Here is a 57,671-nt window from a genome sequence, read left to right as displayed (position 1 = left end):
CTAGCAGCACGAACCGTAGCGGAACGAATAGCCCAAGAACTCGGCCAACGTGTAGGCGAAACCGTGGGTTATGCCATCCGCTACGACGATTCGGTTGGGCCAGCGACCGCTGTCAAACTGATGACGGACGGTATCTTGCTGGCCGAAATGCAACGAGACCGCTATCTCAACAACTACGACACCATCATTATCGACGAGGCACACGAGCGGAGTCTCAATATTGACTTCCTGCTCGGCTATCTCAAACAGCTTTTGCCTAAGCGCCCAGACCTTAAGGTGATTATCACCTCCGCAACCATTGATCCCGAACGCTTCGCGCGTCATTTTGGACCCTCGCCTGATAAGCCCGCACCCATTATTGAGGTATCGGGGCGAATCTACCCCGTGGACATTCTCTACCGCCCCTTGGAATTGGTCGAAGCAGATCGAACGGTAGAAGTGGATCCTCTCGATGGGCTTCTTCTCGCTATCGAGGAACTTATGGGCTACGGTGAGGGCGATATCCTATGTTTCTTCGCCGGCGAGGCCGATATCCGAGAAGCACTCGAGGCAATTGAGGGCCGAGGGTGGCCACGTGTAGAGGTCGTTCCGCTCTTCGGACGCCTATCTAATAATGAGCAACACAAGGTCTTTAGCCCACATTCCATCAGGCGCATAGTCTTAGCAACCAATATCGCCGAAACATCCCTCACAGTTCCAGGGATTCACTACGTGATTGACACTGGCACAGCACGAATCTCGCGATATTCGGTTCGCACCAAAGTCCAGCGGCTGCCTATAGAACCGATATCCCAGGCTTCCGCTAACCAACGATCCGGCCGATGTGGACGTGTAGCCGACGGTGTAGCTATACGGCTGTACTCGGAGCAAGATTTCCAATCTCGCCCCGAATTTACCGATCCTGAAATTCTGAGAACGAATCTAGCCAGCGTTATTCTCCAAATGTCAGCTCTCAACCTTGGCGATATCGAGGACTTCCCTTTTATCGAAGCCCCCGATACCAAGGCCATCCGGGACGGAGTATTGCTGCTGCATGAACTCAACGCCCTCGAACAGACGGAAACAGCAAATGGGAGCTATAAACTTACCCCAATTGGTCGAGACGTGGCTCGCATCCCGCTCGACCCACGTATGGCCCGTATGCTCGTTGAAGCGTATAAACTGGGGTGCCTGAAAGAGGCCCTGATCGTCGTAGCCGCCATGAGTATCCAAGAAATTCGCGAGCGTCCCTTCGACAGCCAAGCTCAGGCGGATCAACTCCATGCCCGATTTAAAGATAAGAAATCCGACTTCTCGACCTATCTCAATCTGTGGGAATATCTGGCAACGATTCGCCAAGAATTATCTGGCAACCAATTCCGCAAGCGTGTATCCCGAGAATATCTCAACTATATGCGCATTAGAGAATGGTTTGACTTAGTTCACCAGCTGATAAATATCTGCTCCCAATTAGGGTGGAACCTTTCTACTGTGCAGGAGCTCAGTGATTTTGTTCGGGGAAAAAAGCAGGGACTTTCTCAGTCACACGACTTGCTCATAGACCAAAATCAGACTGATGCCTTGCACCAATCTCTATTATCGGGTCTTCTCTCCCATATCGGTATACGAGAGCTGGACAGCAAAGAATACCGAGGCTCCCGCAATACTCGGTTCATGATTTTCCCCGGATCCGCGCTCAGTTCTTCGAAGGCGCCGTGCGTGATGGCTGGCGAACTCGTAGAAACGTCGCGTCTCTGGGCCCGCGATGTTGCGGAAATAGATCCACGGTGGGTGGAAAAATTAGGTGGCCCGCTTCTCAAGCATCAGTATTCGGAGCCGCACTGGTCGGCAAAAAAGACGGCAGCGATGGCGTACCAAAAGTCCACTCTCTACGGAGTTCCTGTTGTCATCGACCGGCTTGTCCCCTATCACCGAGTTGATCTGCGAGCTGCCCGGGATATCTTCATTCGCCACGCTCTGGTACAGGGCGAATGGACCACTCACCATTCTTTCTTCCACGAGAATAGGGAAAAACTTGACCGCGCACAGGACATCGAAAGCCGCGCTCGCCGACGCGATATCGTCGTGGACGAAGACACGCTCTTCGATTTCTACGAGCAACGAATCCCTGAACATATTGCTTCGGGGCGCTCTTTTGATAATTGGTGGAAGCGGAATCGGGCGAAAAATCCGCATCTTTTAGACTTCAATCCCGAGAATTTGGTCAACGAACAAGCCCGCGATATCACCGAGGACCTTTACCCAAGCTTCTGGCACCTTAAAGATATGAAGCTGGAACTCAGTTACGAGTTCGATCCCGGCAGCCATAATGATGGCCTCACGGTTTATGTCCCGGTGCCGCTGCTGGCTGGACTCGACCCAGATCCATTTCAGTGGCTTGTTCCTGGTCTACGCGAAGAGCTCATCACTGAATTAATCAGATCGCTACCCAAACCTCTGCGGCGACAAATCGTTCCAGCTCCAGAGTTTGCGAAAAAAGTTCTCCCCCTCCTCGATGCCAGACTTTCTACTCCGTTAACCGCACAGTTATCAGAGCAACTAGGAAAGTTAGGTGCCCAAGGTTTAAGCCCTAGCGCATTTGATTGGGAAAAAGTTCCTGATCACCTCAAAGTGAATTACGCCGCGATCGATCGTCGCGGGAAGGTCATTGATCACGACCGCAATCTCACTCGTCTAAAAAAGCGGCGTTCGGATCAAATCAAGTCCTCCGTGGCAAATATTTCCCAAAACGTCAATACCCGCATTTCACAGACGTGGGCTGCCGACACTTTAGGAACTATCGCCGAGGAAGCGGCTGCCACGGTCGACGGACTGCCCGTGACCACCTATCCCGCATTAGTAGTTACTGAAAAGGGCGTAGCTATTCAGGCGATGGGCACCCGGGCCGAAGCTGAGCAGGCGATGATGACCAGTACGATGACCCTGTTGATGCGGGCCATTAACGTCAACGATCAAAGGATGCTTAATGGACTTAGTCTCAAGCAACGGGTAGCGGTGGAGAATTATCCCCATGGAGGTTCGCACGGACTCGTCAACGATGCTCGTATCGCAGCAATTCGAGATGCACTTATCGATCACGGTGGCCCGGTGCGAGACCCAGAGAGATACCAGCAATTAGAGGCTCTCATCAGAAATGATGCTCCGTCTAGGGTGCGCAGGATGATTGTAGATATTGCACCAGGACTGGTCGAATACTTGGCTGTTTCTGCAGAGCTACACAACTGGACCGGCGAGGCCATCGAGGATATGAGGAAGCAATTAGCGTTCTTGCTACCAGCACAAGCGCTAACGATTTATGGGATAAGACGTCTGCGACACCTTCCCCGGTATCTCAAAGCCATGCAATATCGGCTCGATGATATGGCGGCCAACCCCGATCGAGATGCAGAGTATCAGCATCGAATTGAAAAGCTTGAAGATCAGTTATCACTTCGCATCGAGAACCTCCCCCCAGCGCGGCGACGGTCACGTGAGGTCAAAGATATTCAGTGGCTCATCCAGGAGTTACGCGTCAGTTTCTTTGCTCAGCGATTAGGCACAGCGGAAAAGGTCTCAGAAGCAAAAATTAGTAAAGCTATCACTCGCCTGACATAAATTTAAAAGGGATGGGGGCATACTCCCTCCATCCCTTGGATCTTTTTAGTTGTTTTCAGCCTCGCGCTCGCGGCGATGCATCAGGCGAATCTCAGCCTCAAAGTCGGCAGCTGATTCGAACGATTTATAAACCGAAGCAAATCGAAGATAGGCCACCTCATCGAGTTCTCGCAGTGGATCGAGAATAGCCAAACCAATATCATTGGCGTGAATCTGCGAGGAACCGTGCGACCGGACAGTGGCCTCCACTTGCTGCGCAAGAAGCTTCAAAGCATCATCGCCCACATCGCGCCCCTGGCATGCTCTTCGAACTCCAACAATCACCTTTTCCCTACTAAAGGGTTCAGTGAGGCCGTTCCGCTTCATCACGAGTAGTTGAGCTTTTTCTACCGTGGTAAAGCGCCCGCCACACGACATGCACTCGCGCCGGCGTCGAATCGCCGCACCAGATTCGGCGACCCGAGAGTCGATCACTTTTGATTGCTCATATTGACAGAAGGGGCAGTGCATAGTCGTACTCATACCTTTTCGGATAAAAAGCGATATTTACCTACATCATAGACCGCCCCGATTTAACCACCCAGCGGAATCGAGGAATAGGAAGCGACGGCATATGCACTTTCCCCGTCGGGTTGGCTACTAGCCCCCTCGTCGTTAGCGACGAGCAGTCCGAAGAATATGAAAAGACCAAAGATGCCACCCGCAATATAATTTTTCCAAGCGCTATCACCTTCGTCGTGAGAAACTATCTCCGGATAGGTTGTACCGCGCTGCGGCTCATGCTCGAAGGGGTTGGATACGAGCGAATAAGACAACGTGCGTATATAACGAGGTCCGCTACTACTATGCGTGAGCGATCGAATAGCTCCTCCATCCCAAACCTCAGCCGGAGGAACCATAACAGCATCTGCCTTGTTCAATGGTTCTAATATCGTCATGGTGTGGCTCCTTATATCTCGCTAAAATCACCGGGTCTGGACTCATGATCTATTTCTAACAGTTATGTTCGAATTTAACGTCCCCACAGATCCAAAGCGGGGCTCAATACTATCCATTTAGCAACTATGTTCGAATTATGCTCATGTTCGAGAGATATGTCAATATACAAGTGTGAAATCTCATTTTTTTGCTGCTCAGGAACGCCTTGGGTGGGCGAAGATTTTTCGAACACTATCGCGCAAATAGTAAGTGCGTTCTAATAATTCGGAGTTCTTTACATCTAAACTCGCACAATCGAACACGGTGCCCTAAACTAAATAATCGAATACCTTGGCGAGTCAACTCGCGAGGACCAACCCACTCAAGGAAAGCGCATTATGGCCTCCAAGAAGACCTCCGACGCAACCAAAATTTCTGGCACTCTAGCTCGGGAGAAATTATCAAAGCGCCAGGAGACCATCCTCCAAGTCATCAACGACGCTCTGGTTCTGCGCGGCTACCCGCCCAGCATCCGAGAAATTGGGGATGCCACTGGCTTGCAGTCCACTTCCTCTGTTGCCTATCAACTCAGAGAGCTCGAGCGCAAGGGCTATATAAAAAGGGATGCAAATAAGCCGCGTGCTGTTGATATCAAGGTCAACCTCTCTCCACAGCGCACTGCCGCCAAGAAGGATTCTCAACCCATCAGTGTTCAAGACGAGAGTGATCGTGCACATACTTCCTATATACCGCTCGTCGGGGCGATTGCGGCAGGCAACCCGATTCTAGCCGAGGAAAATATCGACACCTACTACCCTGTCCCCAAAGATTTTGTAGGTGATGGCGACCTCTTCATGCTCCAGGTCGTTGGCGAGTCCATGCAAGACGCCGGAATACTGGACGGCGACTATATCATCATCCGATCTCAGCCTGTTGCCAATAACGGCGAGTTTGTGGCGGCTATGATCGATGGGGAAGCTACGGTCAAGGAGTTCAGAAAAGATCGAACCGGCATCTGGCTGCTGCCACACAACCCAGTCTTCGACCCCATCCCCGCAACTCCCGAAACCGAAATCTTGGGAAAGGTCGTCTCGGTATTTCGCACCTTTTAGGAACTACCGCCCGAACCCTGCGGGGGTACAAACATTACCCCCGAAACGGAATTGTCAGTGAAATCACAGGAAACAACATAAACAAAGAACTAGTGTGTTTATCAGTTTTTCCCCAGCTAGATGAGTCAATTTGAGCGGCCTCGTAGAGGTATAGGTGTGGTTTTTAGGTCGTGATCGCACGGCCACTTCTGATTTTCCCCACATAAACATGCAAGAATAAAGGGAGGAATTTTCCAAACAAAAAGAAAACGGGCATTATTTCTCGCAGGCCTATGCCCGTTTCTAGGGCACCCGCCGCACATGCTCGGGGCAATATGAGGAGTGATTGAGACCATGTATTCAGAAGAACGCCGCCGCCAAATTGCTTCTCTTACCGCTGTGGAAGGACGAGTTAACGTCACCGAATTAGCCGCACGCTTTAATGTCACTGCCGAGACAATCAGACGTGATCTTGCGGTTTTAGATCGCGAGGGTGTCGTCCACCGGGTCCACGGAGGCGCGGTGGCGAACCAGACTTTTCAAACCACTGAATATCCCCTCGATACCCGAGCCCGTTCCGCCTCGGGGGCAAAAAATTCCATCGCACAAGCAGCGGTCAGATTCCTTCCGCCTTCACAGGGAGGAATATTCCTTGATGCCGGTACAACAACAGCAGCCCTGGCAGATATCATCGCGCTACAACCCCAAGCCAAGCAATGGGCGATCGTCACTAATTCTTTGTCCATTGCTCTTAATTTGGCCAATTCAGGTCTCGACGAAATCCAGCTACTCGGAGGCAGCGTTCGCTCAATTACCCAGGCAGTTGTCGGTGATACCGCACTAAGAACCCTCGCACTGCTGCGTGCTGAGGTTGCGTTTATAGGGACTAATGCCCTCACGCTTGATCACGGTCTCTCGACAGCGGACGCGCAAGAGGCTGCTATTAAATCCGCCATGATCACCAATGCACGCAAGATCGTCGTCCTGTGCGACTCGACTAAAATGGGTACAGATTATCTCGTGAGCTTTGGTTCGATTGCAGATATCGATGTTATCATCACTGATTCCAATGCCCCCGAATCCTTTGTAAAAGCACTGAAGGAAAACAATATAGAGGTAGTAATCGCAGACTAGGCACAAAAATATCCCGCTAGTCATAGCTACTAGCGGGATTAGTTCTAACCTTCGAGGATGTCACGCACCTTGGCGCGGGCATCCTTAGCACCGTCTGCGTGGAGAGCAGCCTGAGCAGCTCTCTGGCAGGTCTCAAAATCAACGGCTGCTAGCTGTGCACCCACTCCGGCGATAGCTGTCGCAGCGGTTGATAGCGAGTTCACACCTAAACCGGTGAGCACGCATGCAAGCATGGGATCTGCTGCTGCCTCACCGCAAACGCCAACAGCGGTATTCGTCCGCTGGCCTTCCTTGCACGTGAGATCGATCAAACGCAGCACGGCTGGCTGCCATGGATCCGTGAGATAGGCGAGCTGAGGAGACAACCTGTCGGCGGCCATCGTATACTGTGTCAGATCATTGGTGCCAATGGAGACGAAGTCTAGATACTGCATGATTTTATCTGCCATAAGGGCAGCCGCCGGAACCTCAATCATGGCACCTGCGACGAGGCCACGCTCGCGGCACAAATCTGAGAACCACTTGGCCTCTCGAGTTGTGGCTACCATTGGAGCCATTACCCACGTCGGAGCGGACTCGTCACGGCCTAGTTCACGAGCAGCTTGTGCAATAGCGTCGAGCTGACGGGTCATCAGTGATTCATTAGACAAGGCGATGCGCAAACCACGAACGCCCAGAGCTGGGTTAGTCTCGTCAATAAGGGATGCAAAAGCTATAGGCTTATCAGAACCAGCATCCAAGGTGCGTACAACTACTTTGGAGTCCGGGAACTGTTCGAGGACCTTTCGGTAAATGTCGGCTTGCTCATCAACACTTGGTTCTTCGGTGGCATTCAGGAAACACAACTCAGTTCGGAATAGACCGACTCCCTCAGCTTGTGATTCCTCAGCTGCAATGCGAGCGGCTTTACCGTCTTGCACATTGGCCAACAGCTGAACAGCATAGCCGTCCTTGGTTTGTGCCGGACCTCGCCACTTGGAGACCCACTCAGCTAATTCATCCGACTTGCGCTCTGCTGCTTGAGCAGTCTCCGGATGAGGCTCTACCTCGATAGTTCCCAGGTAACCGTCCACCAGTACGTGCGTTCCGGCTTTGATATCGGTGATTTCTGATCCAGCTGCGACAATGCACGGCACGTTGAGCTGGCGTGCAATGATGGCAGTATGAGAGGTAGGACCGCCTAATTCCGTGACTAAACCGACGAAGTATTTAGTATCAAGCGCCGCGGTATCTGCTGGAGAAAGATCATCGGCGAATAGCACCACGCGCTCATCGACATCGGGGAGCCCAGGCTCTGGTTCACCGCGAAGCTCCGCGATTACACGATCGCGAATATCCTTCAGGTCCGTGGTGCGCTCGGCCATAAGACCACCAGCGGCTTCAAACATGGACACAAATTTATCGGTAGCAGCCATCACAGCGTACTCCGCGGTGTGTCCACCCTTGATTCCCTTGGTCACTAGCTTGCGCCAGCCACGGTCGTTTACCATACCTGCGGTAGCCTTCAGTACAGCAGCGGCGTCGCCCACGGCATGCTCCGAGCGCCTGAGTAGGCGTCCGGCCACAATATCGGCAGCTCCAGCGAAGCGCTCTACCTCTGGCGCCCGAAGATCTTCGGCAAGCTGGGGAGACTCTTTGGGCAGCTCGGGGCGGGCGCTGATCCATACAGCCTTCGCGTAGCGGACACCCCCTACCACACCAGTACCTTTATATTTCGTGTTACCAGTCACATCGCTTGTCAATATAATTCATCCTCACTTTTACATAGCTAACAAACCCAGAACACCACAAAAATCCCAAAAAAGCAATACGATTCACACATTCGGGCGTCAAAACTCACCCTCTTTGTTGGGTTTTAATTGACATCTAAAAATAATAAGGCTTACTCTTCAAGGAAGATCCTGTTATCCTCTCAGCAGCGCGTCACTGAGCTGCACCTTAGCTTCGATGGCTGGATATCAACTCCGTATCAACTATGAGATATTTCAGCCATGAGCTAGGTTGCGGGATCCGCAACGGTTCAGGTGCCCCTCATAGCACCACACGGAAAGCGTTTTGTCCTGTTCTTCATACGCGCAACCCGGCTTTGTGCCATGGTGCCTTCGATGAAAGCCAGTAATTTTTGTGATCGTCACCCTCACTACCAACCCGAGCATAGATACAACTTTTCTGCTAAACGACGAGCTGCGTCCAGGTGGAGTGCACCGCATGGAAACGTCACTCAGTTCAGCTGGAGGCAAAGGGATTAACGTATCCCACGCTATCTTCAAGGCCGATCGCCGAACTCTGGCAGTTTTCCCTTGTTCGAAATCTGACCCGCTCCTCCCCCTCATCAGGCAGACCGGGATCCCCTACCGAAACCTCGAAACTTTAGGTTCTACACGAGTTAATACCACGCTTTCTTCCCCGAAGGGCATAACGACAAAGCTGAATGGCCAGGGTGCATCCCTCAATAGGCGAGATCAACTGCGACTGGTAGACCTGCTGCTGAACACCCTTGATCATGCGAGTTGGGTGGTACTGGCCGGATCGCTGCCGCCTGGGACCTCGCCGTCTTTCTATACGGAGCTCATCACCCTTATCAAAGGTGAATTCCCTCATCTCAACATCGCTGTTGATACGTCGGATGCTCCCTTGCAGTCGGTTAGCGACAACCTCCTGATAGCGGCGCCTGACCTTCTCACCCCCAATAGTTTCGAACTCGGCCAGATTATCGGAATACCCGGGGAAATGCTGGAAAAAAAGGCCTTCGACGACAATATCGAACCTATCATCTTGTCTTCACAGAAGATTCTCAAGCGCGGCGTCAAGGAACTATTGATCACTCTCGGAGCAGCAGGAGCAATATTGGCTACAGAAAGCGGCATATTTTTCGCTAAGGCGCCACATATCAATGTGCGCTCGACGGTCGGCGCGGGTGACTGCGCTCTGGCGGGTTATCTCATGGGGCGTACTAGGGGGCTGTCTTACCCCGACTCTCTAGCTTTGGCGACCGCTTATGGCTGCGCCGCCGCTTCTTTGCCAGGGACCGAGATACCAGACCCCGCTGGAGTACATCCGGAGCGCATAAAGATTAGCCAATGGACTTAAAAGACCCACTTAGGTAGCACAAGCGTCGATAATTGCCTAGAATCAAGTTTGACTCTTGAATTGCGACTTCTAACGTCGCAGCTACGTATAGCTCTGAGTTAATACAAGAGAATGAGTTTAATGACCCGGTGGGCACGTTATGCGTCCACTTTTACTGAAAGGATCCATTCCTATGGCTTCTAAGACCGTTGTTGTCGGCTCCGCAGTCGGCCTACATGCCCGCCCTGCTTCCATCATTGCCGAGGCTGCTGGTGAATTTGATGAGGACATCTTCCTAAGCATTGAAGGCGAAGACGATGACGAAACTGACGCTGCGTCCTCGTTGATGATTATGGCCCTCGGCGCAGAGAAGGGTGACAAAGTTACGGTTGTTTCGGAAAACCCTGAAGCCGTAGAGAAAATCGCTGCCTTGATCGAAAAAGATCTCGACGCCTAGGGCATATCGAACAAACGCGGGTCACTATGAGCCCGCGTTTTTTATTTGCGCCTGAGGAATTTCCTCAAGAGCTGCAGTGCAGGCTCCCTATTGAAGAAGTTCCGTTTTACCCCCTCGGTTATTGTATTTTTTGCGACCTTCGGCACCTTTTTCCCTTGACTGACACGAGCCTTTTGCAGCTCACCTTGAAGTTGGGTCGCTTGCGCGCCCAAGGTTTGCAAACCGCCTATGCGTTGCTCGCCCATGAGAGCCCCACCCTGTTCTAGGATTTCTAAGGCTGGTTCAAAAGCTCCGCGGTCTCTTAAACGTTGTGCTTCCTCAAGGCTGGAAAGCTTTGTGTCGAGGCCTTTGATCACCTGAATTTCTGCAGCGCTAACGCCCTGGGCGGTCACCGCGTCTTCGTTTTCGGTGTTAATCAGCAGATAGTAAACAGCGAGCTCAAGATCATCGAGGATTTCGGTGGCTTGAGTGGTTGCCAAATTAGTGGATGTGGAATAGAACTCGTCTGAGAACTCTGCCATCTCTAATTCCAGACGCATCTCCCCAATTAATCCTAAGGCGCGTTGAAGGTCGACGCGGGAGATGATTGCACTGTTTATCATTAGCATCCGCAGGGGGGCATGGAAAATGGGCGGAATGAGATCCATATGACCGCGGAGTAAAGGTTCAATCGCTGCTCCCAGGCGCGCCCCAGCGCGCAGGAATCCCTCGCTCATGAGTTTGTTACTCACGTCGTAGAGAACTTTGATCATAAGTGGCTCGTAGACTTCAGTCTCCTCAATAAGTCCAATGAACTCATCCGTGGCGTCGACTAAAGCATTAGACTCATTGCTGGCCTCGAGCTCAATTTCCGCAGCTTCGCTGATCATCATATGCAGTCTGAGGACCGAAATCTCTATGTGGTTTTCGGCAATCATCTCCTCGTCTTGAGCCTCAAGAAATTCCTCAAGGAAGAGCTGAGTTCTCATTTTGGCGATTGTCGCCACGGAATTGCGGATTGCCAAAGATTGCGCGAATTCTTGCGAAAGTGTGTCCCACAGGGAGATAGCTTCGGAACACAGTAACAGGATCTCCGCTGTTTCCTTGGTGGGTTGTGCCATAAAATCACTGATACTGATTTGGAATGCTGCGAATACGAGATCGAGACTCGTTTCATTTCCAAATTCGGGATATCTCCGGGCAAAAATAGCCAACGCTCGCGCCCGCTCAATAGAGCGCCCCGAGGACAGTTTGAGGGCTCGGAAAAAGTCCACATGGATAAAAAATTGCTCAGGTTCGCCATTCCATTGCTGCTCTAGACCATGAGCGTGTTCGTCGAGGACAGTGCGAATAAGATCCACATCTGCTAGCCGCCACAACATCAATTCCAACTCTACGAGGATCATGCGTAGCTCAAACTGCTCCGTTTGGTGATAATTGTTGTATAGCTCCACGGCGGCATCAAGCAGACTACGCATGAGTGCGATATCCACCGTGACCTCAAATTCCTGCTGTTTGAGGTGTTGGATATGTATAAAGGCCATATTGCGCATCTTCAGTACCTGCAGAGTGGGCTCTGGCACCTCGAATCCGTAGCCACTGTGCTCCCCGAAATATTCGTCATCGCTGAGTGCGATCGTACAAGCGTCAACAACCAGATGCCAGGCCTCCACTGCTTGTTGGCGACGCAGTTGCGCGTCCTTAGATTCTTCCGCGAAAACCTGTTCCTCGTTGGAGGTTTCCAGCGCCCGGGTGGAGTCCTGAGCATCAGCAACCAATTGGTGGATTTTCTCGAGATAGTTTTCGCTCATATCGTATAAGGTAGCAAGATTTTCACTGCGATATTAAAGGAGGCTGCCCAAGGAACGAGATGCACAATATCTGGCACATAAAATATGAGCGCTGGCACCTCTCCCCTCGCCTATTGTCAACAGACTATACAAGGGACGCTCCAGCACACCCTGCCTTAAATATCCCTAACTTCTATAAAGTCCCTAGGGCGCCTATCGGTGCATTCGGCCTTGCTAATCCTGATGATCCACTTAATCCCCTGCCAACTATAACAGCCAGATCTGCCGTGGTAACCAGCAGAAATAGAACATGGAAAAATAGGTGCGACTTATCCTGGGTCACCCCATGCCTAAATATGCGCGACCACTTTCGTAGATAGCCGACAACTAGCCGGCGGAGCACAGCATATACCAACACGATCGCATCGATCCCTCTATCCAAGGCCTATTTTTCAAGAGAAAAGAGAGACAAAACTCCACCTACACATGCGTCGCCCCTAAGGATATCCACCATGATCACGATTGGGTCCAGGATTTATCTCAGGATCGAGGAATAAAATCAGCCGCGACAGCAGGCTCGGGGTATAGGACAGGAAGACCCCAAGGGTAAGCTCAAGGGGTTAGAAGTTGGAAGACTAATATCAAAACACAGCTCAGAACTGTGCGTTCTGGCCTTCGCCCAAGGTAGTATACACCCGTTTCAATAGCGGGTAGATGATAATAATGCCAACAGAACCCCACGCTATGCCTTCTAGTTCTACTCCAAATATCGGAAGGGTGAGATTACCAATGCCTGCGACCAAGGCGATAGCGGCGGCGGTTAGATTAACCGGATTGTTAAAGTTAACATGATTGTCTTGCCAAATTCGCACGCCTAACATGCCGATGAGACCGTAGAGCACCAATGCTGCCCCACCGAGAACACCGACAGGAATCGTGAAGATTAAAGCACCAAATTTTGGAATGAAGGCTAGAATCACGGCAGTAAGTGCCGCAATCCAATACGCAGCTGTTGAATACACCCTGGTAGCAGCCATAACACCAATATTTTCGGCATAAGTAGTAGTACCGGAACCACCGAAGCCGCCAGCTAGGGTGGTACCAATTCCATCAGCAATAAGAGCATCACCCGCAAGGTCGTCGAGGTCGCGTCCAGTCATTTCACTGACTGCTTTAACATGACCGACATTCTCAGCGATGAGGACAATGACCACCGGTAGGGTAATAAGGATTGCGGAAGCGGTAAACTGCGGCGTATGAAATTGTGGCAAACCAACCCATGGTGCCGCAGCTATAGTCTCGCGGGCCCCCTCCGAAAGATTGCCACTTATGGCTGCAAATAACCAGCCGATAATGACACCTAGAAGGATTCCCAACCGCGCGATCATTCCGCGACCAGCAACCGTGCAAAATAAAATTGCAGCCAGGGTGACTGATGCCACCACTGGCTGCTCTTGGAAATTATTGACGGCTGCTGGTGAAAGATTGAGACCTATGAGAGCCACGATCGCTCCCGTGACAGCCGGCGGCATCACCATATCGATGACCCGCTTACCCATCGCCTTAACAATAAAACCCACCGCGATGAGGGCGATACCGGCAGCGAATACGCCACCTAACTGCACTGCGATCCCCTCGGATTGGCTCGCCATGAGGGGCGCGATAAAGCCAAACGACGAGCCTAAATAGGAAGGCAGGCGATTCCTGGTGACCAAAAGGAAGATCATTGTCCCCAAACCTGAGAACAATAAAGTGGTATTAACGGGGAAACCAGTAAGGGTAGGCACCAAGAGCGTAGCGCCAAACATGGCGATCACATGCTGCATACCGATCCCGATGGTGCGACCCCAACTAAGTCGCTCTTCAGGTGCTACAACTGCACCAGGTTGAATTGTCTTGCCGTCTCCGTGGAGGGCCCAGCCCAGGGTAGATTTACTCACAAAGGCTTATTATCCAACGGCATATGACGTTTTGTAAATTTCTCCCCCAACCAGGCTCTAGGCATGACCTTCCGCAGAGGCGATCTGGAACTCCGCCAACTGGTTGGCCATAGACTGAGGTAAGCGAACGTCCATTCTCGTTCCCTCTTCGGTGTGGGATTCCTGCAGCACTGTTCCCAGGTGGTGCAGCTTAGAGACGATATCGCCACGGGTATAGGGGATGAGCAGCTCGGCATGGGCATCGAGGGAGTTGAGGAAAAGCTCAACTCGAGCTTCTAACGCTGGAATACCCTCACCAGTTTTGGCAGAGACGAAGACAACATCGTCGAGCGCATGTCGCAATTCAGCGAGAACCAACGGATCAGCCTGATCAATCTTGTTCACCACGATGATCTCCGGGGGAGCGTCGGCTTTTTGCTCACGCACGATTTCACCGATCACCTCGTTAACAGCAGCGATCTGCTTGAGCGGAAAGGGATCCGAACCGTCGACAACATGGAGGACCAGATCTGCCTCCACAACCTCTTCAAGGGTTGATCGGAAGGCCTCGACCAACTGCGTGGGAAGGTGGCGCACAAAGCCGACCGTGTCGGTGAAGACCACGTGGCGACCATCGCCAAGTTCTGCTTTTCTCGTGGTGGGATCAAGGGTGGCGAAGAGGGCGTTCTCCACCAATACCCCGGCCCCTGTCATGGCATTGATCAACGAGGATTTTCCAGCATTGGTATAGCCCGCGATGGCTATCTGGGGGATCGAGGAATCGCGGCGCTGTGAGCGCTTAACGTCACGGGCGGTCTTCATCCCAGAGATCTCTCGACGTAGCTTCGCCATATCAGAACGAAGTCGGCGGCGATCGGCTTCAATTTTAGTTTCGCCAGGACCACGCAGACCGACACCACCATTGGAGCCTGCACGTCCACCCGCTTGGCGTGATAGTGCCCCACCCCACCCACGAACGCGAGTAATCAGATATTCCATTTGTGCAAGCGAGACCTGTGCTTTTCCTTCTTTACTCTTCGCATGTTGCGCAAAGATATCGAGAATCAGCATGGTGCGGTCGATAACTTTGACATCGAGAGCTTTCTCTAGTGCAATCATCTGGCTGGGACTTAGCTCACCATCGCAGATAACAGTATCTACTCCGGTGTCATTAACGATCTCTTTGAGTTCTTTAACTTTACCGGAGCCGATATAGGTACTGGGGTCGGGACGGTCGCGCTTTTGGTAGAACATATCGGTGATATGCGAGCCTGCAGTCTCTGCGAGAGCTGCCAATTCCTGCATTGTTGCTTCGATCTCGGCGGTAGTGCCCTCGGTCCACACGCCCACGAGGATGACTCGCTCGAGACGGAGCTTCCGATACTCGACGTCATAACCGTCTTCTTGGTCGGTCGCATGGAGTTCGGACTCACCGCCGATTCGCCTTAAGGAACTACGCTGTTCCAAATCGAGTTCACCGACCGTAGGTTGAGCGCTCACTAGGCCGGTGAGGTCGTGGCCGGAAGGCTCGGTGGGTACTGTCTGCTGGTGGTCGCTGAAAGCTTGGGCGAGTAGTGCGTCGTGGTCGATTTCGTTATTTTTCTTATTATTGTTCATCGTTACTACTCATTGTCTCACTTCCTAGGCAGTCTTGGCCAATATTTAACTGGTATTCATAAAATGGTAAAGACCGATCCCACTGGATAGTATGGGTCCTATGAGTCATGATTTGGAAGCCCTAGGCTTGAACTACGAGCACTGGCAAGATGCCGTGGAGGCAGCTATTGCTACTAATAATCTCTCTGTCACAGGCGAGGTTCGCGGCGGACAATTAATCCAATACGCCGACCCCTCTGGGGCTCAGATCAATATCCTAGCTGTGGAACCCTTCGCAACATTCGCGGGGTTTGAAGCCGAGACCACGAATTTTGGGCATATCGCGATGATCAATGATGTGCTCGCACTTGTGGAGGTTGTTGATTGCCACGGCGCTCCGATCACGACCCTGACAGTTAATCTCGCTCAAGGTCCGTTGTTGGTCGATGAGTCACAACAGCGCTGGCAACAAGTGGGTATCACGGCGCTGGTTGACGAGCACACACTCGTCATACACCCAGATGAACAAAGATATCGCGATGCCTCCGGTCGTGAATCGGGGTACATCGAATCTCCAGGAGCCGAAGTAATTAACGCTGGCTCAGCTGCCTCTGCTCCAACAGCCGCTGTTAAATTTAGCGCGCGCGTCTTGCAAGCCGAGTATCGCCGTAACGCCCTCAATGGTCAGCAGTTCATACACTGCACTATCGATGCTTCGATAGCATTGGACCTATGCATGCCATACCAAACAGAGCTGCCTGTGAAGGGCAGCGTCATCACGGGCGAAGCTCTCTTGGTGGGATCTGTAGTCGCTCCTCAGGGCTGTAGTTCGGGGGGTTGCGGCTGCGGCTCCGGTGGTTGCGGCAGCCATTAATAATTAGACGCTAAGAGACGAGATCTTGTAATCTGAAGGCCTTATGAGCGAATTAGAAGCAATCGACGGTGGGAACCCCCAGCCAACGTGGCCGTGGCCCGTGGTGCTGGTGTGCTGTGCACTGTTGATCTTCTTTTTCAAAATCGAGGGAGTCTTACTGTCTGTCTTCATCCTGGCGGGGGTCTTTCTCATTACTAAATTCCAACCAAATTATCAGGAGGGCTCGGCCCTGAAGTCCTCGATCACTCTGTCGAAAGAGGATATTGAGGACGTATTGGCCGAGTACGACAAATTCTTACATGGTATGGAGGCAGACGATCTAGCTGATCGCACAATCATAAGACCAGCCCTAGCTGACTCGGATTGTACGGAGCCCGATATTTCAGAGTTTATCTTCTTGTCTAAGACGTCCAAGCGCTTCGTCTCCCGCCTCGATTCACGTTTGCGCCGCAACCTCTCGGTAACCCAACTAGAAGAACTTCTCAAGATCACCGATGCCCGAGCCCTCGAACTGCAAGAGTCGTGGATACGGGCACGCCGCGCTGCCCAACGGCTCGGCACTGATTACAAATCTTCCTAGCGATCAGTATAGGCTTTAAGATCGATCGTTCCCCGCGCTACGATCTGCGAAGGGCCACTCAAAATTGCCCTGTCTTCGGTAATTTCCACAGTCACCTCGCCGCCGAGAACCCCTACGTGCAGCGTCCCAGTGGTATCCCCCCGATCTGCAAGAGCAGCCACGGCCGCAGCTACGGTTCCCGTTCCACAGGAACGGGTCTCACCTACTCCGCGCTCATATACACGCATATAGATATCTCCACCGGGTTTGAGCGCAATGATCTCCACATTCACACCAGAGGGGAAAAAATCACGATCAAAGACCGGTGGCGCCATCTCCAGAGAATTAAGGTGCTCTGCCGTCATTCCAGGTACCACACAGGCAAGATGGGGGTTACCTGTGCTCACTGCTAATCCAGCAAAGGCTTGTCCCGCTACGGTACACGTGGATAGACCGCGGACCTGAACCGATCCCATATCAACGCTGACCATCGCACGGTGAGGATCGGCGGCTAAAACCCGCACCCGACGCGCCCCTGCGCGTGTTCCTACCGTAAATTCGGTTGTACCCACGAGGCCTTCCACGCTGAGCACGTGGGCGAATACTCGTAGTCCATTCCCGCACATCTCGGCCACTGATCCATCTGCGTTGTAGTAGTCCATAAACCAGTGTGTTGCGTTAATGCCCTCGGCGAGCTCAGAGATATAGCCTCCTTCCTGTAGCGCCCCGGCATGAGCAACGCGCAGCAACCCGTCGGCACCGATACCGGAATGCCGGTTGCAGAGGGCCTGGATGATCTCGGGGGCTAAATCTAAGCTGGCAGCTGGATCGACAACGATTATGAAGTCATTTTCCGTACCATGACCTTTTATAAAAGGTACGAGATGGGCTGAGGTATTCACTGATCGATCCTTTCTCGGTTAAGGGGCACTTATAGTTTCTAGGATATCCATGGTTTGAGATAGGGTATCGCCGCTGGCCTTGATCCACTGCACCCGCGGATCTCTACGGAACCACGATCGCTGGCGGCGGACGTATCGCCGTGTCCCTATCACAGTTTTCTCCCATGCCTCTTCAAGATCCATATTTCCGGTGAGTACCTCCAGCATTTGGGAGTAACCTATGGCGCTGCCCGCAGTCGAATCAGCTCGTAACCCATGGTTGCGGTAGAGATTTTCCACTTCTGCTGCAAAGCCGCGATCGAACATCAGGTGGGTGCGCTGTTCGATTCGTGGGTTCAGCCACTCAGGTGTGGTAGCCAAACCAATAATGGTTGTATTCCAGCGCGGCGCGGCGCTTTTATCTGGCTGCGAGGCTTTATACGGTTGACCAGTTAATTCAATGACTTCAAGGGCGCGAACGGTCCTACGAGGATCTTTATCTTCGATGATTTCTGCAGCGACAGGGTCGAGGTGATGCAGATAGGCGTGGAGTTGGTCAATGCCATCTGTTTCGAGGCGCTGTTCCCAATAGGCTCTTACTCCAGGATCGGTTGGAGGGAATTGCCAGTCGTCGATTAGCGATTGTACGTAAAGCATGGACCCACCAACGAGTAGAGGGGTTTTTCCGCGTCGTTGGATATCTTCTACACAGGCGATAGCTCGCGCTTGATAATTCGCAACCGATGCCCGCTCGGTGACATCGAGGATATCAAGTAGGTGATGCGGTATTCCCTCGCGCTCACCGACGGTGAGTTTGGCGGTCCCTATATCCATGCCCCGGTAGAGTTGCATGGAATCAGTATTGACAATCTCTGCATTAACGTGGTGGGCAAGTGCGATGCTCAGGCTGGACTTCCCAGAGGCTGTAGGCCCGATTATCGCCACTGGATGAGGCAAAGTGGCAGCCATAATATCCCTTCGTGTTGCATACTTGAGGTCCTAGTGTAGAGCAGTATCCACACGGATATTGATATGTGCAACATAGCGCGCTACTCCCAGGCTGGAGTCGACGTGAATGAGTTCAGATTTGAGGAATTCCTGTCGGTAGTTGGCCAGTTCTAACCATAGGTCGGGGTTTTCCACACCGGCCTCGAGAAGAAAATTGTACGAGATCCTTCGAAAATTTCTTCCCTGGAGAAGATCGAGGCACCAGCGATCACTTGCGCTAGATTGCGGTAGCAGACTTAAAGGAGCGCGTTCGGTCATGCCGGCGCTTCCGTCGAGCATGAGGATAATGACCTCCCCATCGCAAAGGGGGCCTATAGACTCACTCGTGTGAGTGATGGAAGCCTCTTCGTATGGAAGTAGGTGTCGAGCGATAATCTCTGGTAGATAGTGGCCTGAACTGACCCGATACGAGGTGGGTGCCCACGCCTGCAAGCTGCCGGTGTGACGAGTAAAGTCACGTCTACACTTGCGGTACACAATGCGAGTTGAGGCGGCCTTCCCTGTCACTAGCTCGGTGAGCTTTGCCCTCGCCCGCTGGTACAGTAAGGCTCCTTGCTCATCACCGCGACCGATCCCGGGGATAATGGCCGGAGAAGGCGGAATGAGAATCAAATCGCTTGCCATAGAGTTTCCTCGAGACTGATCGTTGAAATTTCTCCCACACCATTCTAGCGTGTCTGAGTGGCTAGATTCTCTACCCCCGCTTGGTTAGCTGGGGGATCATCAAGCAATGACATTCATTGGCTGCAGCGGTATGTTTATCACAGGAGCATTTTCATCTCTCCGCTCTGTGAAGTGGGAGATGCTCTCTCTAGTTGTTTCCCGTTGAGGCAGCCGCGTCGCGCGGCACGATCGCATGAAGTAAAGGATGGCACCGACCATGACCAGTATCCCTAAACCCGTACCCCGCCCTGGCACTCTTGCTGGTGCTAAGCCCGCCACGGTGGCACCAATAGTTACCGCTACACCGGTGAGCGATCCAACTCAGTGGGGTCGTGTAGAGGAAGACGGCAGCGCCTATGTCACCACCGCTCACGGGGATCGTCTTATTGGCTCATGGCAGGCTGGTACTCCTGCTGAGGGTCTCGCACATTATGGGGCGCGATACGATGATCTTGCAACTGAGGTCGCATACCTGGAAAACCGCCTCGTCAGTCACCCTAATGAGGCATCGCATATCAAGACTAAGGCTAACGAACTTTTTGCCAGTCTCGCAGATGCTGCAGTTATCGGTGATCTTGCAGCCCTTGAAGATCGTCTGAAATCTACCATTGCAAATGCCGATGAAGTAGGACATAAGGCTAAGGAAGAAAAGGCACGGCGCCGCGAAGAGAATATCAAGCGCAAGGAGGCGCTCGCCCTGGAGGCGGAGGATCTCGCGGAGAAGTCCACCGACTGGAAACAGGCGGGTGACCGGATTCGGGAAATCCTCGATGAGTGGAAGACCATTCGCGGCATCGATAGGAAGACTGATGACGCTTTGTGGAAACGCTATTCCCGGGCCCGAGATTCTTTCAACCGGCGCCGGGGGGCTCACTTTGCCGAACTCGATCGAGGACGCGCTGCAGCTCGTCGTGTCAAAGAAGATCTTGTCGCTCGTGCAGAGGAATTAAAAGACTCGACGGATTGGGGCGAAACCGCCCGAGCTTTCCGCGATTTGATGAAAGAGTGGAAGTCTGCTGGGCGTGCACCTCGTGACGTTGACGATAAATTGTGGGAGGCTTTTAAGAGCGCCCAGGATCACTTTTTCGAGGCACGTAATGCCCAGGCCCATGAGCGTGATGTGGAATTTGAGCACAACGCCCAGGCTAAGCAGGAGCTTCTCGATCAGTATGATGCGCTGATCAACCCCGAGAATGGGCTGGATAAGGCTCGAGCTCACTTGCGAGAATTGCAGGAAAAGTGGGAAGCCATCGGATTTGTTCCTCGCGATAGGGTGCGCGAATTCGAGCAGAAGATCGGCAAGCTGGAAAAGCGCGTGACTCAGGCTGCCGATGAGCAGTGGCGGCGCACCGATCCCGCGGCGCAGGCGCGCGCCGCTCAGTTTAGTGCCAAAGTTACGGAGCTTAATGCTCAGGCTACTGCTGCCGAAGAAAAAGGGCAGGCCAAAAAAGCTCAGTCACTGCGTGAGCAAGCTCAGCAGTGGCAGGAATGGGCAGATGCTGCGTTGAGCGCAGTTGAAAATCGCTAAATAATAAGCGGCCAAGATACCCATCTTGGCCGCTTTTCTAATCGTCTACCGGTCTTATTTTTCGTTTGCGTGATGCTCGCTGTCGTCTGTCATCAATAAGCAGTGGATTCGTCTCTGGATTTACCCTCGCCTGGCGCTGGGCGTATCCCACTTCATCCAGGTTTTCTCGGGCAGCTCGCATCTGGGCGATCTCCTTTTGCCGATCTGTACGCTGCCACACAATCAGGCTCAGCACTACTACCGCAAAGATAACGGATCCGACCTCTAGATAAAATCCGGGACCTATCCCTGGAGCCGCTCCTACTTCTTTATCCTGCAATCGCATCCACAAGGCGAAGACGGAACTAACAAGACCGACTCCGCTCAGCAGCCAGGCCACCCAGCCGAATATGGTGCGAGACGTCGTCAACAGAAGACCTCCCATGACGAGCACACCGAGGGCGGAGACAATAACAAATACCTGCTCCGCGATCCCGATGCGGATTCCCTCCGATGGTGCGCGAAGGAAGAGTACCTGCCAACCGCGCATATCACCCGCATGCGGTATGAGCAGGCCCACCGCGAAGAATAATTGGGCAAGCCGGAGGTAGGGCCCATAGGGGCGGTAGGAGATGATGCGTGATGCCTCCCGCTCCTCAAGTGCTAATTGTGCTGGGCTAAGATTCTCTAGCTTTGCTGACACCTATTTCTCCTCGCCATCAACATATTGCTTGTTGCAGCATCATTCTACACCCTAACAACAGCCACCTTGTTCGTCCGGTACTCGAGCTGGCCGGCCGATGGGAGGCAGGCCCAGGCGCACGCCAACTGGCGGGGTAGTTGGTAGTTGTCCTTGCGCGCTCATATCACCGGCCTTTGTCGCACGGTAGGTCAATACCCCGTGGTCAGCTGTCACATAATAGGACTTCGCACCAGTGATTTCCACGGTGACTATATCGCCGGGGCGAATATCGATCGAAGAACCGTCAGCGTGCATTTGTGGTGCGAAGTGAACGAGTCGACCATCTCGAGCTCGCCCTGAGAGCCGGTGGGTGAGCTCATTTTTGCGTCCTGCTGCTTCTTGCACTAATAACTCGACTTGGCGGCCGATAAGCTTATAGTTTTCTTCGAAGCTGATCTGCTCTTGCAGTGCTATCAATCGTTCGTACCGCTCTTGCACAACGTCTTTGGGTATCTGGTTCTCATACTCGGCTGCTGGAGTTCCAGGCCGCGGTGAGTATTGGAAGGTATAGGCAGAAGAGAAACGTGATTGTTCTACCACAGCAAGAGTTGCTTGGAAATCTTCCTCGGTTTCGCCTGGAAAGCCCACGATAATATCGGTAGTAATGGCAGCGTGTGGAATCTTGTGCCGCACTTCCTCCAATATTTTGAGGAACTTCTTTGACCGATAACTGCGACGCATCTCTTTGAGAACCTTGTCGGATCCCGATTGCAGAGGCATATGCAATTGGGGACAGATATTGGGTGTCTCAGCCATCGCATCGATGACATCTGAGGTGAATTCAGCAGGGTGAGGCGAAGTAAAACGCAATCGCTCCAAACCGTCTATTGTCCCGCAGGCACGCAGCAGCTTGGAAAAAGCGAAACGATCGCGAGGTAAATCTGGATCCGCAAAGTGGACACCATAGGCATTAACATTCTGCCCGAGCAACGTCACCTCACTAACGCCTTGATCTACCAAGGCCTGTACCTCGCTGAGAATATCACCTGGGCGGCGGTCTGTTTCCTTGCCTCTGAGAGATGGAACGATGCAGAAGGTACAGGTATTATTACATCCCACCGATACCGATACCCAGCCCGCATAAGCCGACTCACGCTTGGCGGGGAGCACGGAGGGGAACTGTTCAAGCGCGTCAAGGATTTCTACCTGGGCCTTGTTGTTGTGCCGCGCCCGATCTAGAAGCGCCGGAAGTGATCCGATATTGTGGGTTCCGAATACTACGTCTACCCACGGAGCCTTTTTCAGCACCACATCTTTGTCTTTTTGCGCCAGGCAACCCCCCACCGCTATTTGCATATGTGGTCTTTGCTCTTTGAGTGCACGCAGATTGCCAAGAGTGCCATACAGTCGCATATCGGCATTTTCGCGAACTGCGCATGTATTAAAGACTATAAGGTCAGGGTCTCTTCCTTCGGCGACGTGCTGATATCCGGCTTCCTCAAGCAGGCCCGAAAGGCGCTCTGAGTCGTGGACATTCATCTGACAGCCAAAGGTGCGAACCTCGTAGCTAAGTGGAGACCGCGATGAATCGGTAAGGGCTGAAGGATTATTGGTGGCAGACACTTGGGTGATTCTAGCGCTTGCCTTAATTTTTGACGAACTGCATCGAGAACTTTCATTCTTAGAATTAATCAGACTACCCTGCCGTTTATACCTCACCCCCGCCACACGTGATCGTTCAGCACTTTTTCTACTTTTCCCACACCCGCCTTACTGCAGTGACATAAGCATCACCAGGCTAGAACTATGACACAAAACACATACGGGCATGGGAGCCCCTCCTCTGATTGGTTCCCTATTATCAGGTTCGATGGCGTCAACAAGTATTTCGATGACTTCCACGCTCTGAAAAATATCAACCTCGATATACCGCGCGGTCAAGTGGTCGTCGTCATTGGGCCATCGGGCTCGGGCAAGTCCACGCTGTGTCGCGCGATTAACAGACTAGAAACCATCGAACAAGGCACCATCTATATTGACGGTGAGCGTCTACCTGAAGAAGGAAAAGATCTCGCGCGGCTTCGCAGCGAGGTGGGCATTGTTTTCCAATCATTCAACCTTTTCCCTCATATGACCATCCGTGACAACGTCACGCTCGGCCCCATCAAGGTGCGGGGTATGCCTAAAAACACAGCTCAGGCCCTCGCCCTCGATTTGCTCGACAGGGTTGGAATTGGAAATCAAGCGAAAAAGTATCCAGCTCAACTCTCAGGTGGCCAACAGCAGCGAGTTGCTATAGCCCGTGCTCTGGCAATGCAACCCAAGGTGATGCTATTCGACGAACCGACCTCTGCTTTAGACCCTGAAATGGTTAACGAAGTTCTCGACGTGATGACAGACCTTGCCCACGAAGGTATGACTATGGTCTGCGTCACTCACGAAATGGGATTCGCACGCAAGGCTGCGCACCGAGTTCTTTTCATGGCCGACGGTGAAATCATCGAAGACAGCGATCCTCAGTCCTTCTTCGATAATCCGCAGCACGAGCGATCTCAAGATTTCCTCAGCAAAATCCTATCCAATTAAATCCCTTTACAAATCTCTAGGAGAACCACTTATGAAAAACTCTCACTCCACCTCTATTGCTTCTATGACCACCCTCGCAATTGCCGGATTAGCTACCCTTACCAGCTGCGGTTCTACCGAGGAGTCGGGCGCAGGACTAATCGCACATATTGAAGCAGGATCAGTCACAGTAGGAACTAAATTCAATCAACCTGGACTCGGCCTCAAAGAAGCCTCGGGGGAACTCACCGGACTTGACGTTGATGTTGCCACCCATATCGTCAACCGAATCGCTGCCGATAACGGCTGGGAGGAGCCGGAAATAACATGGCGCGAGTGTCCTTCTTCGCAACGCGAAACATTGATCCAAAACGGCGAAGTCGATCTCATCGCGGCCACCTATTCGATCAACAAATCGCGCAATGAAGCTGTCAACTTTGGTGGCCCCTACCTGCTTACTCATCAGGCACTACTCGTGCGCTTAGATGATGACCAAATCACGAGGCTAGAAGATCTTGGTGCTGGCAAGATTTTATGTTCGGTATCGGGCTCCACCCCCGCCCAAAAGGTCAAGGACTCGCTTCCAGACGTGCAACTTCAAGAATATGATACCTACTCTTCATGCGTGGAGGCGCTGCGCCAGGGCAATGTCGATGCCATGACCACCGACGCCACTATTCTCAATGGCTACGCAGCTCAGGATGACGGCGCCTTCACAGTGATCGAGATGACTAAGGACGATATGCCTTTCACTGATGAACATTATGGCATTGGTCTGGCCAAGGATGATCAAGAGGCTACTGACGCTGTTAACAAGGCACTACAAGAAATGTACGACTCCGGTGATTCTGCAACGCTCATCACCAAAAACCTCGGTAAAAATGCCACTGGTGTCTCCACTGACGTCCCAGGAGACCTTGCCTTTATTGGTTAGATCACTCAATCAGCCCAGCTGATTTTTGAGATGCTTTCCATCGAAGATGGCAGTTTTTGCCTCTTTATTGTAGAGGTAACTATTGAGAAGGAACTATATGGATGCACTATGGGCACAACTCGGGCCAGCTATCCTTCCGGCTTTTTGGATCACCATTAAACTGACTATCCTTTCTGCACTAGGGCGCTGGCCATCGGGACCATCCTGGTATCTATGCGGGTGTCCCCGATTGGGATCCTGCGCACGCTAGCCACCCTCTATATCAATACAATAAGAAATACTCCGCTCACCCTGGTCGTGCTGCTCTGTTCCTTCGGCCTCTACCAAACCCTCTGATTGCAATTAGCCCAGCGCGACTCTACATCTTATCTCGTAGATAATAACTTCCGTCTCGCCGTGATTGGATTCACCATCTATACCTCTGCTTTCGTAGCAGAATGCTTGCGGGCTGGGATTAATACCGTGGACTTCGGCCAGGCGGAAGCGGCGAGATCTTTGGGCCTTAATTTCCGGCAGACCTTCATCGCTATAGTATTCCCCCAAGCATTCAGAGCCGCTGTTGTCCCTCTCGGCAATACCCTTATTGCCCTGACCAAAAACACTACCGTAGCTTCGGTTATAGGAGTAGCTGAGGCATCTCTTTTGATGAAAGAGGTTATTGAGAAGAATGCCAACCAACTGTGGATCATTTTCGGATGTTTTGCTCTTGGCTTCATGATTCTTACGATCCCTATGGGGCTTATCGTAGGCCGCGTCTCGCAGAAAGTGGCGGTTAGTAAATAATGTCTACTCGTGCCACAGTTCTCTACGACACTCCGGGCGCCCGCGGCCGTCTCTTCAATCGCATCTACACCTTTGCTACCTTGGTTATGGCTCTCGCTATAGCTGGATGGATCTTCACCATTCTGGGAAGAGAGGGACAACTCGAGGCCGATAAGTGGACCCCTTTTCTTCGTGCTAATACGTGGACGACCTACCTTCTTCCTGGTCTCCTGGGTACCCTGCAGTCGGCTTTTGCATCGGTCATCCTAGCTATCGCCATCGGAGTGCTCCTTGGGCTCGGAAAATTATCGCAATGGCGAATCATCTCTGTGTATTGCGCTGCCTTCGTGGAGTTTTTTCGCGCAATTCCCGTCCTGCTTCTGATTATCTTCGCTTATCAGCTTCTCGCGGTATACAATATCGTGTTTCCTCGTTACCTAGCTTTCACAGCGGTCGTAATCGCCCTCACCTTGTACAACGGTTCGGTCATAGCCGAAATTTTGCGCTCTGGTATGAAGAATTTACCCAGGGGACAGTACGAGGCGGCTGCGGCTCTCGGCCTCAGTCATGGACAAACGATGAGGTCAGTTATGCTCCCTCAGGCCATTGCCGCTATGTTGCCGGCGTTGATCGCTCAGGCGGTGATCGCTATTAAAGATTCGGCGCTAGGTTATCAGATTGGTTTCGTAGAGGTAGTCAGACAGGGTATTCAATCATCGGCATTCAACCGAAATTATCTAGCCTCACTTGTCGTGGTGGCAGCCATTATGATTCTCATCAACTACACCCTCACCGTGTTCGCGGAAAGGGTGGAACGCCAATTGCGCGCCGGGCGCGCTCGGCGGAATATTTTCGCCACGGTCCCCTATCAACCCGATCCTGGAATCGATACCAAGGATTCCGTTATAGTTGATTGGCACGATCCAAACCACAAGGATCTGCGCGACCCTGGGCGATTTTAGAGTGCTTTTATAACTTACGCGCTGAGCTTAGTTCACTGATTCGCTCATCCAGCACTGATCGTCCGATGTTTAGGCTTAGAGAATCTGAGTACCCGCGCCGCGCTAATACGCCGACAATACGACGCAGAAATTTTTGGTAATCCTGGTAATCAGAGGGGGCTGTATGTACACTCCGAGCCTTTTTCTCAGCAAGAGCTAGAGCGGCGCGATACTCGTCGTTTTCGTCGATTTGAGCGAGTGCTTTTAGCCTGAGGTCCTTAACAATTCCTTTGTCGCGAAGCTCGTGGTCTAGGGCCTGTTTCGACTTACACCTCTTCTCATGACGCTGTCGCACCCACTCAAAAGCGAAACTCTCGTCATCGAGAAGGCGCGAAGAGCGAAAATCGTGAATGACTTCCTCGATAAGTGCTTCCGCGAACTCCATATCCATCAACCGCGATCGCAGTTCCGCTTCGGAGCGTGGCCGCTGATCGAGGAGCAACAAGGCGCGCCTACGGATTTGCTGTTTAAGTTTGTCCTTTTCCTTGTCGAATAGGGAGCTGCCATCTCCGGCGTAATTGTTAAGAGCTTTCTTCAGTTCGGCGAGTGTTTGCGCGTGCGACGTCATTGTGGAAGTTTTTTAGTCCTCGTCATCAAAATCAACATTGGGCACGAGATCTACTGGCTCATCGCTGAGTTCATCGTCAGTATCGGCATACTCGCCCACTTTAAGCTTTTGTAGGATTTTTTGCTCGATCTCATCAGCCAACTCTGGACTATTGCGGAGATTAATCCGCACTTTTTCCTTGCCCTGTCCCAGCTGATCTCCCTCGTAAGTAAACCAGGAACCGGATTTTTTAATGATGCCGTTATCAACGCCCAGATCGATCAATGAAGATTCACGAGAAATACCCTCCCCGTACATGATGTCGAATTCGGCAACCTTAAAGGGAGGCGAAACCTTATTCTTGACCACCTTCAACCGAGTCCGGTTACCAATGGCATCTTGGCCATCCTTCAGGGTTTGGATACGACGCACGTCACAGCGTACTGAAGCGTAGAATTTGAGCGCTTTTCCACCTGTAGTGGTCTCGGGAGAACCGAACATCACTCCAATTTTTTCTCGAAGCTGATTAATAAAAATCGCCGTAGTCCCTGAATTATAAAGAGCACTAGTCATTTTGCGCAGCGCCTGGCTCATCAAACGGGCTTGCAGTCCCACGTGAGAATCGCCCATCTCCCCCTCCACTTCAGCTTTTGGTGTCAAAGCAGCGACAGAGTCGATGACAATAATATCGATGGCACCGGAGCGCACTAGCATATCGGCAATCTCAAGTGCCTGCTCACCGTGATCTGGTTGCGAGACTAACAGCGCATCAGTATCAACACCGAGTTTACGCGCATATTCAGGATCTAAAGCATGCTCAGCGTCGATAAATGCCGCTATTCCGCCAGCCTTCTGCGCCTCTGCAATGGCGTGCAGAGCTACCGTGGTTTTACCGGAAGATTCTGGACCGTAAATCTCTACCACGCGCCCGCGGGGAAAACCACCGATACCAAGGGCGATATTGATTGCGGTATTGCCAGAGGAAATCGCACTAATAGGTGGACGTTTCTCGTCACCCAGACGCATCACAGCACCTTTGCCAATCTCCTTTTCAATAAGAGCGAGCGCTGCATCTAGAGCTTTAGTCCGGTCGCTTCCAGCTGGCGCTTTAGATTTAGTGGTTTTCTTCGGAGCCATAGGGCATTCTTCTTTCTTGTCGGCAGTCTTAGGCGGGATGCTATAACGAACACTCCGCATTCATCTTCTATAAGACTGCTCTGTATTAGTTGCAGTTCCTTAACGATCTGTGTGTAATCATAATAAATGAGATGGTTCGAACCGTTAGCTTACAGGAACATATGTTCGAAAAGAAATCTTAGCGCTCTGTCAACTCTAAAGATCTTGACCGAGCCAGCGCTCCTCTGGAATGCGGAAATCGTGACAAAGCCCCCACCAGATTTCTCGCACTTCGGTACCCTCGGCTAGTAACTGCCGAGCAGTTTTGCCAAATTTTTCGATAACATGACTATCGACCAGCCAGGCACCATGAGCCGAGCCGAATTCTTCATTAACCAATTGGTGAAATTCCGTCAATCGCATAGGGATAGTTTAGCCATATATTGAGCGGCTGCTTTTCTTGAACGGCGTTAAATACTATGGTTATGAATATGAATTCGTCCTCTTCACGCGCAGGCGTCCAAGATCTTGCCTATATTGCTGTATTTACAGCTCTGATCATTGTTCTAGGCTTCGTTGCCATCCCCATCGGTACAGCCGGTGTGCCTATTGTATTGCAAAACGCTGCCATAATTCTCGCTGGGCTCGTTCTTGGTCCGAAGCGCGGACTTAGCGTAGCTCTGCTTTTCTTGGGCATCGGTCTACTGAACCTCCCAATCCTAGCGGGGGGACGCACTCTTTTCGCCGCCCTCGCTGGCCCCACAGTGGGCTATCTTGTAGGTTATGTATGCGCTGCATTCGTGGCAGGTCTCATTGCCTATCGTGCCCCCAATTCAGACCGCGCACGCAGCACACTCTTCATCACTCTGGGTGGTTTCGCCGGCCTATTACTGCAGTATTTCTTCGGCGTTGTCGGGTTAATGCTGCGCGCTAACATGGATTTGACTGCTGCGGTAGTGGCTCAAGGACCGTTCATTCTTCCTGATATTGCCAAGGTTGTGTTCATCATCTTCATCGCCCTCGCAGTTCATGCTGCTTTCCCAGACCTCAAGCGTCGATAAAACAAGCATTCATTAGCGCTGCTACGGGGACAGCCCTGTGCAGCGCTTTTAACGAAAGTATCCCCATGAGCGTCATCGCATTCGAGAATGTAACCGTCAACTACGATGATCGGCTCGTGCTTAGTGATATTTCCACCGAGCTCACTGAGTCGCGCATCGGTATCATAGGGGCAAATGGCGGTGGTAAATCCACTCTAATCCGGCTGATCAACGGTCTCAGCGAAGCCTCGACCGGTACTGTCACCGTGGATGGGATCGATGTAGCCAAAAAGGGCAAAGAGATTCGCAGAAAAGTAGGTTTTGTCTTTTCGGATGCCGATAATCAGATTGTGATGCCTACTGTTGCCGAGGATCTTGCTTTTTCTCTGCGCCGCCTCAAGCTTCCCAAAAGCGACCGTCAAAAACGGGTAAAGGACATACTCGAGCAATTTGGCCTGGCTTCCCACCACGATCACTCGCCGCATCTTCTATCCGGCGGCCAAAAACAGCTCCTCGCTTTAGCTAGTGTCATGATGGTCGAACCAGATATCATAATTGCCGACGAGCCTACAACCTTGCTCGATATGCGCAATAGGCTCGAGATAAAGAAGACTTTTGCTCGTCTCCCCCAGCAACTGATCGTGGTTACCCACGACCTAGATTTCATTCGCGATTTCGATCGCGTGCTGCTCATTCATGATCATCGAATTTATGCTGACGGCAAACCCGAGGACGTCATTGCGAGCTATGAGACTCTCATGCAGGAGATGACGGCATGATTCGTTCTGTTCCCCTCGGGGTTTATATCGACCGAGACACGGTCATACATCGCTTGGCTCCCATCTGGAAATTTCTCTTTCTTTTTATTTTCGTTGTGACCACAACAATCTGGGTGCATAGCGTCTATCTAGCTCTGGTTTTGGTAGGGGCGGGTCTGGCCCTTCATGCTCTCGCTAGAATCCCACTTCAGGTGGCTTGGGGCCAACTATGGCCGGCCCTTCCTGTGCTCATCATGCTCGGTCTCTTTCAGGCGTGGCAGCTTGGGATTGCCGAGGGGGCCAGATTGGTGCTGGTTATTTTTTCGGCACTAGTGCTCGCTACGCTTTTTACTCTCACCACTCGGCTCGAGGATCTCATGGATTCTCTAGAGTTTTATCTCAGACCACTAGCTAGATATGGGATGAATGTCGATGCCATTGTGCTAGCCATCTCACTGACCTTACGTCTGATTCCGGTGATGCTGAGTACCGTCAATGAGGTCCTCGATGCTCGCAAAGCACGCGGCGCCGATTTCTCGGTCTTAGCTTTTGGAACCCCTGTGATCATCCGGGCTATTCGCCGTGCCCGCGGTATTGCTGATGCTTTGTGGGCACGAGGAGTTGGAGACTAGAAAAGGTGCCCTTGAAAGGACACCTTTTCTTCTGCAGACTATTATCTAAGATTCGTCGCGGAGTTCATCAAGACGGCGGGTCACGGGGTCGTCTCCGCTAATTGCCTTTTTCTCGCTAGTAGCCATCTCTGCGCGTATCTGCTCGAGACGAGAATGTCCAGCAAGCTGCACTCCGGCCTGCTCGATTTCGACCATGCGACCACCAACCGAGTTCTCGGCAAGCTCAGCGGTCCCCAGCGCATTGGCATAACGACGCTCGATTTTCTCGCGCACCTGATCCAAATTAGGGGTATTACGCGCGGTAATCGAATTCATCGAGGTGATGGAATCAGCCACCTTCTCCTGCATCTTTGCTTGCTCTAACTGCGAAAGCAGCTTCGTCCGCTCAGCTACCCTCTGCTGCAGGGCCATGGAGTTGCGTTCTACTGCTTTTTTCGCTGCCGTTGCTTGCTGCAGAGCTTGATCATGTAGCTGCTTAGTATCCTCTACAGATTGCTCTGCGGTTACGAGCTGGGCAGCAAAAGCCTCGGCAGCGTTTTCGTATTCCTGCGCCTTCTGATCGTCGCCAGCAGCGCGAGACTTATCTGCTAACTGCAGTGCCTGACGCGTATTAGCCTGAAGTTTTTCAATTTCAGCAAGACGCCGATTCAATTGCATTTCCAATTGACGCTGATTTCCGATCACTGCCGCAGCTTGTTGCGAGAGTTCCTGGTGCTGGCGCTGGGCATCCTCAATAGCTTGCTGAATTTGAACCTTCGGATCGGCATGCTCTTCGATTTTGCTATCGAAGAGAGCCATGAGATATTTCCAGCCTTTAGTAAACGGGTTAGCCATCGGGAATTAAGCCCCTTTCAGGAACGAGTATTAGTGATAAAGATCTGCACGTCCATCTTAGACGATCGCACGCTCTCCTACCTAGAAAGCCTTTAGACGCCAACGAGCTCCGGCTCAGCGTTACTGAGCGCCATGGACCCAGCAGCCTCAATTAAAACATCGGCAACACTGGTTCCCAGCGCATGACAGACACTAGCCAATAGTTCTGAGGACACCTCTTTGCGTCCACGCTCAAGCTCTGAGAGGTACCCGGGCGATACTCGTGATATTTCTGCGAGTTCTCGCAGCGTGACGCCTCGCTCGGCGCGAAAGGCACGTAGTGCTGCACCAAGAGCTTGCCGCAGCAGCGGCTCCGAAGCCTTTGGCTTGGGCTTTTCAATAACTGCAGTATATTTCATCATCACTCAGCTAACGTTCTAGCTATCGCAGAAGTTCCCGAACTAGATTCCAGGAAAATCCTCAAGGCAGCCCTAACAGCTAAATACCGGATGGCGTCGCGGTCGCCGCAAAGATATGAAGCACTACCGAGAATCTGAGCCGCAGAATATGCGGATACCTGACCTTCTGGGGTAGCTAAACCCACCCATACTTCACCTACGGGGTGACCGTCTTGCTCATCAGGGCCTGCCACTCCGGTGAGCGCCACTGCCCAATCGCTTCCCACTACATTCCGAGCACCCTGCGCCATAGCTCGTGCGGTATGCGGACTCACCGGCCCGAAATCCTCGAGAATATGCTGCGGGACATGAGCCAACTGTTGTTTAGTATCAGTGGCATACGTTATCAGGCCCCCGCGAAATACCTGACTTGCCCCGGCAACGCCGGTGATCGTGGCTCCCAGCAGCCCCGCACTCAGTGATTCACACACACTCAACGTTTGCGAATTGGCGCGCAAACGTGCAACAACGCGGATAGCGAGGTCGGTGTTCACCCCCTAGCCTTCTTCACCGCAGCGGCGTCGATAAGATACTGCACACCCGTTAGCGCTGTTACTGCCACAGTTATATACATAAATAATGCGACAATGAAGCCCATATAGTCTGGTAGCGGAATCAAGTAGAGCGCCACCGCCACTGTCTGCAAAACCGTTTTGAATTTTCCACCCTTCGAAGCAGGGACGATGCGACCCTTGCGTAGCTCCACCATCCGCCACACCGTGATGCCAACTTCCCTGACGAGAATAATAACGGTGACCCAGATAGGGAGAGCGCCTGTAATATTAAGAGAAATAAACGCGCCCGCCATTAATGTCTTGTCAGCTATGGGATCGGCGATCTTACCAAAATCGGTGATGAGGTTACGCGAGCGAGCGATATCGCCATCCAATTTATCGGTGATCATCAGCGCCGCAAAAACCACAAAAGAGGCCCACATCCATCCAGGCCGCGTACTCTCACTGGTGAGGACCAGCCAGACGAAGAGCGGAACAACAATAATCCTTAAACTAGTAAGAATATTGGGAATATTGAGGTTAGTTGGCTTGAGTTGATCGGGGCTGGGAGCATTCATATTTCCCGATTTTAGCAGCCTCTTTCAGCTCTCGAAATTGCTGGAGACTAGACTATTAAATATGACAGTTTTCGCAGTTGAATACAGCTACTCCCCTACTAGTCCTACCATTGCCGAGATCCGTCCTCAGCATCGCAGTTTTCTAGCCAAGCTCAAGGAACAAGGAATTCTCATCGGCTCAGGCCCGTATACGGATGGGAAGGGCGGTGCACTTATTATCATCCAGTTAGCAGATGGAGCCGATCTCAATCAAGCTCGAGAACTTCTCGATCATGATCCCTTCTTCACCTCAGGTGCTCTGGAGAAACGGCACTTCCATACCTGGAATCCGGTGCTCAATATCTTTGGTAGTGCTTAAATATATTTGAATAGAGAAGATATGAACGTGAGAGAGGGCCCGACGTTCACCGTCAGGCCCTCTCTCACTAGTTAGTTATGCTGGGGAGTTTTTCTTCGATTTGATCAGCGAGGCGATAATTGCCACCGCCAAAATTCCCACGATGATGAAAAGGGATGTCAGCGTATCCACTTCCACAACACTGACAGGTTCACCGCCGTTGATAAAGGGCACACTATTCTCGTGTAGCGCGTGCAAGATAAGCTTGACGCCGATAAAGGACAAGACCGCCCCTAGTCCGTAGGAGAGATAAACCAAGCGATCGAGGAGGCCGTCGAGGAGGAAGTACATCTGACGCAAGCCCAATAAAGCCAGCGCATTGGTGGTAAAGACAATATAAGGTTCAGTAGTAATTCCATAGATGGCAGGGATTGAATCGAGAGCAAACATAACATCGATCAATCCAATGGCTAAGAGCGCGACGAAAAGAGTAGTGACCGCGAATTTACCCTTCTTGTGCACGAAGAGGTGGTCACCTTCATAGCCACTCGTAACAGGCACGACTTTTCGCAACATCCGAATGACCCACATATCGTCAGGGGCAGTCTCGGGAGCATCGCGAACCTCATCCACAATGAGCTTGATCGCGGTATACAGCAAGAAGATGCCGAAGATATAGAAGACATCTGACCACAGGCTGATTAAAGCTGCGCCCGCCAGGATGAAAATCAGTCTCAGAATGAGTGCCAAGGCTATCCCGATGAGCAAGACTTTCTGCTGGTATTTGCGTGGTACCTTAAAGGATCCCAAGATCAGCGCGAAAACAAATAGGTTATCAACGCTCAGCGCTTTTTCGGTGATATAACCAGTGAAGAATTCGATTCCGTGTTGGTGGGGATTACCCGGTTCGCCCCAGGTCAGCCACAGAAAACCTCCGAAGGCAACAGCTAGTGCAACATAGAAGGCAGACCACCACGCTGCTTCTTTGAGGGTCGGTTCGTGGGGGGTGCGAACGTGGGAGTAGAAATCGAAGATAAAAAATCCGCTCACTACAGCACAGGTAATAACCCATGTTAGAAGATTGACTTCCATTAAAAAGACCTCCGGTCTCATTCGAGGACAATATTTTTCCGAATAAGCCAGAGGTCTCTCCCAGCCAGCACCAGGTACTAGCCCAACGGAACCGGATCCCTATAAAGCGTGCTTTATAAATCACGTGCTGACGATTCACGTTGTCACCGGGGTACTCCCCTCCAACGATCTACGATGCTAGCACAGCCATGCAGCGGCCTAGGATCCGCGCCCTAGAAGGCGTTGCCTGTGGGGTTGTAGGTCACAATATTTGTGTCGTCCTCCTCACGCGGCGCTTGCTCGGGATCTGCTCCTTTTAGCAGCCACAAGATTGATTCTAATTCCTCTGGTTTGGCAATAACTTCCCGAGCTTTCGATCCTTCCGAAGGGCCGACGATATCGCGCGATTCCATAAGATCCATCAGCCGGCCTGCCTTGGCAAAACCGATGCGCATCTTGCGCTGCAGCATCGAGGTGGATCCCAGCTGAGAGGTTACTACTAGCTCCACTGCTTGCAGCAGATCATCCAGATCGCCTCCGATATCTTCGTCTATATTCTTCTTCGCCTCGGCGGCTTTGTCCTCGGTTACGCCCTCAGTATATTCTGGCTCACCTTGGGATTTAGCGGCGTCGACTACTGCTTGTACTTCTTCATCGGTTACATACGCACCTTGAATTCGTTTCGCCCGGCCGCCTTGTGGGATGAACAGACCGTCGCCCATGCCGATGAGTTTTTCAGCGCCTGCCTGATCTAAAATCACACGAGAATCGGTCAGGGATGAGGTAGCAAAAGCCAGGCGGGACGGCACATTTGTCTTGATGAGCCCAGTCACCACATCTACGGAGGGTCGCTGCGTAGCAAGGACGAGGTGAATACCTGCGGCACGCGCCTTTTGGGTAATGCGCACGATGGACTCTTCGATTTCCTTCGGCGCGGTCATCATGAGATCGGCTAGCTCATCGACGATGCACACGATATAGGGATACGGTTTATATTCACGCTGTGAACCCAGTGGAGTCTGAATTTCGCCATTTTCTACTTTACGGTTGAAGTCCTTGATATGACGCACGCGAGTGGATTTCATATCCATATATCGCTGTTCCATTTCTTCGACCAACCATTGCAGTGCAGCAGCGGCTTTCTTTGGCTGGGTAATGATGGGGGTGATTAAGTGCGGAATACCTTCATAGGGCGTAAGCTCCACCATCTTCGGATCCACCAAAATCAGGCGGACTTCTTCCGGCCGCGCCCTGGTCAGCAGCGATACTAGAAGTGAATTTACAAAAGCAGACTTACCCGAACCTGTGGAACCGGCCACGAGTAGATGGGGCATCTTCTGGACCGAGTGTGCCACAAATTCGCCCTCGATATCCTTGCCTAGTCCCACCAGCATCGGATCATGATCGCCATGGATGGCAGGTGCGTTGAGGACATCAGCCAGGCGAACTACTTCCCTATCCGCATTGGGGACTTCGATACCTACCAAAGATTTGCCAGGAATTGGGGTGAGCAGCCGTACGTTATCAGTGGCCACTGCATAGGCTAAATTAGACTGCAGGTTTGTGATCTTCGAAACCTTAACGCCCGGGCCCAATTCGACCTCATATCGAGTCACTGTAGGCCCTCGGCTCAGTCCCACCACATGGGCGTCCACCTTAAATTCCTCGAAGACCGCACTGATGGCCTCAATCATGCGGTCGTTAGCCGCCGAGTGCCCCTTAGGCGGCGCCCCGTTCACTAGAAGTTTGGTTGAGGGTACTTCGTAATCAGAGTGAATAATCTGTGGCGCTGAGGCGGGCTCCACGTCCTCTTCGACCGACGCGGGGTCTGTATGCTCATCCACGGGACCTATGAGAGTTGGTCGCGAATCAGACGCGGGCGCTGCGGCCTCAGTCGGTTCTGCCATTGGTTGTGAAGCAACCACGGGTGCCGCGGACTCGGTCCGTTCTTCCGTTGGCCGGGGCAGAATAACTGTTTGCTCCGGGACCACTGGGAATTCATCGGTTTCCGATGCTTCATTGACGGGGTAGTTCTCCATCGGGCCGCCCCCAAAGAGCAGCTGCGGATTATTTTCTATACGGCGCACACGTTGATACGGTGGTCGGATCTCCGCGGGCGCTGGGCGAGTTCGGCGAGCGATAGTTGTGTCTTCCTCGGCCTCGGAATATTCGTCCTCATCATCCCCGTTGAGTTCGTCGTTCTGATTGCGGCGCTGCTCGACAAATTCTGTTGCGGCGTCGATGCACTCTCTGATGCTGATACCTGTGAGCTTGAGCGCGCCGTAGATGATGATGATAAATAGCAGGGGCACGGCGATAAAGCCGCTAAAGCCCTGCGCCAAAGGCCCACCGATATAAGCACCCAAGGCGCCACCGGCCAACTGGCGCTGCGACCACTTGTCAGGAAGACCGGCGAAAATATGGCATAGTCCCAACATTGATAGCACTATCAAGCCACCGCCAAGCACCATGGAACCCTTCATATTAAGGCTGGGCTGCTTCTCAAGCATGACTAATACGGCAACAACGAGAAGAATAATCGGGAGGATATACGCGCCAGCACCAACGAGAAGGTGTGCCACCGTGGAAATCCACTGCCCAATGGGACCTGCGATGCTTAACCATTCAGAAGCCCCGAGAACGATGGCTAAACCAATAAGGACGAGTCCGAAGCTGTCTCGGTGAGATTCCTTCTCAGCATCACGTGTATCTTCTTCGAATTCCTGGTTCTCGTTGGGGTGGTCTTCGTCCAGAGGATAGAGGTCGTCTTCTTGACCAGCTACGGATCGTGTCAGAGTACCCACGCCGTGGGCTGCTGCTGAAAAGAGGGTGCCCAGTCCCCCACCCACCGCCTTCAGGGCGGAGCCTGTGCGTTCCTCGGATGATTCAGCCGCACGTCTGGCCGAACGAGCGTAATTGCCCGAGGCGGCAAATGCCGTTGTGCTCACTCGTCTTTCTGGTGCTCTGCGAGATGATCTGTCACCAGAACGTGAGGGGGGACGTTTAGATCCGGCCCCTCCGCGGCTGGAGGAAGTGCTTTTGGCAGTCATGTCTTAAAGCTTAACCTCAAAAATCACACTATTCACATTTGAAACACTTTCGAACCGTATTTTCCCTCGATCAACCTCAGAGACTTGATCGATCGATTCCGTCATAGTCATCGACGATATCGACATGAGCCCAATCGCGGCCGTAGAGATAGAGCAGGATTTCACCCACATCACCCCGAATCCTTGCCACCTGGTCCCCTTTAGTGGCGACCCCACGCTTGTTTTTTCCCACAAACCGTTGGAAACCGTGAGGTTCGATGACGACGGGCACACGTGAACTCCGCAACATCATCGGTGCGAGCCACTTCAGCAAAGTATAGAGTTCTTTGTTTTCCGCATCGGTAAAGTTGCGGGGTGCCACCGAGTCCGGCTCCGATCCACGACGTAAATCCTCGTGGTGAACAAAGAACTCTGCAGCATTAACGAAACGATCAAGGTATCGAAACGGGCTCAAAGCACCTGGACCTTGTTCAAAGCAATCGATAAGTTCCTGGTAGTCACGGTTCGCCGCCTTCTCGGACTGTTTTTTCAAGCTACCTTCAAATCGGGAGCTCACAATACCCAAAGCGGCTGGAAACTCATTTTCACGCACCACCAGGTGAACAAGAAGATCTTTGGCGTTCCACTGGCCACACAGTGTAGGCGCCGAGGGGTCAGTATCTCGAAAAAGGGCAGCCAAGCGGGAACGTTCGGAAGATGAAAGAGTCATATATTTAGCCTACCGATCTTCTTTTGCTTTGGCATAAGCTCGACATAAAAAATCCCCGTCTGAATGAGGCGGGGATTTTTTAGTTACCAACTCGGACGCGAGCGACGCACATCCTCATCGGGTATCGGAGTGCTGTTATCTGAAGACATTGGCACCACCGTGGGCATAATCATTGGCTTACGACGCCATGTCTGCTCCACGTAGCGGGAGACTTTTCGCCGCAGTTGTTGCACCATACGATAGGGATCGTTCTCCCCTTCCGCCGCGAGATCATTCATGGTGGTGGAAACTAGATCTTTAACCTCGGGCATCATCGCTATAGCATCCTCAGAGAAGCCCTTAGCTTGCACTGTGGGGGCTTCGAGGAGACGGCCTGTGCGATTATCAATCACAGCAGTGATAGAGATAAGACCTCCTTCGCCAAGGGCCGTGCGATCATCAAGCACTTCTTGATCGATATCGCCCATGGTTACGCCATCCACATAGAGGTGCCCAATAGGGATTTGACCCGCGATCTCTACCTTGCCGTCGACCATATCGACGACCACACCGTTTTGCGCTAGTACAGTATTTTCCCGCGGCACACCTGTGGCAATGGCAAGTTCCTTGTTGGCGCGCAAGTGTCGCCATTCACCGTGTACAGGCATCGCGTGGCGTGGGCGCGCAGCGTTGTAGAGGAATAATAGCTCGCCCGAATAACCGTGGCCAGAGGTGTGTACTTTGGCATCTCGACCGGTGATTACGGTGGCTCCGATTTGAGCCAACATATTCATCACGCCAAATACAGCCTCTTCGTTACCGGGGACCAAAGAAGACGAAAAAATTATAACGTCTCCATCGCGAACAGTAACCTGGCGGTGCTCGCGACGAGCCATCCTCGACAGAGCGGCCATCGGTTCACCCTGGGTACCGGTAGTAATAAGGAGAACCTTCGATGGAGCCATTTTGCCGGCATCGTCCATGGACACAATAGTTCCACGCGGGGCCTTGAGATAGCCGAGCTTCTCGGCAATTTCCATATTACGAATCATGGAGCGGCCGTTGAATGCCACCTTACGTCCGCACTCCGCAGCGGCGTCAATTGCCGCCTGGACTCTGTCAACGTTGGACGCGAAACACGCTAGAATGACCCGCTGCTTCGCATCGGTGATGATACGTCGCAATGCAGGGGCAATATTAGATTCGGATTCAGATACACCAGGAGTGGTGGCGTTTGTGGAATCACACAGGAATAGGTCAATCCCCTCATCCCCGAGCCTCGAGAGTGCAGGCAGGTCGGTGGGCTTTCCATTGGGAGGGGTTTGATCGAGCTTAATATCGCCGGTCATCACGACCATGCCAGCTCCAGTCTTGATTGCTACACCTAAGCAATCGGGTATGGAGTGATTGACATGCCAGAAACGAATATTGAACGGTCCGCGATCGAGGTTGGAATCTTTATCTACCTCCGTGATCTTCGGGCGAATTCGATGTTCGCGACATTTTGCCATGATGAGAGCAGTCGTGAAACGCGAGGCGAATATGGGGAGATCGGGGCGCAGCTTTAGCAGCCATGGAATGGCGCCGATATGGTCCTCGTGTCCATGTGTGATCACCAGTGCTTCAACCTGGTCTAATTTGTCTTCGATGGGCGCGAAATCTGGGAGGATCAAATCAACGCCGGGTTCGCCTGATGACGGGAAAAGTACACCACAGTCGACAATAAGCAACTTATTGTTGTACTCAAAAACGGTCATATTTCGTCCGATTTCCGAAATGCCACCTAAGGCATAAATGCGCAAACCGTTCCGCTTCGGCTTACCGGGCAACGGTAGGCGACCAGTAAGATCCGCACCTTGCATTGATTTCACCACATTACGGCGACTGTCGCGCTGACCACTTTCTTGGCCATGACCCTTTTTATTTTTCTGAGGGCCGCGATTATTTCTGCCACGTCCCTGCGTGGCATTCTTGCGTTTTTCGCTTGGCGCGCCCGATGTATCAGGGCTTCCTTCGGGCGAGATGAAGGTTGGGGCGTCTGCAGTCTCTGGCGAGCCAGCTTTTCGCACAGCTCGTCGGTTGCGACTACGGGTTTCACTCATTAGTTAATACTCCAGCTATTTTCATATCGTGGCTGAGAGCTTCATATTCCTCTACTGAGGGAGCAAGGTTGGGTAGGCGGGGTTCGCCCACATCTATGCCCTGCAGCCTTAAACCAGCTTTGGCAAAGGCCACTCCACCCAAGCGCGCTTGGGCACGCACGAGTGGAGCTAATGAAGCGTTAATCTCACGAGCTTTCGCGAGATTGCCGTTGTTAAAATTTTCGTACATTTCTCGCAATTGCCGCGGAGCTAGATGCCCGATCACCGATATAAACCCGACGGCGCCTACACTCAACCAAGGAAGATTGAGAGGGTCGTCACCGGAATACCATGCCAGATTGAGCGCATCGATTAGTGCAGTCGACAGGGCGATATTTCCCTTGGCGTCCTTGACAGCCGCAACTGTTGGAAGTTCCGCTATCCGACTCAGGGTGTGCGCCTCGATCGCTACTCCCGTGCGCCCTGGTATGTCATAAACACAGATGGGGAGCTCGGTTGCTTTCGCGACTGTGGAGAAATGTTGGTAAATGCCTTCTTGACTCGGTTTGGAGTAATACGGCGTGACAATTAAAAGCCCATCTGCACCAGCGTCGGCGCAGGCTTTTGATGCTTCCACCGTGGATCGTGTGTTATTAGTACCAGCACCAGCAATTATTCTGGCCGCTGCTCCTATTTCCTCACGGACGGCGGTGAGCAGGTCGATCTTTTCAGTAAGCGTGGTGGTCGGAGCTTCGCCGGTCGTTCCCGAGAGAACGAGCGAATCTACTCCGTTATCAACGAGGTGGCGGGCCAGCTTAGCAGCTGCGCCGAGATCAAGTTCACCATTTTCGTTAAAGGGGGTAACCATAGCAACGGAAATCGAGCCGAAATACTCGGCCCCCGTTAGCGCTACTAAACCTTTGCTCATGGCCTTCAACGTTACCTTCTTTTGGGCATAAGTTTGGCATCCACCGCCCAGGGGTTGGAAATAATTCCTTAAAAGTCGCTAACAAATGGGCTTGATGCCATACGTGAACCGTCGCTTAAAGTGGTGACCTCAAAGTCTGAAAAAACCGCAGGAGCGGCACTTCTTAAGACCTCCGCACACCGCACAGCGACCTCCCGGATTTCATTATCGGCGTGCTCACTCGCGCGCATTCCGATAAAGTGGCGCCAATTGCGAAAATTGCCAGAAACAACGATTCGCGATTCCGTCGCATTGGGCAAAATAGCACGAGCAGCCTGTCGAGCCTGCTTTCTCCGCAGCAGTGCGTTGGATTCACCATCGAGTTGTTGCTCGAGCGCATCAACAAGCTCGTTGTAGACGAATCGAGTCTCATCGACGGCTTCCATAAACAGGCGTCGAAGTTCTTCGTTCCGATCAATCAATGGAGGAACGACAACCTCAGCATGCTCGGCATGGACAAATCGCTGCGACAGCTGCGAGAAACTGAAATGCCTATGGCGGGTTAATTCATGTGTAGCGGCACGAGATAAACCTCGTATATAGAGGGTCGCAGTCGGATGCTCCAACAATGCGAGGTGACCGACCTCCATGATGTGGCGGATATAGGCGGAATTATCTGCGGTGCGAGGATTCGGTTTATCAAAGGTTTCATAACAAGCACGCCCCGCAAACTCGATGAGAGCCTCCGAATCTGGGGTTTCTGGGGGAGTATCCCACTCGATATCTGAGGGTGCATAGAAGGAACTACACGCAATTAACTCGACGCGTAAGTGGGCAGTCTTAGCCATTGCTACCAAAACCCAGGTAGTGCTCGAGGCCTACGGTTAGACCCGGGTGCTTCCCAATCTGTTGGATGCCCTCATAGACTCCTGGCCAAAAAGAAGACCGATCATAAGAATCCTGGCGAATAGTCAGGGACTGTCCTTGGGTGCCAAAGATAACCTCTTCGTGCGCAACCATGCCCGTCATTCTCACCGCATGCACTGGTACCCCATCGACGAGCGCCCCCCGTGCTCCTTCCAGGCTTTGCTCTGTCGCATCTGGCATCGCTTCCATTCCAGCGGCAGCGCGCGCCTGAGCGATCATTTCCGCAGTATGAATAGCAGTTCCTGACGGGGCATCGAGTTTTTTAGGATGGTGATATTCCACGACTTCGGCGGATTCGAAAAAACGCGCCGCTATCCTAGCAAAATGCATGGTCAGCACAGCTGAGATGGCAAAGTTAGGGGCGATGAGGCAGTGAGCCTTGCCCTCATCACACCACCTGTGCACCTGGTCGAGGCGCTCCTGGGTAAAACCAGTAGTCCCGACCACACAGTGAATGCCATGACGTAGGCAAAATTCGAGATTGTCCATCACCGATGACGGTGTGGTGAAGTCCACAATGACTTCGGTTCCTGTCTGAACTAATTGTGCCAGGTCATCACCGCGATCAAGAGCGGCTGAGAGCTCCAGATCCTCCTGAGATTTGATGCCGTCGACGATTGCTTGTCCGACGCGTCCGTGTGCGCCCAGCACACCCACTTTGATTGTCATGAAAACCTCTTTCTCGCGTTTGCTGTCTAATAGTGTAGAGCAAATGCGGAAGCGCTAAAAAGGTCCGATCCTTCTCAGAAGGATCGGACCGTAGGATCTAGTCGAGTCGACGAGCCCCGTAGCTTGGCGTTGCGAGGAGGAATTCCGGTATCGGGAACCCCTGATCCCTAGCCTTGGTGTCTATCCGGCGAGCTAACTCGGTAGCGTCGTGGGTTCGCACAAGAGCGATGGCACTTCCGCCAAAGCCTCCCCCGGTCATGCGCGCTCCGAGGGCGCCCATGGCTCGCGCTTCTTCGACAACGAGGTCGAGTTCTGGAGTAGACACCTCATAATCATCACGCAATGAAGCGTGCGACTGCCACATTAACGTGCCAAAACCAGCGATATCGTTGGCTTTGAGTCTATTGATGGCCTCAGCAGTACGGTCTATCTCCGAAACGACATGCCTGACCCTGCGATACACCACCTCTTGCCACTGTTGTGCGCTTTGGCTAGCGGGCTGGTTCTTAGCTGCCCAGCTTGCCGCCACCTCGAAAGGATCCTCCACCTGGCGAAGTGTGGAAACTCCCGCCGCGTGGGCAACCCCATCGATAACTGCTCGCCGTGAAGCATACTGCCCATCGCCGAGGAAATGAGGGGCGTTAGTATTACAAATCAGTAGGCTTAAGCCCGCCGACTCGATATCAAAAGGAACGTGCTGACTGCTGTTATCACCGAAGTCTATTGCAAGAGCGTGTCCGGGACGCGCAAAGAGCGAAATCTTTTGATCCAGCCCGCCGGTCGAGGCTCCTACGATCTCGTTTTCCGCTCGCATGGTGGCTACGACAAGGTGCTCGCGAATCTCATCGTTGAGATTTCCTGGGTGGATTAATTCCACCGCGGCTAGGGCGGCCGAGCACTCGATCGCAGCCGAACTGGATAATCCAGCTCCCACGGGCACATCGGAGACGACCGCAATATCGAAACCTTGCTCGTCAATGACTCCCGCTTGGTACGCGGCCCAAATTGAACCAACGACATAACCAGCCCAAGAAGCGGGATGTTGGGGGCCAATATCGCGAAGATCTATAGACTCGATCTCAGCATTAGGCCAATCCGAGACGACGGCGAGTTTCCGGTCATCTCTACGTGCGATCGCTACATAGCTGCGCTGACCCAGCGCGAAGGGAAGACATATACCGCCAGCATAATCTACGTGTTCCCCGATCAAATTGACTCGCCCCGGCGCGGCAACAGTGATTTCTGGGGCTCGGTTGAATGTGCGAACAAATAACTCTCGTGCCAGGCTAGCACCGGCACCGTCGCCGTGTGTCTGCATCCAACGTGGGCTATAAGACATCAATCTTCCCTTCTAAAAGATCTCGGAAGCGTTGAGCGATCCGCTCAGGTGTTGTATCGGAGATCCAAGCGCCCTGAGCTGACTCTGACCCCGCTAAGTATTTCAAGCGGTGTGGTGATCGCATAAGGGAAAATAACTGCAGGTGTAGCCTGCCGAATGTTCGATCCGCACCAACTGGCGCTTGGTTCCATCCAGCGATATAAGGAGTTTTGTCGACGCCCTCAAAGAAATGATCGAGAGCTTGTAATACGGTGAGATAGATACGAGCGAGCTCATCTTTTTCGGGATTGCTCAACTCCGCAAAGTCTGCCACGTGTCGACGCGGCATGACCATCAGTTCGACTGGCCACTTAGCTGCTGCGGGGACAAATACCACCCACTGTTTTCCCGCTACCACAATTCGTGTCCCTGCCTCTAGCTCGGCAGTGAGGTAATCATCAAAAAGATCTCGACCAGTGCGTTCTTGGTGCGCCCGGGCGCGATTGACAATCGCTTGAGCGCGGGCGGGGAGGAAGGGATAGGAATAGATCTGGCCGTGGGGATGCTGGAGAGTGACCCCGATCTCCTCTCCCCTATTTTCGAAGGGAAATACCAGTCTCACCCCCTTAATACGAGAGAGTTCAGCTGTCCGATGCGCCCACGCTTCTATCACTGTGCGCGCCCTAGTCAGGCTGAGGTCCTTAAATGATTGGGACGCTTCAGGTGTAAAACATACGACCTCGCAGCGGGCATATGCCGGCTGGCGCGGCACCAACTCGATACCGTCGACCAGGTGGGCGAAATCATCGGGAATATGCATATGGGTAGACAAAGACGGGAATCGGTTTTCAAAGACCACGACGTTGTAGTCTCGAGCAGGGATTTCGGTGGGGTGTTTACCCGGGTGCGAGGGGGCGAGGGGGTTGAGGTCCGCCGGCGGCATAAAAGTCCGATTCATGCGATGCGCGGCATACACTACCCAGTCCCCAGTGAGGGGGTCACAGCGCATCTCTGATTCGGTGGTCGCCGCGGGTAAATCGCGAGGGTCGGTAAGCTCACGCGTTTTCTCGCCGGTCGTATAGCTGGGATCGTCGTCGAAATATATCAGTTCGCGGCCGTCGGCAAGCGTTGTGCGGGTTACCCGTATATCAGTCATGAGTCTTAGTGCTCTTTGACTTCCGGTATGACCGGGTTCAGTTTTGCCCACAGGAAAAATACTGCGGCGCAGCCCACCATCGCGAGACCAACCCAGAGGTTATAACCGGCATCTTTGGGCATACCGGTGCTGGGGTCGATACCTGGGTCGATGGCGAGGTAAGCGAAAACAAGGATGACGCCATAGATGCCGATGAGGGCGCCGATTACGTTTCGGATATCAAAGGCACTCGCTTTGATTGAACGTGGATGAGCCATTGTGCTGGTCCTTTACTGTGGTTTAAGCGAAGACGATATTAAGAACGATGACCATAGCCATGCATAGGGCACCCAGTGGAACTGTGCGCTTATACCAGGCCACACCTACCTCGGCAGCATCGCTCAAGTCCTCCTTAGGGGTTACCGAGCGTACGAAGCCCACCATCTCATGATCGGCTTTAGGTACCGTAAGAGCAGAGACAGCAATGGAGATGGCGATATCGACAGCGAAAGCTAGGGATGCGGCAACAAAGGCTGTGCCCTGACCCGGAAGATTGAACAGAGCCGCCTCTGAGCCGGAGAACGTGGCTAGAACCCAGTAAATAATGGCAGAAAGAGTACCGCAGACCAGGCCCACCCAGCCGGCGGTGGGGGTCATTCGCTTCCAGAACATACCGAGTATGAAGGTGGCAAAGAGCGGAGCGTTGAAGAACCCAAAGAGAGTCTGGAGATAATCCATCACGTTGCCGAAGTTCTGCGCGATCAGGGCGGTGAAAATCGCGATTACTGTTGCGGCTACAGTAGCAAGACGACCAAAGCCTAAATAATAACTATCCTCTCGGTCTTTGACTACGTATGTTTGCCAAATATCGTAGGAGATCACGGTGTTGAACGCGGAAATATTGGCAGCCATTCCAGCCATAAATGCGGCCAAGAGACCAGCGAGAGCCACCCCGAGTAGACCGCTAGGGAGGAGATCGCGCATGAGGTACAACATGGCATCATTTGGCTTGGCACTGCCGTCCATAATGGGGGCTACTGTAGCACCGGCAATCATGCCGGGGATGACCACTATGAAGGGCACGAACATCTTGGGGAAGGCGCCGATAATCGGAGTCCGTCGCGCTGCGGACAAGGAATCTGCTGCCATGGAGCGCTGTACTTCAACGAAGTTGGTAGTCCAATAACCGAAAGACAGCACGAAGCCGAGGCCAAAAACCAGCCCAATCACGGAAATAATTGGATTATCAAAACCCGAGATATCGGTGCCAGGCCAGGTGTGGAAGTGGCTTTCCTCTGCCACTCTCTCTTTCAATCCCGACCATCCGCCAACATTGTGCAGGCCGATAATAGTCAGCGGCAGCAGCGCAGCAATGATCACGAAGAATTGCAAGACCTCGTTATAGATAGCAGCAGAAAGACCACCGAGAGTGATATAAGAGAGCACAATAACCGCGGCAATGATGAGGGTCAGCCATAGTGGCCACCCGAGTAGGGAGTTAACCACCTTTGCCAGCAGGAGCAGGTTGATACCAGCGATCAAAAGTTGGGCAACGGCAAAAGAGATAGCGTTAACAAGGTGCGCTCCGGGGCCAAAACGCCGCAGCATAAACTCGGGTACTGAGCGTACTTTCGATCCGTAGTAGAAGGGCATCATCACGATGCCGAGGAAGACCATGGCGGGGATGGCGCCGATCCAGAAATAGTGCATCGTTTGGAATCCGTACTGCACACCGTTGGCTGACATACCCACAATCTCCACGGCACCTAAGTTCGCAGAAATGAACGCGAGGCCAGTCACCCATGCGGGCAGGGAACGTCCGGAGAGAAAGAAGTCAATCGAACTTGAAACTTTTGAGCGAGCCGCCCAGCCGATTCCGAGAACGAATGCAAAATAGAGTGCCACAAGCGCATAATCGACCCATGAAGCATCAAGTTTCAGCGCAGATTCAGCCATGGGCATGGCTGCCTCCTTTAAAGAGTAGGAACGAAGGAAGGACAAAGCCGCAGCCTGGGTGGAATATTGTCAGACTGGGCGGTTTTATTAAGTTGTTGTACGTTGGTAGGCGCCTATACTCACACTGACTTTTTTCACCTCATTCGGGGCGATGGTCATAAGGTCGGTGCCGGAACGTAAAGCATCGGGCGGGCATGTCATTGGCTCCACAGCCACTGCTCGCCCTACCCCTGGGAAGCCGCAGCCACGAGCAGGGTCTGGGGTGAAAACCTGCATCCAGGAAATTGACTCGTCGCCTGTAATCCTCACTCCACGTCCGCTCCGGGGGTCGATGAGAGTTGCCTCATTAACTCCAGGCCCGAAGCAATGGTCAAAGAATACTCCTTCAAGTGGCATCCCCTCTCCTAGCATCTCGAGCTGGTGTGTCGTAACAGTGCCTTCGTTCTCCAGAGTGTGCAGTGGAGAGACAGGGCCGGCTGGGAGATTCCGGGAAGTTTCGAGTGGGAGATACGATGAAACCGAGTGAAGAGCCAATAGACTTCGATCTACCGGCGCCCCTTGGGCACATATATACGGGTGGAAACCGAACCCAAAAGGCATGGCAGTATCTGATGTATTGTGGGCCTGGAAATCTAGACTCAGGCCGGTTTCAGCTCCAAGTGACCACACCACGGTATAGGTCACTGCCCACGGCCACCCGGGATGTGGTTGATCTCGAAGGCGTAGGGTTGCGGAGTGTGGAGAGAGGCTAATAACCTCGAATTCTTGGCGACGAATAAATCCATGAATCGCATTGTGGCGGGCCGCCTCGCTGCGCTCGAGTTCAAAGGTGCGCCCAGCACATATGAAGCGCCCGTCCGCGGTCCGGTTGGGCCAGGGGGCCAAGAGTTGGTGGGCACCTAAGGGAGCTGGCTCGCCTGGGTTATAAGACTGAATGAGTGGTCGCCCGCGATAACTGAGCTCGCGCAGACCGGCGCCCCTACAGGTTATGACAGCGCGGTAGTCCGATGCCTCCAGTACGAGCTCCTGAAAATTCTTACCCATAACGGTAGCCTTTCGAGTTATTACCGCTCCACACACATGGTGATCATCATCCAAAAGTTATATTAGCTTTTAGATAAAGAGTTGTTAACGATTATCGCCATAAAAGATGAGGTCCTTTAGTTGAATAAGTACACACCTGATGTGTAAGCGTTGTGTTTTATTCGACATCGCAGTTGCAGCGTGAACTAATTCACATTATCTTTACCCCCACTTGGGCAAAGCCAATAGGATGCACAAGCATGCAGTTCGCGCGTCCCTTATATCGTGCGCGATGTCGGATTCGGGGACCACCTAGGTAGGCTTGTCTTGCTTGGGGTCCTATATCTCTGCGCCAACTCCGTGCCTACTCTGCGCCCCATGTAATTAGGGATAGCCTTAGATATCTGATTATGCACGGAGTCTACTACCCTGTACTGGTATTCACGCTAAGCGGTTGGTCTACACCTGCTCGCGCCCGGTAACAGCAGATGCCTTTACCAGAGGGAGCACATCAGAATCTGACCAAAGTCCTCGGTAATTTTTTCTAGCTATCCGCTTGCTCTGCCCCGTGATTTTAATACCCGGTACTGATGGGAAACCGGCGTAGATTTCTCATCAAAACCATCGGTGGGATAAAAAAATTAAATAGGTTCGAGCGCCTGACATGGCGTGAGCTCCGCTGAGCTCGACAACGCTACTCCCTTGAAGCGTGATGGAGCGTTATCAGTGCCCTAAAAATCACAACGACCACCACACCCCAGTATGTGGGGGGTGGTGGCTCATAACGGAGTTTCTGCTTAGCTTTCTTCCTCGTGACTAACTAGGCCTAAGGAAATCTTGCCGCGGTTATCGATATCGAGGATTTCAACCTCGATTTTCTCGCCCACGTTTACGACATCTTCGACTTTACTAATGCGCTTGCCATTCCCGAGCTTCGAAATATGTACTAGACCGTCGCGACCAGGTACCAAGGAAACAAACGCACCAAAAGCAGTAGTCTTGACCACGGTACCAAGGAATTGCTCGCCTACCTTAGGCAACTGCGGATTAGCGATGGCATTAATGCGCTCGATGGCAGCATCTGCAGCTTTGCCGCCGGTTGCGGAAACATAGACGGTTCCATCGTCTTCGATGGAAATATCGGCACCAGTCGCCTCGGTGATTTCATTGATGGTCTTACCCTTCGGCCCGATCACCTCACCGATCTTTGACACAGGAACCTTAACCGAGGTGATTCGCGGAGCGTATTCACTCATAGCATCGGGTCCATCAATGACCTCAGCCATTGTATCCAAGATATACAGACGAGCATCGCGAGCTTGAGATAGGGCTGCTGCGAGTACCTCAGAGGGGATACCGTCGAGCTTGGTATCGAGCTGCAAGGCGGTGATGAAATCTGCTGTACCGGCAACCTTAAAGTCCATATCGCCAAAGGCATCCTCAGCACCCAAGATATCGGTCAGCGCCACATAGGCGGTCTCCCCATCGACCTCATCGGAAACTAGGCCCATAGCAATACCCGCAACGGGAGCCTTCAGTGGCACCCCGGCATTATAAAGCGAAAGCGTTGAGGCGCATACCGAGCCCATCGAGGTAGAACCATTGGAGCCTAAGGCTTCGGAAACTTGACGAATCGTGTACGGGAATTCTTCCCGGGACGGGATCACTGGAATAAGCGCACGCTCAGCAAGAGCACCGTGACCTATTTCGCGGCGTTTCGGTGAACCCACACGGCCAGTTTCACCCACCGAATATGGCGGGAAGTTGTAATGGTGGAAATATGTCTTCGACGTTGTTGGCGACAGCGAATCAATCTGTTGCGCCATCTTGAGCATATCAAGCGTGGTCACACCCATGATCTGAGTTTCTCCTCGCTCAAAGAGCGAGGAGCCATGTGCCCGCGGAATGAGATCTACTTCTACGCCCAGGTCGCGCACATCGGTGACACCACGGCCATCGATACGAAAGTGATCGGTGAGGATCATGCGACGCACAACCTTCTTCATCACAGCGTTATATGCGGCACGGATTTCCTTAGCAGCGGTCTCCTCGCTTCTCTCGTCCGTAGTAAAACGCTTGACCAGTTGGGCCTCGACGTGCTCCATATATTCATTGGTGGCATCATCGCGCTCTTGCTTTGCCTTGATAGTGAGTAGGGAGCCCAGTTTTTTGGTTGCCTGCTTCTCCACCGCGGCGAAAATATCATCTGAATAGGGAGGGAAGAGAGGAAACTCTTGGGTCTCCTTTGCAGCTCGCTCGGCAAGACCAAGCTGGGCTCGGCAGAGCACCTCGATAAAAGGCTTGGCTGCTTCCAAACCTGCCGCTACAACATCTTCCGTTGGAGCTGGTTTGCCATCCTTGATCTTGTCTACAACGGACTCGGTGGCCCCCGCTTCCACCATCATAATGGCGACGTCTTCGACGGTCTTCCTTCCCTGCCGCTTAGTAATGATGCGGCCAGCCACAACGAGCTCGAACAGAGCCTCCTGATGCTGGGCGTGAGTGGGGAAAGCAATCCACTGCCCCTTGGGGTGTTTCTCATCTGCGACAAGCGCCATGCGCACGCCGCCTACAGGACCAGATACGGGTAGTCCCGAGAGCTGGGTTGCAGCGGAGGCGCCGTTGATGGCTACGACGTCGTACATATCTTCTGGATCGACTGATAAAACGGTCACCACGACCTGCACTTCGTTGCGCAGCCCCTTCACAAAGGTAGGGCGCAAAGGACGGTCGATAAGACGGCACGCGAGGATCGCTTCGGTGGAGGGGCGGCCTTCACGGCGGAAGAAGGAACCTGGGATGCGTCCCGCGGCGTACATCCGTTCTTCAACATCGACGGTCAGGGGGAAGAAGTCAAAGTTTTCGCGGGGCTGCGAGGATGCTGTCACCGTTGACAGCAGCATATTATCGTCGTCGAGATAGGTAGTAACAGAACCACCCGCTTGGCGGGCTAGTTGCCCGGTTTCGAAGCGGATGGTTCGGGTTCCAAAATCGCCGTTATCGATGGTGGCTATTGCTTCGGTAATGCCAACTTCGGGATCCTCAGTAAAAGTAACTAATTTTTTTGCACTGCTCATGCACGTTCTCCTCTTTATTGTGCGTGCTTTTCGACGATCATCGGTGCCGTCTTTCTACCATGATTTATATCTTCGGTATTTTTGTTTTCGGATATCCAAAAAACGCAACAAGAACGACTTTAACACAACTTCACCCAGTCTTTAGCCCCAAACAAAAATCCCTCCCACAAGGGGAGGGATTCTTTTTTCTTAGAGCTTAACGACGCAGACCCAAACGAGCGATGAGATCGCGGTAACGGTCAACGTTATTGGCTGCCAGATACTTCAGAAGACCACGACGACGACCCACCATCAAGAGCAGACCACGACGAGAGTGGTGGTCATGTTTGTGGGACTTGAGGTGTTCGGTCAAGGTATTGATGCGGTGAGTGAGCAAGGCAACCTGTGCCTCGGTCGAACCGGTATCAGTCTCGTGCAAACCAAACTCAGCGAGAATGGCCTTCTTCTGCTCTGCATTAAGAGCCATGGGGTTACTCCTTGAAATTTCCAGTCCACATTAAACGTCATCACCGCCTTATAAACGGTGGTTTTTCAAACTGCTGTGAACCACAGTAAGAGAAACTTCAACGACTATAGCACGAGCGTTGACTTTTCGTGCACTTAGCTCGCAGCGAGTGTGGTGTAATGCATAAAGAGCTGCTTAAAACGCTGCACATCCACCCCGAGGGCTACCTTGACATTTTTCCTGTGATTCCCCAAACGTGTGGTGTCGCCCGTGGTCCGCCCACGCAGCGGTTCCGCTGTGTCGACCATGAGGTTCATGTTGTGATAGACAGCAAGATCCGGGTTGAGTGCAATAGCCACAGCAAGCGGATCGTGGAGCCCACACCCACCAAGCGTGGGATCAAATTCGGCATAGGCATCGATATAGTATTCTGCGAGTGCGGTAATAAATTCCGCCCGTGAATTCTCAAGCTCCCGCCAGATCGCGAGATCATCGGGAGTCAATAGCGTTTGTAAGGTGATGTCGAGCCCCACCATGGTGATATCTTCGACTTCACGAAGCACTCGATCAGCGGCCTCGGGATCCTGATGGATATTCGCCTCTGCCCACGGCTTCACGTTGCCCGGTACGGTTAGTGCCCCTCCCATGAAGACAATATGAGCCTTATGTGCAAAGGTGGGATCTTTCGCTATTGCCGTAGCAATGGTGGTCAAGGGCCCGGTGGGAATAATAACGAGATCATCGCCGAAGGTATGCACAGAGGTGATCAGGAAATCTGCGGCATCTCGGTTCTCTCCACTTTTATGCGGTTCAGGGATTATCATATTTGCAATCCCATTTGCCCCATGAATAAACGACGAGATTTCAAGGACTCTAAAATCTGAAGCACCAAGAGCCTTAGGCGGGCCGGCATAGACTTTGATATCGGAGCGTTTAAAGAGTTGTGTCACCGCTAGATTATTGCGCACGCTGGTGGCAATATCGACGTTCCCGTAGGTGGAGGTGATCCCGACGAGTTCGACCTCGGGATGGGCCGCGCAGTAGCCGAGGGTATAAGCGATTGCCAGCGCGTCGTCGATGCCTGTATCGAGGTCAAGAATGATCTTGGTGTACATGTCACTCTCCGATCAGTAAATGTCCTCGCCTAGCCTTATGAGGAATGGTTGAGTATATCTAAGGTATGTGCCACGTCCTTGTCAATGGTGGCAACTAGTTCATCGATGCCGCTGAACGTTTCCATGTCACGAACGAAATCTACGAATTCCACTACCACGGTATGTCCGTACAGATCGGCATCGCGCCCAATAACAAAACTCTCAACACTGCGGCGTTTATCGCCGAATGTGGGGTTGTGGCCCACCGAGATCGCTGCTGGGTAGCGAGTATTATGCTCCATATCCCCATCTATTGGGGCTTCGGAGATCACTCGTAACCATCCGGCATATACGGCGTCTTTTGGCAAGGCTACCGAATCAGGAAAGTACAGGTTGGCGGTGGGATAGCCCAATTCTCTTCCGCCGCGTCCAGCGCCGCGGACCACTTCGCCACACACCTCGAACTCGCGACCCAAAGCGTGGTTAGCTAGGCGAATCTCACCGCAACTGAGATACCGACGGATCGAAGTGGAACATATGGTCTCCCCGTCGTCGCCAAGGAGATCCTTAATATAAATCTCAACCCCGTACTTTTTGCCTAAGTCCTGCAATATTTTCGTGGTGCCCTCGGCATTGTGACCAAAGGTGAAGTTTTCACCCACGACTACAGCGCGGGCGTGTAAGGAATTGACGAGAACCTCTGTGAAAAAATCCTCAGGGCTCAATTGCGCTTTGTCTACGCTGAAGGTCATCGCGAGGATGAAGTCTATTCCCTCCTGAGCCGCCAACTCAGCTCGCCTTTCCACGCTAGCTAGCAGCGGAGGCATTCGGTCCGGGCGCAGGATTGCCAGCGGGTGTGGGTCGAAAGTGAGAAGGATACTGGGTACCTCGAGCTCATCTGCTCGTTTAACGGCGGCATCGAGTAGCGTCTTGTGACCTCGGTGCATGCCGTCGAAGACGCCGATACTCACCACACTAGATGTGAGATCTGCCGGTATATTGTCGAGTCCACGCCATATATTCACGCCGCTTAGTTTACGGGAAAATGGGCGAAAGGTGATAGCAGCTCATAGACTTGGGATTTATGACTGACATGCCCTCTTCCCTACTCGACCGTTCTGGCCTCGTTATCGTGGATAAGCCTGCTGGGCTGAGCTCTCACGATGTAGTGGCGCGCGTCCGTCGCGCCTTTCATACACGCGCAGTCGGTCATGCCGGGACGCTCGACCCGATGGCTACTGGTGTCTTAGTTTTAGGGGTTGAGCGCGGCACTAAATTTTTAGCACATTTAGTCCATGCCACAAAGACTTATGAGGCGATAATCCGCCTTGGATCGGCAACGACCACCGATGATGCCGAAGGTGAGGAAATCTCACGGGCTAGCGCAGCTGAGCTTGCTGAGGTGAGTGTGGAAACGATCAACGCTGCCATCGGACCATTTCGTGGCGATATCATGCAGCGCCCAGCCCGAGTTTCAGCTGTTAAAATCGACGGCAAGAGAGCCTATCAGCGAGTCCGTGATGGCGAGGATATAGAGATTCCTGCTCGGCCAGTAACAATTTTCTCCTACTCTGTCTCAGATATTCGCCCTCACAGCGATCATATTGACGTAGATATTCGGGTGCAGTGCTCTTCAGGGACTTATATCCGTTCTCTGGCACGCGATTTGGGAGAGGCTCTAGGCATCGGCGGTCATCTTATTTATCTGCGCCGTACCGTGCTCGGCCACTTTTCTCTGGAGGACGCTCAAACCCTTGAGGAACTCGAGAAGGCACCACAACTATCCATGAGCCTAGACCAAGCCCTCCCCCATTGCTACCCTGTTCTCGATATTACTGCAGACCAAGCTCGGGATCTGTCGATGGGCAAATGGCTCCAACCAGTGGCGCAGGAGGGGCCATTTGCCGCGGTAGACCCAGATGGCCGAGCTATTGCCCTCGTTAAACAGCAGGGCAAGAGGCTGGCCAGCATCTTCGTGGCACGACCCAACACTTTGAACTAGGCGCTCTCGCTCAGCACCGCAGTTGCCGCAATAATATAGCCATCTGCAATCATCCACCGTCCCTCGATAAAAGGGACGGGGGTGGGCCGGACCAGAAGGTAGGAGACGAAGTTTCCATCTAGGCGAATATCGATTTCGGCCTGTTCGAAACCGAGCCATCGATGGGTCAGTGGGAACCACGCTTTATACGTGGCTTCTTTGGCACAGAACAGCAAGCGATCTGCACACGTGATACCTTGTTTGCGTAATTGCTCGAGTTGGGCGAGTTCCCCTCGCCGGGCAATCGACCCCAGGATCCCCTCTGGTAAATGCTCAGCTATCTCTGCATCGAGTCCCATTGAGCGCACCCGCGATCGTGGTGCCACCACCGCAGCTCGCAGACCGTCGGTATGAGTGAGGGAGCCGGAAACTGCCTCTGGCCATACCGGCATTCCGCGTTCTCCACGCACAATGGGGTGCCCTGATTCGCACCCGAGTGCCCGTAAGGCTTGGTGGGCACAAAAGCGACCGTCGCCAAACTCGGCCTTTCGTTTATCAACCGCATGGTGCACCGCTGCTTGTTCCGTGGGGTGCAATTGCTTGAAATGCCGAAGATCAACGGATTGAGGATCCACTTTGAGGACATGGAAGCGAGCGGACTCAGGGAATAAATTAGCCTCTACCATGCGCTATGATGCCTCCACGACTGGGTAGGGCCACTGTCGACTATTGATAGTGGCTTGCCACTCTCGCGGATAGCCCAAAGAGACCTCGAGGTGATTGATACCCTCCACCTTTAGGCACCCAGGATTGTGGAGGTGACCATACACTACCGCTTCGGCCTGATATCGTTGCGCCCAGGTACGCGTATGACGAGTTCCGCACCAGAGGCCGATCTCTTTATATGTGAGCTGGTTCACCGGCTCTACCACGAGCGGCCAGTGATTAACCAAAATAGTGGGGCCGGAGATTCTACTCAACCGTTTGACCGAGTACGCGAGCCTGTCCCAGCACCACGCGCGAATATCGACAAAGGGAGCTATAGCGAATTCGTCGGTTAGCATAATGCCCTTATCGCGAGCGGCTTGCACTGCTTGCTCGACGCTAAGATCGGGTTGCCTAAAGGAGTAGTCATAGAGCGTAAATAACGGCACAACCGTACGGCCGTGGAATACAGGATACGGATCTTCAGGGGTTAGGACATCAATTTGCCGGCAACGTCGCACTAATTCTTCGTATTTCGCCCGGCCCAGAAAGGTATCGCCGGTGCGCATAAATAACTCGTGGTTGCCTGGTACCCAGATTACTGTGGAAAATGTGCGGCGTAGCTTGCCAAGAATTTTAATGACCACTTCGGTGCGCTCAGCCACATCGCCAGCGACAATCAACCAATCGGACGGATCACGAGCCTTGATGGATTCGATCATCTCCCGGTTGTGCTTAACCGCTCCATGCAAGTCGGCGACCGCCCACAGCGTTTGGGTCATATTCACTCCTTCGAAGTGGGTACGCAGAAGCTGGAACGCACTATCTTTCAGTATAGGTTGCGTAGTTGGAAGCGAGGGCCCGGCTGGCCCATTTCATGGAATAGAAGCGCCCCACAACGCTGAAGAATCGGATCATCATAAAAGCGAGAATCCCCCACCAGACCCCTTGCAGGCCTAAGCCAAAGTAGTTGGCAATCCACACTCCCGGCAGGAATCCGCCGAGGACACCGATAAGCGTCGTAGTTCGCAGGTATGCCGCATCGGCTGCGCCCAATAAAACTCCGTCAAGGGCGAATACCACACCAGCTACGATAATCATAAATACGAGCTGCCACCATGGGCCCGCGATCTCTTTAAGAACCGACTGATCGGTGGTAAACAGAGGAGGAACCATCCGGTAACTGGCTGCGAGCACTGCCGCGAGCAGCACAGAAAATCCCAGAGAATAGAGCAAAATTCGCTGACCTACTTGCCTAGCAGCCTTCAAACTCTGCGCCCCTAACGCTGCACCCACGAGGGTCTGGGCAGCAATAGCCAGAGAATCGAGGAGCAGGCTAAAGAAATTCCACAGTTGAAGAAGTACCTGGTGCGCGCCCAAAGCTTGCGCACTGATGCGTCCAGCTACCGCGGCTGCAGACAAAAAAGCCACCTGGAAGGCGAGAGAACGAACAATGAGATCTCGACCCAGAATTAACTGATCCTTAATGATCCGCGCGTCGGGAGCCCAGCTCCCCTTATGCATAAGCACCAGGGCTCCTACAAACAGACCAGCCATAATGGCTTCGGCAGCCAGAGTCGCCCACGCCGACCCGACGATTCCGTAGCGGTGAACCAATACCAGAATGAGAACCGCGCCTGGACCTAGGCCCAGCAGCGTGAAAATGAGCGGTAGCTTCGTATTTTGAATCCCGCGCAGCCAGCCGTTACCCGCCATGGAACATAGCACCATAGGGATCGCGAAAGAAGTGATTCGCAACCAGGTGGTCGCGAGCTCGCTTACCTCTGA

Annotated in this window: 53 protein-coding genes and 1 pseudogene (2 of these 54 running past the window's edge); 17 read left to right on the top strand and 37 right to left on the bottom strand. The window is 52.7% G+C overall.

Annotation, left to right across the window (positions count from 1 at the left end; all coding sequences use genetic code 11):
* Positions 1–3,594, top strand: partial view of an ATP-dependent RNA helicase HrpA gene (gene hrpA / locus NXT01_RS01030; RefSeq protein WP_259076472.1) — the 3' portion only. Its footprint begins 444 nt before the window's first position; 3,594 of the gene's 4,038 nt are visible here — the last part of the coding sequence; its start codon lies off the left edge, out of view; the stop codon is at positions 3,592–3,594.
* Between the two features lie 45 nt (positions 3,595–3,639).
* Here the strand turns inward: hrpA and nrdR are convergent, their stop codons facing one another.
* On the bottom strand, positions 3,640–4,104 hold the full coding sequence (nrdR, locus tag NXT01_RS01025) for a transcriptional regulator NrdR (RefSeq protein ID WP_259077094.1): 465 nt from the start codon (positions 4,102–4,104) through the stop codon (positions 3,640–3,642).
* A 62-nt stretch (positions 4,105–4,166) separates the two neighbouring features.
* Entirely contained in the window at positions 4,167–4,532 is a 366-nt protein-coding gene (locus tag NXT01_RS01020; RefSeq protein ID WP_259076470.1) for a hypothetical protein, read from the bottom strand.
* A gap of 378 nt (positions 4,533–4,910) precedes the next feature.
* Between NXT01_RS01020 and lexA the strand changes: the two genes are divergently transcribed.
* Both lexA and NXT01_RS01010 read left to right on the top strand, forming a co-directional pair.
* Entirely contained in the window at positions 4,911–5,624 is a 714-nt protein-coding gene (gene lexA / locus NXT01_RS01015; RefSeq protein ID WP_259076468.1) for a transcriptional repressor LexA, read from the top strand.
* A 333-nt stretch (positions 5,625–5,957) separates the two neighbouring features.
* Entirely contained in the window at positions 5,958–6,737 is a 780-nt protein-coding gene (locus NXT01_RS01010; protein WP_259076466.1) for a DeoR/GlpR family DNA-binding transcription regulator, read from the top strand.
* 44 nt (positions 6,738–6,781) lie between these two features.
* On the opposite strand, the gene ptsP is transcribed toward NXT01_RS01010, so the two are convergent.
* Complete coding sequence (ptsP, locus tag NXT01_RS01005; protein WP_396124686.1) at positions 6,782–8,467, bottom strand: phosphoenolpyruvate--protein phosphotransferase; 1,686 nt, start codon at positions 8,465–8,467, stop codon at positions 6,782–6,784.
* Between the two features lie 394 nt (positions 8,468–8,861).
* On the opposite strand from ptsP, the gene NXT01_RS01000 reads away from it, so the two are divergent.
* Together NXT01_RS01000 and NXT01_RS00995 are read left to right on the top strand one after the other, a co-directional pair.
* Complete coding sequence (locus NXT01_RS01000) at positions 8,862–9,827, top strand: 1-phosphofructokinase family hexose kinase (RefSeq protein ID WP_259076464.1); 966 nt, start codon at positions 8,862–8,864, stop codon at positions 9,825–9,827.
* A gap of 172 nt (positions 9,828–9,999) precedes the next feature.
* Entirely contained in the window at positions 10,000–10,263 is a 264-nt protein-coding gene (locus NXT01_RS00995) for an HPr family phosphocarrier protein (RefSeq protein WP_259076462.1), read from the top strand.
* A 41-nt stretch (positions 10,264–10,304) separates the two neighbouring features.
* On the opposite strand, the gene NXT01_RS00990 is transcribed toward NXT01_RS00995, so the two are convergent.
* From NXT01_RS00990 to hflX, 3 genes are all read right to left on the bottom strand, one after another.
* Positions 10,305–12,053 carry a hypothetical protein gene (locus tag NXT01_RS00990; RefSeq protein WP_259076460.1) on the bottom strand — a complete coding sequence of 583 codons (1,749 nt, stop codon included), beginning with the start codon at positions 12,051–12,053 and terminating at the stop codon, positions 10,305–10,307.
* 632 nt (positions 12,054–12,685) lie between these two features.
* The gene (locus tag NXT01_RS00985; RefSeq protein ID WP_259076458.1) at positions 12,686–13,972 is read right to left on the bottom strand and encodes a uracil-xanthine permease family protein; all 1,287 of its coding nucleotides are present in this window, start codon (positions 13,970–13,972) and stop codon (positions 12,686–12,688) included.
* Positions 13,973–14,029: 57 nt separating this feature from the next.
* Positions 14,030–15,568, bottom strand: a complete 1,539-nt coding sequence (gene hflX / locus NXT01_RS00980) for a GTPase HflX (RefSeq protein ID WP_259076456.1) — start codon at positions 15,566–15,568, stop codon at positions 14,030–14,032.
* A gap of 100 nt (positions 15,569–15,668) precedes the next feature.
* Here hflX and NXT01_RS00975 point away from each other — a divergent pair, with 100 nt between their 5' ends.
* Positions 15,669–16,421 carry a hypothetical protein gene (locus NXT01_RS00975; RefSeq protein WP_259076454.1) on the top strand — a complete coding sequence of 251 codons (753 nt, stop codon included), beginning with the start codon at positions 15,669–15,671 and terminating at the stop codon, positions 16,419–16,421.
* Positions 16,422–16,464: 43 nt separating this feature from the next.
* A complete protein-coding gene (locus tag NXT01_RS00970; RefSeq protein WP_259076452.1) occupies positions 16,465–17,001 on the top strand; it encodes a hypothetical protein in 537 nt (178 codons plus the stop codon).
* Here NXT01_RS00970 and dapF read toward each other — a convergent pair.
* The 3 genes from dapF to NXT01_RS00955 are packed head-to-tail and all read right to left on the bottom strand — an operon-like array spanning position 16,998 to position 19,493.
* Complete coding sequence (gene dapF / locus NXT01_RS00965) at positions 16,998–17,882, bottom strand: diaminopimelate epimerase (RefSeq protein WP_259076450.1); 885 nt, start codon at positions 17,880–17,882, stop codon at positions 16,998–17,000. The genes NXT01_RS00970 and dapF overlap by 4 nt on opposite strands.
* An 18-nt stretch (positions 17,883–17,900) precedes the next feature.
* Positions 17,901–18,830: a tRNA (adenosine(37)-N6)-dimethylallyltransferase MiaA gene (miaA, locus tag NXT01_RS00960; RefSeq protein ID WP_396124684.1), complete on the bottom strand. Its 930-nt coding sequence runs from the start codon at positions 18,828–18,830 to the stop codon at positions 17,901–17,903.
* A gap of 30 nt (positions 18,831–18,860) precedes the next feature.
* Positions 18,861–19,493: a hypothetical protein gene (locus tag NXT01_RS00955; RefSeq protein WP_259076448.1), complete on the bottom strand. Its 633-nt coding sequence runs from the start codon at positions 19,491–19,493 to the stop codon at positions 18,861–18,863.
* Positions 19,494–19,749: 256 nt separating this feature from the next.
* Here NXT01_RS00955 and NXT01_RS00950 point away from each other — a divergent pair, with 256 nt between their 5' ends.
* The gene (locus NXT01_RS00950) at positions 19,750–21,060 is read left to right on the top strand and encodes a DUF349 domain-containing protein (protein WP_259076446.1); all 1,311 of its coding nucleotides are present in this window, start codon (positions 19,750–19,752) and stop codon (positions 21,058–21,060) included.
* Positions 21,061–21,097: 37 nt separating this feature from the next.
* Here NXT01_RS00950 and NXT01_RS00945 read toward each other — a convergent pair whose 3' ends face one another.
* Positions 21,098–21,742, bottom strand: coding sequence for a hypothetical protein (locus NXT01_RS00945; RefSeq protein ID WP_259076445.1), 645 nt, complete (start codon positions 21,740–21,742; stop codon positions 21,098–21,100).
* A gap of 51 nt (positions 21,743–21,793) precedes the next feature.
* A complete protein-coding gene (gene miaB / locus NXT01_RS00940) occupies positions 21,794–23,344 on the bottom strand; it encodes a tRNA (N6-isopentenyl adenosine(37)-C2)-methylthiotransferase MiaB (protein WP_259076443.1) in 1,551 nt (516 codons plus the stop codon).
* A 234-nt stretch (positions 23,345–23,578) separates the two neighbouring features.
* Between miaB and NXT01_RS00935 the strand changes: the two genes are divergently transcribed.
* From NXT01_RS00935 to NXT01_RS00920, 4 genes and pseudogenes are all read left to right on the top strand, one after another.
* Entirely contained in the window at positions 23,579–24,307 is a 729-nt protein-coding gene (locus tag NXT01_RS00935) for an amino acid ABC transporter ATP-binding protein (RefSeq protein ID WP_259077091.1), read from the top strand.
* Positions 24,308–24,338: 31 nt separating this feature from the next.
* Entirely contained in the window at positions 24,339–25,220 is an 882-nt protein-coding gene (locus NXT01_RS00930) for a glutamate ABC transporter substrate-binding protein (RefSeq protein WP_259076441.1), read from the top strand.
* Between the two features lie 97 nt (positions 25,221–25,317).
* Positions 25,318–26,003 (top strand): annotated as a pseudogene (locus NXT01_RS00925) (amino acid ABC transporter permease).
* Positions 26,003–26,944: an amino acid ABC transporter permease gene (locus tag NXT01_RS00920; protein WP_259076438.1), complete on the top strand. Its 942-nt coding sequence runs from the start codon at positions 26,003–26,005 to the stop codon at positions 26,942–26,944. Before NXT01_RS00925 ends, NXT01_RS00920 begins: the two are co-directional and overlap by 1 nt.
* A 7-nt stretch (positions 26,945–26,951) precedes the next feature.
* On the opposite strand, the gene NXT01_RS00915 is transcribed toward NXT01_RS00920, so the two are convergent.
* The 3 genes from NXT01_RS00915 to NXT01_RS00905 all read right to left on the bottom strand — a co-directional run bounded on the left by NXT01_RS00915 (position 26,952) and on the right by NXT01_RS00905 (position 29,069).
* Positions 26,952–27,551: a regulatory protein RecX gene (locus NXT01_RS00915; protein WP_259076436.1), complete on the bottom strand. Its 600-nt coding sequence runs from the start codon at positions 27,549–27,551 to the stop codon at positions 26,952–26,954.
* Positions 27,552–27,563: 12 nt separating this feature from the next.
* Positions 27,564–28,667, bottom strand: coding sequence for a recombinase RecA (gene recA, locus NXT01_RS00910; RefSeq protein ID WP_259076434.1), 1,104 nt, complete (start codon positions 28,665–28,667; stop codon positions 27,564–27,566).
* Between the two features lie 195 nt (positions 28,668–28,862).
* Entirely contained in the window at positions 28,863–29,069 is a 207-nt protein-coding gene (locus NXT01_RS00905; RefSeq protein WP_259076431.1) for a DUF3046 domain-containing protein, read from the bottom strand.
* A 68-nt stretch (positions 29,070–29,137) separates the two neighbouring features.
* On the opposite strand from NXT01_RS00905, the gene NXT01_RS00900 reads away from it, so the two are divergent.
* The 3 genes from NXT01_RS00900 to NXT01_RS00890 all read left to right on the top strand — a co-directional run bounded on the left by NXT01_RS00900 (position 29,138) and on the right by NXT01_RS00890 (position 31,076).
* Positions 29,138–29,707, top strand: coding sequence for a biotin transporter BioY (locus NXT01_RS00900; RefSeq protein WP_259077090.1), 570 nt, complete (start codon positions 29,138–29,140; stop codon positions 29,705–29,707).
* A gap of 65 nt (positions 29,708–29,772) precedes the next feature.
* Entirely contained in the window at positions 29,773–30,465 is a 693-nt protein-coding gene (locus tag NXT01_RS00895; protein WP_259076430.1) for an energy-coupling factor ABC transporter ATP-binding protein, read from the top strand.
* Entirely contained in the window at positions 30,462–31,076 is a 615-nt protein-coding gene (locus NXT01_RS00890) for an energy-coupling factor transporter transmembrane protein EcfT (RefSeq protein WP_259076428.1), read from the top strand. The genes NXT01_RS00895 and NXT01_RS00890 overlap by 4 nt, the downstream gene beginning before the upstream one ends.
* 45 nt (positions 31,077–31,121) lie before the next feature.
* Here NXT01_RS00890 and NXT01_RS00885 read toward each other — a convergent pair whose 3' ends face one another.
* The 4 genes from NXT01_RS00885 to pgsA all read right to left on the bottom strand — a co-directional run bounded on the left by NXT01_RS00885 (position 31,122) and on the right by pgsA (position 33,419).
* Positions 31,122–31,910: a PspA/IM30 family protein gene (locus NXT01_RS00885; RefSeq protein WP_259076426.1), complete on the bottom strand. Its 789-nt coding sequence runs from the start codon at positions 31,908–31,910 to the stop codon at positions 31,122–31,124.
* A gap of 92 nt (positions 31,911–32,002) precedes the next feature.
* On the bottom strand, positions 32,003–32,311 hold the full coding sequence (locus NXT01_RS00880) for a helix-turn-helix domain-containing protein (RefSeq protein ID WP_259077089.1): 309 nt from the start codon (positions 32,309–32,311) through the stop codon (positions 32,003–32,005).
* Positions 32,311–32,841, bottom strand: a complete 531-nt coding sequence (locus NXT01_RS00875) for a CinA family protein (RefSeq protein ID WP_259076424.1) — start codon at positions 32,839–32,841, stop codon at positions 32,311–32,313. The genes NXT01_RS00880 and NXT01_RS00875 overlap by 1 nt, the downstream gene beginning before the upstream one ends.
* Positions 32,838–33,419 carry a CDP-diacylglycerol--glycerol-3-phosphate 3-phosphatidyltransferase gene (pgsA, locus tag NXT01_RS00870; RefSeq protein ID WP_259076416.1) on the bottom strand — a complete coding sequence of 194 codons (582 nt, stop codon included), beginning with the start codon at positions 33,417–33,419 and terminating at the stop codon, positions 32,838–32,840. Before pgsA ends, NXT01_RS00875 begins: the two co-directional genes overlap by 4 nt.
* Positions 33,420–33,480: 61 nt before the next feature.
* On the opposite strand from pgsA, the gene NXT01_RS00865 reads away from it, so the two are divergent.
* A complete protein-coding gene (locus tag NXT01_RS00865; RefSeq protein WP_259076414.1) occupies positions 33,481–33,777 on the top strand; it encodes a YciI family protein in 297 nt (98 codons plus the stop codon).
* Between the two features lie 75 nt (positions 33,778–33,852).
* Here the strand turns inward: NXT01_RS00865 and NXT01_RS00860 are convergent, their stop codons facing one another.
* From NXT01_RS00860 to NXT01_RS00785, 16 genes are all read right to left on the bottom strand, one after another.
* Positions 33,853–34,848, bottom strand: coding sequence for a TerC family protein (locus tag NXT01_RS00860; RefSeq protein ID WP_259076412.1), 996 nt, complete (start codon positions 34,846–34,848; stop codon positions 33,853–33,855).
* A gap of 212 nt (positions 34,849–35,060) precedes the next feature.
* On the bottom strand, positions 35,061–37,877 hold the full coding sequence (locus tag NXT01_RS00855; RefSeq protein WP_259076410.1) for a DNA translocase FtsK: 2,817 nt from the start codon (positions 37,875–37,877) through the stop codon (positions 35,061–35,063).
* Between the two features lie 76 nt (positions 37,878–37,953).
* Positions 37,954–38,586: a TIGR03085 family metal-binding protein gene (locus NXT01_RS00850; RefSeq protein ID WP_259076401.1), complete on the bottom strand. Its 633-nt coding sequence runs from the start codon at positions 38,584–38,586 to the stop codon at positions 37,954–37,956.
* 83 nt (positions 38,587–38,669) lie between these two features.
* Positions 38,670–40,667, bottom strand: coding sequence for a ribonuclease J (locus tag NXT01_RS00845; RefSeq protein ID WP_259076399.1), 1,998 nt, complete (start codon positions 40,665–40,667; stop codon positions 38,670–38,672).
* The gene (dapA, locus tag NXT01_RS00840; protein WP_259076397.1) at positions 40,660–41,574 is read right to left on the bottom strand and encodes a 4-hydroxy-tetrahydrodipicolinate synthase; all 915 of its coding nucleotides are present in this window, start codon (positions 41,572–41,574) and stop codon (positions 40,660–40,662) included. Before dapA ends, NXT01_RS00845 begins: the two co-directional genes overlap by 8 nt.
* 68 nt (positions 41,575–41,642) lie before the next feature.
* The gene (gene thyX / locus NXT01_RS00835; protein ID WP_259076395.1) at positions 41,643–42,401 is read right to left on the bottom strand and encodes an FAD-dependent thymidylate synthase; all 759 of its coding nucleotides are present in this window, start codon (positions 42,399–42,401) and stop codon (positions 41,643–41,645) included.
* Positions 42,394–43,149: a 4-hydroxy-tetrahydrodipicolinate reductase gene (gene dapB / locus NXT01_RS00830; protein WP_259076393.1), complete on the bottom strand. Its 756-nt coding sequence runs from the start codon at positions 43,147–43,149 to the stop codon at positions 42,394–42,396. The genes thyX and dapB overlap by 8 nt, the downstream gene beginning before the upstream one ends.
* Positions 43,150–43,246: 97 nt before the next feature.
* Positions 43,247–44,488 (bottom strand): galactokinase, encoded by a 1,242-nt coding sequence (gene galK / locus NXT01_RS00825; RefSeq protein WP_259076391.1) that lies wholly within the window; start codon positions 44,486–44,488, stop codon positions 43,247–43,249.
* Positions 44,478–45,623: a galactose-1-phosphate uridylyltransferase gene (gene galT, locus NXT01_RS00820; protein WP_259076389.1), complete on the bottom strand. Its 1,146-nt coding sequence runs from the start codon at positions 45,621–45,623 to the stop codon at positions 44,478–44,480. Before galT ends, galK begins: the two co-directional genes overlap by 11 nt.
* Before the next feature lie 5 nt (positions 45,624–45,628).
* Positions 45,629–45,880 carry a cell wall anchor protein gene (locus NXT01_RS00815; protein WP_259076387.1) on the bottom strand — a complete coding sequence of 84 codons (252 nt, stop codon included), beginning with the start codon at positions 45,878–45,880 and terminating at the stop codon, positions 45,629–45,631.
* A 22-nt stretch (positions 45,881–45,902) separates the two neighbouring features.
* Positions 45,903–47,564 (bottom strand): sodium:solute symporter family protein, encoded by a 1,662-nt coding sequence (locus NXT01_RS00810; protein ID WP_259076385.1) that lies wholly within the window; start codon positions 47,562–47,564, stop codon positions 45,903–45,905.
* Positions 47,565–47,645: 81 nt separating this feature from the next.
* The gene (locus NXT01_RS00805) at positions 47,646–48,602 is read right to left on the bottom strand and encodes an aldose 1-epimerase family protein (RefSeq protein ID WP_259076383.1); all 957 of its coding nucleotides are present in this window, start codon (positions 48,600–48,602) and stop codon (positions 47,646–47,648) included.
* 776 nt (positions 48,603–49,378) lie between these two features.
* Positions 49,379–51,658 (bottom strand): polyribonucleotide nucleotidyltransferase, encoded by a 2,280-nt coding sequence (locus NXT01_RS00800; RefSeq protein WP_259076373.1) that lies wholly within the window; start codon positions 51,656–51,658, stop codon positions 49,379–49,381.
* 196 nt (positions 51,659–51,854) lie between these two features.
* Entirely contained in the window at positions 51,855–52,124 is a 270-nt protein-coding gene (gene rpsO, locus NXT01_RS00795; RefSeq protein ID WP_259076371.1) for a 30S ribosomal protein S15, read from the bottom strand.
* A 134-nt stretch (positions 52,125–52,258) separates the two neighbouring features.
* Positions 52,259–53,218, bottom strand: coding sequence for a nucleoside hydrolase (locus NXT01_RS00790; protein ID WP_259076369.1), 960 nt, complete (start codon positions 53,216–53,218; stop codon positions 52,259–52,261).
* 35 nt (positions 53,219–53,253) lie between these two features.
* Positions 53,254–54,222 (bottom strand): bifunctional riboflavin kinase/FAD synthetase, encoded by a 969-nt coding sequence (locus NXT01_RS00785; RefSeq protein WP_259076367.1) that lies wholly within the window; start codon positions 54,220–54,222, stop codon positions 53,254–53,256.
* A 68-nt stretch (positions 54,223–54,290) separates the two neighbouring features.
* Here NXT01_RS00785 and truB point away from each other — a divergent pair, with 68 nt between their 5' ends.
* On the top strand, positions 54,291–55,199 hold the full coding sequence (truB, locus tag NXT01_RS00780; RefSeq protein WP_396124699.1) for a tRNA pseudouridine(55) synthase TruB: 909 nt from the start codon (positions 54,291–54,293) through the stop codon (positions 55,197–55,199).
* Here the strand turns inward: truB and NXT01_RS00775 are convergent.
* The 3 genes in view from NXT01_RS00775 to NXT01_RS00765 are tightly spaced (at most 40 nt apart) and all read right to left on the bottom strand, a layout consistent with a single transcriptional unit that may run on beyond the window.
* Complete coding sequence (locus NXT01_RS00775) at positions 55,196–55,864, bottom strand: 4'-phosphopantetheinyl transferase (protein ID WP_259076351.1); 669 nt, start codon at positions 55,862–55,864, stop codon at positions 55,196–55,198. The genes truB and NXT01_RS00775 overlap by 4 nt on opposite strands.
* Before the next feature lie 3 nt (positions 55,865–55,867).
* Positions 55,868–56,665, bottom strand: coding sequence for a metallophosphoesterase (locus NXT01_RS00770; RefSeq protein WP_259076349.1), 798 nt, complete (start codon positions 56,663–56,665; stop codon positions 55,868–55,870).
* Between the two features lie 40 nt (positions 56,666–56,705).
* Positions 56,706–57,671, bottom strand: the 3' portion of a protein-coding gene (locus NXT01_RS00765; protein WP_259076347.1) for an MATE family efflux transporter. 399 nt of this gene lie beyond the right edge of the window; the window shows 966 of its 1,365 coding nt (coding positions 400–1,365); the start codon falls outside the window, past its right edge; its stop codon occupies positions 56,706–56,708.

This window comes from Corynebacterium sp. ES2775-CONJ, assembly GCF_024814515.1.
In the GTDB taxonomy this organism is placed as follows: domain Bacteria; phylum Actinomycetota; class Actinomycetes; order Mycobacteriales; family Mycobacteriaceae; genus Corynebacterium.
The sequence above is the reverse complement of the archived record's forward strand: the minus strand, read 5'-3'. Positions and strand labels throughout refer to the sequence as shown.

Excerpts from the sequence above, each read along its gene's own strand:
- nrdR (WP_259077094.1), bottom strand. The coding sequence starts at position 4,104 with ATGCACTGCCCCTTCTGTCAATATGAGCAATCAAAAGTGATCGACTCT.
- NXT01_RS01020 (WP_259076470.1), bottom strand. The coding sequence starts at position 4,532 with ATGACGATATTAGAACCATTGAACAAGGCAGATGCTGTTATGGTTCCT.
- lexA (WP_259076468.1), top strand. The coding sequence starts at position 4,911 with ATGGCCTCCAAGAAGACCTCCGACGCAACCAAAATTTCTGGCACTCTA.
- NXT01_RS01010 (WP_259076466.1), top strand. The coding sequence starts at position 5,958 with ATGTATTCAGAAGAACGCCGCCGCCAAATTGCTTCTCTTACCGCTGTG.
- NXT01_RS00995 (WP_259076462.1), top strand. The coding sequence starts at position 10,000 with ATGGCTTCTAAGACCGTTGTTGTCGGCTCCGCAGTCGGCCTACATGCC.
- NXT01_RS00990 (WP_259076460.1), bottom strand. The coding sequence starts at position 12,053 with ATGAGCGAAAACTATCTCGAGAAAATCCACCAATTGGTTGCTGATGCT.
- hflX (WP_259076456.1), bottom strand. The coding sequence starts at position 15,568 with ATGAACAATAATAAGAAAAATAACGAAATCGACCACGACGCACTACTC.
- NXT01_RS00975 (WP_259076454.1), top strand. The coding sequence starts at position 15,669 with ATGAGTCATGATTTGGAAGCCCTAGGCTTGAACTACGAGCACTGGCAA.
- NXT01_RS00970 (WP_259076452.1), top strand. The coding sequence starts at position 16,465 with ATGAGCGAATTAGAAGCAATCGACGGTGGGAACCCCCAGCCAACGTGG.
- miaA (WP_396124684.1), bottom strand. The coding sequence starts at position 18,830 with ATGGCTGCCACTTTGCCTCATCCAGTGGCGATAATCGGGCCTACAGCC.
- NXT01_RS00955 (WP_259076448.1), bottom strand. The coding sequence starts at position 19,493 with ATGGCAAGCGATTTGATTCTCATTCCGCCTTCTCCGGCCATTATCCCC.
- NXT01_RS00950 (WP_259076446.1), top strand. The coding sequence starts at position 19,750 with ATGACCAGTATCCCTAAACCCGTACCCCGCCCTGGCACTCTTGCTGGT.
- NXT01_RS00930 (WP_259076441.1), top strand. The coding sequence starts at position 24,339 with ATGAAAAACTCTCACTCCACCTCTATTGCTTCTATGACCACCCTCGCA.
- NXT01_RS00920 (WP_259076438.1), top strand. The coding sequence starts at position 26,003 with ATGTCTACTCGTGCCACAGTTCTCTACGACACTCCGGGCGCCCGCGGC.
- NXT01_RS00915 (WP_259076436.1), bottom strand. The coding sequence starts at position 27,551 with ATGACGTCGCACGCGCAAACACTCGCCGAACTGAAGAAAGCTCTTAAC.
- recA (WP_259076434.1), bottom strand. The coding sequence starts at position 28,667 with ATGGCTCCGAAGAAAACCACTAAATCTAAAGCGCCAGCTGGAAGCGAC.
- NXT01_RS00905 (WP_259076431.1), bottom strand. The coding sequence starts at position 29,069 with ATGCGATTGACGGAATTTCACCAATTGGTTAATGAAGAATTCGGCTCG.
- NXT01_RS00900 (WP_259077090.1), top strand. The coding sequence starts at position 29,138 with ATGAATTCGTCCTCTTCACGCGCAGGCGTCCAAGATCTTGCCTATATT.
- NXT01_RS00895 (WP_259076430.1), top strand. The coding sequence starts at position 29,773 with ATGAGCGTCATCGCATTCGAGAATGTAACCGTCAACTACGATGATCGG.
- NXT01_RS00890 (WP_259076428.1), top strand. The coding sequence starts at position 30,462 with ATGATTCGTTCTGTTCCCCTCGGGGTTTATATCGACCGAGACACGGTC.
- NXT01_RS00885 (WP_259076426.1), bottom strand. The coding sequence starts at position 31,910 with ATGGCTAACCCGTTTACTAAAGGCTGGAAATATCTCATGGCTCTCTTC.
- NXT01_RS00880 (WP_259077089.1), bottom strand. The coding sequence starts at position 32,311 with ATGATGAAATATACTGCAGTTATTGAAAAGCCCAAGCCAAAGGCTTCG.
- pgsA (WP_259076416.1), bottom strand. The coding sequence starts at position 33,419 with ATGAATGCTCCCAGCCCCGATCAACTCAAGCCAACTAACCTCAATATT.
- NXT01_RS00865 (WP_259076414.1), top strand. The coding sequence starts at position 33,481 with ATGACAGTTTTCGCAGTTGAATACAGCTACTCCCCTACTAGTCCTACC.
- NXT01_RS00860 (WP_259076412.1), bottom strand. The coding sequence starts at position 34,848 with ATGGAAGTCAATCTTCTAACATGGGTTATTACCTGTGCTGTAGTGAGC.
- NXT01_RS00855 (WP_259076410.1), bottom strand. The coding sequence starts at position 37,877 with ATGACTGCCAAAAGCACTTCCTCCAGCCGCGGAGGGGCCGGATCTAAA.
- NXT01_RS00850 (WP_259076401.1), bottom strand. The coding sequence starts at position 38,586 with ATGACTCTTTCATCTTCCGAACGTTCCCGCTTGGCTGCCCTTTTTCGA.
- NXT01_RS00845 (WP_259076399.1), bottom strand. The coding sequence starts at position 40,667 with ATGAGTGAAACCCGTAGTCGCAACCGACGAGCTGTGCGAAAAGCTGGC.
- dapA (WP_259076397.1), bottom strand. The coding sequence starts at position 41,574 with ATGAGCAAAGGTTTAGTAGCGCTAACGGGGGCCGAGTATTTCGGCTCG.
- thyX (WP_259076395.1), bottom strand. The coding sequence starts at position 42,401 with ATGGCTAAGACTGCCCACTTACGCGTCGAGTTAATTGCGTGTAGTTCC.
- dapB (WP_259076393.1), bottom strand. The coding sequence starts at position 43,149 with ATGACAATCAAAGTGGGTGTGCTGGGCGCACACGGACGCGTCGGACAA.
- galK (WP_259076391.1), bottom strand. The coding sequence starts at position 44,488 with ATGTCTTATAGCCCACGTTGGATGCAGACACACGGCGACGGTGCCGGT.
- galT (WP_259076389.1), bottom strand. The coding sequence starts at position 45,623 with ATGACTGATATACGGGTAACCCGCACAACGCTTGCCGACGGCCGCGAA.
- NXT01_RS00815 (WP_259076387.1), bottom strand. The coding sequence starts at position 45,880 with ATGGCTCATCCACGTTCAATCAAAGCGAGTGCCTTTGATATCCGAAAC.
- NXT01_RS00810 (WP_259076385.1), bottom strand. The coding sequence starts at position 47,564 with ATGCCCATGGCTGAATCTGCGCTGAAACTTGATGCTTCATGGGTCGAT.
- NXT01_RS00805 (WP_259076383.1), bottom strand. The coding sequence starts at position 48,602 with ATGGGTAAGAATTTTCAGGAGCTCGTACTGGAGGCATCGGACTACCGC.
- NXT01_RS00800 (WP_259076373.1), bottom strand. The coding sequence starts at position 51,658 with ATGAGCAGTGCAAAAAAATTAGTTACTTTTACTGAGGATCCCGAAGTT.
- rpsO (WP_259076371.1), bottom strand. The coding sequence starts at position 52,124 with ATGGCTCTTAATGCAGAGCAGAAGAAGGCCATTCTCGCTGAGTTTGGT.
- NXT01_RS00790 (WP_259076369.1), bottom strand. The coding sequence starts at position 53,218 with ATGTACACCAAGATCATTCTTGACCTCGATACAGGCATCGACGACGCG.
- truB (WP_396124699.1), top strand. The coding sequence starts at position 54,291 with ATGCCCTCTTCCCTACTCGACCGTTCTGGCCTCGTTATCGTGGATAAG.
- NXT01_RS00775 (WP_259076351.1), bottom strand. The coding sequence starts at position 55,864 with ATGGTAGAGGCTAATTTATTCCCTGAGTCCGCTCGCTTCCATGTCCTC.
- NXT01_RS00770 (WP_259076349.1), bottom strand. The coding sequence starts at position 56,665 with ATGACCCAAACGCTGTGGGCGGTCGCCGACTTGCATGGAGCGGTTAAG.